The following is a 53,493-nucleotide window of genomic DNA, read 5'->3' on the forward strand; positions in this document are numbered from 1 at the left end:
GACGATTACCTGGTCAAGCCGGTGGCCATCGAAGAACTGATGGCGCGCATCCGCGCCGTATCGCGCCGCCCGACCGAAATGGTCACGCCGGTGCTGCAGCTGGGGCGACTGCGTTTTGATTTCGAATCGCTGCAGGCGCAGGTGGAGGGGCAGGCGCTGGCGCTGCCGCGCCGCCAGCTGCTGGTACTGCAGGCGCTGGCCCTGCGCCAGGGGCGCACGGTGACCCGCAGCGGGCTGGAAGAAGCGGTGTACGGCTTCGACGACGACATCCAGTCCAACGCCCTGGATGCGCATATTTCAAAGCTGCGCAAAGCGCTGCAGCAGGCCGGCGCGGGCGTGGAAATCCACGTCATCCGCGGGGTCGGCTACCTGTTGGCCGAGGCATGAAAATGAACACCGATATCCGATCCATTTCACTGGGACTGGCCTGGCGTGTCTGCCTGGCCCAGGTGTTCACCGTGTTGATCGCGGTGATGGCGCTGATCCTGACCTGGGGCGACCAGGAATCGGTGCACATGGACATGTTCACCGCCGACGACGTGGTGGCGGCGCTGCATGGCGACGGCACCGCCATCCGGCTGGATCGCAAGCGCTGGGATGCACTGAATGCGAAGGCCGGCGGCAACCTGTGGTTCGTCGCGGTGGACGAACGTGGCAACACCTTGTCCGAAGGGGCCGTGCCGGAGGTCCATCGGGAACTGCTGTCGCGGTTGGAGCGCGTCGGCTACAGCGAACTGGGATCACTGACCCCGCCGTACCTGGATGCGGCGCGCATCGTGATCAGCAACCAGGACGGCAGGCGGGTGACGGCGATGGTCGGCGGCCAGCCCAAGCACGGGCTGTGGGAAGGCGCGTTGATGGTGCTGCGGCTGATCGGCCCATGGTTCTTCCTGCCGTTGATCGTGGTGACCCTGCTGGTCATGCCGCTGGTGATCCACCGCGCGATGCGCGGGGTGAGGCAACTGGCGCGCGAGGCGCGACTGCTGGACATCGGCAAGGCCGGCGCGCGGCTGGACACGCAGCTGGTCAGCAGCGAGATCGCCCCGCTGGTCAGTGCCTTCAACGATGCCATCGGCAAGGTGCAGCAGGGCTATGCGGCGCGCGACAAGTTCCTGGCCGACGCCGCGCACGAGTTGCGCGTCCCGATCGCGGTGGTGCAGGCGCGCCTGTCACAGTTGCCGCAGGGCGCCTTGAAGGCGCAGTTGTTGAACGACATCGCACGGCTGGGCAACGTCGCCGAACACCTGCTCGACCTGCAGCGCCTGGACCGCAGCGTGGAGAAGCTGCAGCCGCTGGACCTGGCCGCATTGGCGCGCACGGCGGCGGCGGAACTGGCCCCGCTGGTGATCGGGGCCGGATATTCCTTCGAGGTGGATGCGCCGGATGAGCCGGTGTGGATCGTCGGCGATGGCATCGCCCTGGGCCGCGTCATGGCCAACCTGGTGCACAACGCCATCGTGCATGGCGGCGGTCGCGGCACCATCAGCGTCAGACTGGAAGCGAACGGTACGCTGGAGGTCGCCGACCAGGGCGCCGGCGTGCCTGAAAACGACCGCGAGGCGATCTTCGAACCCTTCCATCGACTGCGTGCAGCCGGCAGCGGCAGCGGGCTGGGCCTGCACCTGGTGAAGGAGATCATCCAGCACCACGAAGGCGCGGTGAGCGTGGGCGAAGCGCCGGGCGGTGGTGCCAGTTTCCGGATCGCGTTCAACCGTTCGGTGCGCCGTCCCGGCTGAAGCCCGAGCCTGCAGGGCGTAGAACGCTGATGGCTGCCGTTGCGGCATTCGCCCACGCTGGACGGCATGGGGGGACAGGCCTGCGATCATCTCGTCGTGTCGCCGGGCCTGTGGGGCAAGGCCAGTGCCGCCGCGCTGGTGGTCGGGACCACGGCATGCTGCCAGTTGCCGGTGCTGCCGCCGCCCGCGGCGGCCTGGTCGGGCCTGTTGCTGGGCATCGTCCTGTGGCTGGCCCGCCGGCGGGGGCGCTGGCTGGGCATGCTGCTGGTGGGCTTCAGCTGGGCCGGGCTGCACGGACAATGGGCGTTGCAGGCGCAGCTTCCGCCGCAGGATCCACCGGTCGACCAGGTGCTGCGCGGCAGGGTGATTGACCTGCCCGAGCATCGCCCGTCCTACAGCCGCTTCCTGCTGCGCATCGATGACGACCCGGCACTGCCCGGCGCGCTCCGCGGCCAGCGCGTGCAGGTCTACTGGAGCGCGCCCTTCACACGTGGCGCGCCCACCCACGCCGTCCCGGGAGCGATGACCCAGGGCCAGCGGCACACCGTTGCGGCCGGTTCACGCTGGCAGCTTCCGCTGCGGCTGCGCGCGCCGCGCAGCCGGATCAATCCGGGAGGATTCGACGGCGAGCGCCACGCGCTGATGCTCGGCATCGCCGCCAGCGGCCAGGTCCGCGATGGTGCCGCTGCGGTCCTGCTGGAAGGTCCCAGCGGACTGGCGGCATGGCGCGAACGCATGTCGCAGCGGATCCAGCAGGCGGTACCCGGCGACACCTCGCGGTTCCTGCGCGCGCTGGCGCTGGGCGACACGCGCGAGCTCAGCGACGCGGACTGGGAGCAGCTGCGCGCGCTGGGCCTGACCCACCTCATCGCGATTTCCGGCTTCCATGTGGGCTTGGTGGCAGGCGGTTTCGCGCTGCTGGCCGGCTTGCTGTGGCGCTGCGTCGCGGTACTGCCGCGGTGCCTGCCACGACCAACCGCGGCGGCAGTGGCGGCGGCTGCCGGCGCGGTGGGCTATGCACTGGTCGCCGGACTGGCGCTGCCGACCGTGCGTACCGCGCTGATGATCGTGGTGGTGGCGCTGGCGCGCGCCAGCCGTCGGCGCATGCCGTGGGCGCAGTCGCTTGCGCTGGCGGCCTTCGCGACCCTGCTGGTCGCCCCGCTGTCGGTGCTCGCCGCCGGCTTCTGGCTCAGCTTTGGCGGGGTGCTGTGGCTGATGTGGTGCCTGCCCGGCGGACAGCGTGCCGAAGCCGGGCTCGCCGGGCTGCTCAAGCCGTTCTTCGCCGCGCAGGGCATCGCCAGCCTGGCGCTGTTGCCGCTCGGCATCAGCCTGTTCGGGCAGGCCTCGCGGATCGGCCCGCTGGTGAACCTGCTGGCGGTGCCGTGGTGGAGCCTGGTGGTGGTGCCGTTGGCGTTGTCCGGCACCGCGCTGGAGGCCCTGCATCAAGGGTTGGGAGCGTGGTGCTGGCGACTTGCCGGCGTGGCCTTCGACGTCAGTTGGCGGTGGCTGCAGCCGCTGGCGGCGTGGAGCGGGGCGGTGTGGTGGTTGCCGGAGGCGCCGCGCTGGACCCTGCCGCTGGCCCTGCTGGGGGTGTTCTGGTGGCTGCTGCCGCGCGGCCGCGGCGGGCTGCTGGCGGCCCCGTTGCTGTGCCTGCCGCTGCTGTGGCCGGATCGGCAGCTGCCGACGCCGGGCGAGGTCGAGCTGCTGGTGCTGGACGTGGGGCAGGGAACCGCCGTGGTTGTGCGCACCGCGTCCCGGCTGCTGCTGTATGACCTTGGGCCGCCCGGTGCCGGCACCGATTCCGGCGAGCGCGTGGTGCTGCCCGCGCTGCGTGCACTGGGGGCCGGCGTACCCGACCGCGTGCTGCTCAGCCATGGCGACGCCGACCATGCGGGCGGCCTGCCGGGGCTGCGCCGCGCCTTCCCGCAGGTCCCGGTGTGGGCGCCGGCAGGGTCTGGAGTCGACGGCGCGCAGCCCTGCCATCGCGGCCAGCAGTGGCGCTGGGATGGGGTGGAGTTCGAGATACTGCATCCGGGGCGGGACAGTGCGCAGCGCGGCAACGCCTCCAGCTGCGTGTTGCGGATCGCCACCGCGCGCGGGGCGATCCTGCTCACCGGTGACATCGGCGTCGCCGAAGAAGCCGCACTGCTGCGCTCCAGCCGGCGCGCGCTGAAGGCCGACGCGGTGCTGGTTGGGCACCATGGCAGCGCCGGTTCGTCCAGCGCGCCGTGGGTACAGGCGGTGGGCGCGCGGCTGGCGCTGGTATCGGCCGGGCACCGCAACCGCTTCGGCCATCCGCGCGCCGACGTGGTGCAGCGCTGGGCCGCGTCCGGTGCCGAAGTGCTGGGCACCGCCTCCTCTGGTGCACTGCATGTCTGGCTGGGAGCAAAGGGGCTGCAGGTGCGCGAGCAGCGGGTACATGCAGGTCGCTGGTGGAATGCTGCGGGCCGGGAGCGGGCGGCTGCTATCCTATCGGTGGACAAACAGGCGGCCGCTGGGCCGGAGGGTTGGAAACGTGTGGGAACTGGTCAAGGCCGGCGGTTGGCCGATGGTGCCGCTGCTGCTGCTGGGTGTACTGGCTTTGGCGATCGTCCTGGAGCGTTTCTGGTCCCTGCGCCGCAACGAGGTGCTGCCACCGGGCCTGGGCCAGGATGTGCGCAACTGGGCCGCGCGCGGCAAGCTGGATCCGGCCCACCTGGCGACCCTGCGCGCCAATTCCCCGCTGGGCGCGTTGCTGGCGGCGGCGCTGGACGCGCGCAATCGTCCGCGCGACCAGATCCGTGAGCGCATCGAAGACACCGGGCGCTTCATCGTCCATCGCATGGAACGCTTCCTCAACGCACTGGGCACCATTGCTTCGGCCGGTCCGCTGCTCGGCCTGCTGGGCACCGTGGTCGGCATGATCCAGATGTTCCTGGGCATCCTGGACCACGGCGTGGGCGATGTGAACCAGCTGGCCGGCGGTATCGGCAAGGCGCTGGTCTGCACCGCCACCGGCATGATCGTGGCGATCCCCGCGCTGATGTTCCATCGTTACTTCAAAGGCCGCATCAACGGTTACGTGATCGAAATGGAGCAGGAGGCCAGCGCGCTGCTGGATGCGCTGGATGGACGTCCGGGCGTGATGGCCACGCCGCCGCGTCCGGCTGCCCCGGCTGCCGCCAACCCCGGCAGCGCCGCCCCGGCCAAGGCCTGACGGATGCGTATCCGCAACGACCGCGCCGGCGATGAGCCGCATATCGACCTGGTGCCGCTGATCGACGTGATCCTGGTGCTGATCATCTTCTTCGTGGTCACCACCACCTTCGATGCGCGCTCCACCCTGCAGGTGCAGCTGCCGCACGCCAGCCAGCAGGCCAACAGCGAACCACCGCGGGCGCTGAGCATCCTGGTCAACGCCGACGGCCGTTACTTCGTCAACGACCAGGAAGTGCTGCGCACCGACGTGGAGTCGGTCAAGCAGACCATCGCCGCGGTGGCCGGTGAAGACCGCACCCAGTCGGTGCTGCTGCGTGCCGATGCGCGCACTCCCTACCAGGCCGTGGTCACCGCCCAGGATGCACTGGGCCAGCTCGGCTTCCGCCGGATTTCCATCGCGACCGCTCCCGAGGTGCGTCAATGAGTTCCAAACACGCGCCCGTCTGGCCGATCTATAAACGCCTGCTTGGCTACACCCGCGCCTACTGGGTGTTCATGGTGGCCGCCGTCGTGGCGATGGCCGTCGAAGCCCTGGCCGGCTACGCCTTCACCCGGTTGATGGAACCGCTGGTCAACCGCGGTTTCGTCAACCCGGAACCGCGCATGGCGGTGATCCTGCCGCTGACCATCCTGGGCCTGTTCCTGATGCGCAGCCTGGCCACCCTGGTCAGCGACTACACGCTGGCGCGCACCGGCCGCAGCGTGGTCCGCGATCTGCGCGAACAGGTGCTGGAAAAGTACCTGCACCTGCCGTCCTCGCACTTCGACACCGAAGCCACGCCGGTGATGGTCAGCCGCCTGAACTTCGACACCGAACAGGTCACCCAGGCCAGCGCCGATGCGCTGAAGACGCTGGTGGCCGACACCCTGACCATCATCGCGATGCTGGTGGTGATGCTGCAGATGAGCGTAAAGGTCACCATGGCGATGCTGGTGGTGGTGCCGATGATCGGCCTGATCGTGTCCTACGTGGGCAAGCGCTACCGGCGCATCAGCCGCGGCATCCAGGACGGCATGGGCACCATGGCCGCCACCGCCGAACAATCGCTGTCCGCGCAGCAGGAAGTGAAGGTGCACGGCACCCAGCGGCATGAGATCGACCGTTATTCGCGGCTGGCCAACCGCATGCTGGGCCTGAACATGAAGGTCGAGACCACCCGCGCCTTCGCCTCCAGCACGGTGCAGTTCCTGGCCGCGCTGGCACTGGCGGTGATCGTCTGGGTCGCCACCCGCGAAGCGCTGGTCGGCAAGCTCAACGCCGGCCAGTTCATGGGCCTGATGACCTCGATGATGGCGATCATCCCGTCGCTGCGCCGGCTGACCAGCGTGCAGACCTCGATCTCGCGCGGCGTGGCCGCCGCCGAGCGGCTGTTCTCCATCCTGGACATGCCGGTGGAGCGTGACCAGGGCAGCAAGCGCATCGAACGCGCACGCGGTGAATTGGCATTCGAGCACGTGATGCTGCGTTACCGCGAAGACGCCGGCACCGCGCTGGACGACATCAGCTTCGTCGCACGCCCCGGCACCGTGACTGCGGTGGTGGGACGCTCGGGCAGTGGCAAGACCAGCCTGATCCGGCTGGTGCCGCGCTTCTACGAGCCCAGCGGCGGACGCATCACCCTGGATGGCGTGGCACTGGACGATTACCCGCTGGCCGACCTGCGCCGCCAGGTGGCGATGGTGGGGCAGAAGGTGATGCTGTTCGACGACACCATCGGCTCGAACATCGCCTACGGCATGCAGGCCAGCCAGGAGCAGATCCGCGCGGCGGCCGAAGCGGCCAATGCCTGGGAGTTCATCGCGCGCCTGCCACAGCAGCTGGACACCCCGGTCGGCGAGAACGGTGCGCTGCTGTCCGGCGGCCAGCGCCAGCGCCTGGCGATTGCCCGCGCCATCCTGCGCGATGCGCCGATCCTGATCCTGGACGAAGCCACCGCCGCGCTGGACAACGAATCCGAACGGCTGGTGCAGGATGCCCTGCAGCGGCTGATGCCCGAGCGCACCACGCTGGTCATCGCGCACCGGTTGTCCACCATCGAACACGCCGACCAGGTGCTGGTGATGGACCAGGGCCGCATCGTCGAGCGCGGCACCCACGCCGAACTGCTTCAGATGGGCGGGCTGTACGAGCACCTGTACAACATGCAGTTCCGCGAAAGGCAGGCCTGATGTCCGGCAAGGGTACCCAGACACCAGCCTACTGGTACGACGGCTCTGCGGTGCCGTTCGGCATGCGCCTGCTCAGTCCGCTGTATGCAGCGGTGTCCGGCCTGCGCCGGCGCCTGTACCGGCGCGGCTGGCTGAAGCGGCACGCGCTGCCGGTACCGGTGATCGTGGTCGGCAACATCACCGCCGGTGGCACCGGCAAGACCCCGCTGACCATCGCGCTGGTGCAGCAGTTGCGCGCCGCCGGCTGGAAGCCGGGGGTGGCCAGCCGCGGCTACGGCCGCGAGCAGTCCGACAGCGGCCGCTGGGTGGACGCCGATACGCCGACCGCGCTGGGCGGCGACGAGCCGGTCCTGATCGCGTGGAAGACCGGTGCGCCGGTGCGCGTGGATGCCGACCGCGTGGCGGCCGGCAAGGTGTTGGTCGAAGCCGGCTGCGATGTGATCGTCTGCGATGACGGCCTTCAGCACTACCGCCTGGCGCGCGATATCGAAATCGAAGTCATCGACGCCCAGCGGCGCTATGGCAACGGCCGGCTGCTGCCGGCCGGCCCGCTGCGCGAGCCGGTGGCGCGCGCGGGCGAATGTGATTTCCGCGTGGTCAACCAGGGCGCCGCCAGCTCGGAAAACGCGGCGGTGGCCTGTGGGTTCGGGCAATGGCCGATGCGCCTGCGCATCGACAGTGCGCAGCCGCTGGTCGGCGGACGCCTGCGCGCGCTTTCGCACTTTGCCGGGCAGCGCGTGCATGCCGTGGCCGGCATCGCCCACCCGCAGCGCTTCTTCGACATGCTGCGCGCCGAACGCATCGGCGTGGTGCCGCATGCCTTCGCCGACCACCACGCCTACCAGCCGCAGGACCTGCGCTTTGGCAGCGAGCTGCCGATCCTGATGACCGAAAAGGACGCGGTGAAGTGCCGCGCCTTCGCCAACGACTGGCACTTCGCCATTCCCCTGCAGGCCGATCTGCCCGCTGCCTTCTGGGTGGCATTGACCGACCGCCTTGAGAAGCTGCGCGCGCGCTGAACCGCCTGCGCGCGTGGCCTGTAACCGGAGAGCCCCATGACCGAGTTCGTCGTCGCCATTCCTGCCCGCTACGCCGCTTCGCGCCTGCCCGGCAAACCGCTGCGCCTGCTGGGCGGGGAACCGCTGGTGCTGCACGTGGCGCGCCGCGCGCTGCAGGCCGGCGCGCGCGAAGTGTGGGTGGCCACCGATGATGCGCGCATCGCACAGGCGCTGGAGGGATTGCAGGACGTGCAGGTGGCGATGACCGATCCGGCCCACCCCTCCGGCACCGACCGGCTGGCCGAATGTGCCCGCCACGCGGGCTGGGCCGATGACACGGTGGTGGTCAACCTGCAGGGTGACGAGCCGTTCGCACCGGCCGCCGGCATCCGTGCGGTGGCCGACGCGCTGGCCAGCGGCCGCGCCCCGATGTCCACGCTGTGCACGCCGGTCGAAGATGCGGCCACGCTGTTCGATCCCAACGTGGTCAAGCTGGTGCGCAACGCGCGCGGTGAGGCCATGTATTTCAGCCGGGCGCCGATCGCCTGGCACCGCGATGGCTTCGCGCGCAGCCGCGACGTATTGCCGGACGGGATCCAGTGGCTGCGCCACATCGGCATCTATGGCTACCGCGCCAGGTTCCTGCAGCAGTTCGCCGCGATGCCGCCGGGCAGCCTGGAACAGGTGGAAAACCTGGAGCAGCTGCGGGTGCTGGAGGCCGGGTTCCCGATCAGCGCCGCGCTCTCGCCGGCGCCGTTCCCGCCGGGCATCGACACCCCCGAAGACCTGCACCGGGCCGAACAGTTGCTGGCCAGCGGCCAGGCCTGAGCGGGTGCATAAAAAAACCGCGTGGCACAACGATTGCATGACGCGCGGTCCGGCATAATCAGGGCATGAATGCCCAACCCGTCCAGGACCTCCCCGAGTTCGCCACGTGGCTGAACGCCGCGCCCGCCACCCTGAGCGAGCTGCGCGGGCAACCGCTGGCCCTGCTGTTCGTCAACGCCGCATCGGCGTGGTGCGCGCAGCGCCTGGCCGAAGTGGCGAACTGGCAGTCGCGCCATCCCGGGCGGCTGCAGGTGCTGGTGCTGCAGGTGCCGCGCTTTGACTTCGAGCGCGAAGAAGCGGCCAGCCTGAAGCTGTTGCGGCGGCAGGGACTGCATTCGATCGCGCTGCTGGACAGCGACTGGGACGGCTGGCGGCGCTTCGGGGTCACTGCCTGGCCGACCATCGTGCTGATGGATGTGTATGGCCGCGAAAGCAGCCGGCTGGTCGGCCTGGGCCAGCCGGGCGAGCTGGACCGCGCGCTCAACGAACTTTGCGGCAGCGGGCAGCCGTCGGCATTCGAGCCGCTGCGCGAGCTGCACCCGGAGCCGCGCCTGCCGCTGTGTTTCCCCACCGGGCTGGCGGTCACCACCGAACGGCTGTACATCGCCGACAGCGGCCACCACCGCGTGCTGGAGTGCACGCACGGCGGGCGCGTGCTGCGCCAGTTCGGGCAGGGCACGCCGGATTTCATGGACGGCGGCGCGCAGGAAGCGGCCTTCAACCGGCCGCAGGCGCTGGTGGTGGAACGCGAATCGCTGTACGTGGCCGACACCGGCAACCACGCCCTGCGTCGCATCAACATCATCACCGGCCAGGTCGACACGCTGTGTGGCAATGGCCGGCCGGGCGAACCGCTGGAAGGCCAGGTCAACGACCCGCGCAGCGTGGCGCTGAACCATCCCACCGGGCTGGCCCTGGCGGACAATGAACTCCACGTGGCGATGGCCGGTGACAACCGTATCTGGAGCTATCACCTGGGCCAGCGACGCCTCACCCGGCGCGCCGGCAGCGGTGCCATCGACCAGCGCGACGGCAGTGGCAACGTGGCTGCGTTCGCCCAGCCGACCGGGCTGGCGGTAGTGCAGCAGGCGCTGTACGTGGCCGATGCGCTGGCCTCTTCGATCCGTTGCGTGCAGCTGCGCGGCGACCTGGTGCAGACGCTGATCGGGCAGGGCGTGTGGAACCACGGCAGCGAGGACGGTCCACGTGACCGCGCCAGCCTGCAGTTCCCGCAGGCCATCGCGCTGAGCCCGGATGCACCGCTGCTGTGGATCGCCGATGCCGGCAACGGACGCCTGCGCACCCTGCGCCTGGGCGGCGGCGAACTGGTCACCCAGGCACTGCCACGCCGGCTGCATGGGCCGGCCGGACTGGCGGTGGGATCCGGTGCGGTCTGGATCGCAGAGACCGACGCCCACGCCGTGCTGCGTTTTGATCCGGCCAGTGGCGTGCTGAGCGACGTGCCGATCACCGAATGAACGCTGTACCCGCTTTTGATGGCAAGGCGTTCGCCGCCGCGCTGAGCACCGCGCCCGGTGTCTACCGGATGTACGCCGCCGATGACGTGCTGCTGTACGTCGGCAAGGCGCGGGCGCTGCGCAACCGCGTCGGCAGCTATTTCAACGGCAGCCCGAAGAACGCGCGGATCATGTCCATGCTGTCGCAGATCGTGCGCATGGACGTCACCGTGACGCGCTCGGAGAGCGAAGCGCTGCTGCTGGAAAACCAGCTGATCAAATCGCTGTCGCCGCGTTACAACGTGTCCCTGCGCGACGACAAGACCTATCCGCACGTGCTGTTGACCCGCGAACAGTGGCCGCGCATCGCGCTGCACCGCGGGCCGCGCGCCGTGCCGGGCCGCTACTTCGGGCCGTACCCCGGGGTCACTGCGGTGCGCGAAACGCTTAACCTGATGCACAAGCTGTTCAAGCTGCGCAGCTGCGAGGACAGCGTGTTCAAGAACCGCTCGCGGCCGTGCCTGCAGTACCAGATCGGCCGTTGCAGTGCGCCCTGCGTGGAGCTGGTGGCGGCCGAGGACTACGCCGAATCAGTGCGCCGCGCGTCGATGTTCCTGGAAGGCAAGAGTGACGAGCTGACCCGCGAGCTGGGCGAGCAGATGCAGGCGGCCAGCGAGTCACTCGAATTCGAGCAGGCCGCGCGCCTGCGCGACCTGGTCAAATCGTTGCGCAGCATGCAGACCCGCCAGTACGTGGACGGCCGCGCCGCCGACCTGGACGTGCTGGCGGTGGCCACCCGTGGCGCGCAGGCCTGCGTGATGCTGCTGGCCTTCCGTGATGGCCGCAACATGGGCACGCGCCCGTTCTTCCCGCGCACCAATGGCGAAGACAGCCCGGAAGAAGTGCTGGGCGCGTTCGTATCGCAGTACTACGTGGAATTCGAGCCGCCGCGCGAGATCCTGCTGGATCGCGAAATCCCGGATGCGGCGCTGCTGGAAGCGGCTTTCTCCGCGTCTTCGGAGCGCCGCGTACAGTTGAAGTGGAACGTGCGTGGCGAGCGCGCGGGCTATCTGGAACTGGCCAGCCGCAATGCCCAGCTGACCTTGGCCACCGAGCTCAACAGCCGCGATTCGCAGCATGCGCGCAGCGAAGCGGTGCGCGAAATGCTGGGCCTGGCCGAGCCGGTCAAACGGGTGGAATGTTTCGACATCAGCCACACCATGGGCGAGGCGACGGTGGCCTCGTGCGTGGTGTTCGACGCGGCCGGGCCGGTGAAGGCGCAGTACCGCCGTTTCAACATCAGCGGCATCGAACCCGGCGATGACTACGCCGCCATGCGCCAGGCGATCGATCGCCGCTTCCGCCGCGCGGTGGAAGAGCAGGGCGTGCTGCCGGATGTGCTGCTGATCGACGGTGGCGCCGGGCAGCTGGCGCAGGCACAGGCCGCGCTGGCCGACCTGGGCGTGGAAGGCGTGCTGCTGGTCGGCGTGGCCAAGGGCGCCGAACGCCGCGCCGGGCATGAAGCGCTGGTGCTGCCGGACGGCCGCGAACTGCGTCCCGGCGCCGCTTCGCCGGCGCTGCAGTTCATCCAGCAGGTGCGCGACGAGGCGCATCGGTTCGCCATCACCGGCCATCGCGGGCGCCGACAGAAGGCCCGCATGACCAGCAAGCTGGAAGACATCGCCGGCATCGGGCCGCGCCGGCGGGCCAGCCTGCTCAAGCATTTCGGCGGACTGGTCGGCCTGAAGGCGGCCGGTGAGGCAGAAATCGCCAAGGTGGAAGGCATCAATGCTGCCCTGGCCGCACGTATCTACGCTAACCTTCATGGACTGCCCGAGCCGAATGCGGCAGGCGAGTAGAGATTACTGATGACGCTGACCCTCCCCACCTGGCTGACCCTGCTGCGGATCCTGATGATCCCGGTGCTGGTGCTGGTGTTCTATCTTCCCTATACATGGACCAACTTCGCCTCCGCGGCGCTGTTCGGCCTGGCGGCGATCACCGATTGGCTGGATGGCTGGATCGCGCGGCGCTACCAGCTGGAATCAGCGTTCGGCGCGTTCCTGGATCCGGTGGCCGACAAACTGATGGTGGCCGTGGCGCTGTTCCTGATCGTGCAGGGCCATCCCACGCCGTGGATGGCATTCTGGGCGGCGGTGATCGTTGGCCGCGAAATCGCCGTTTCGGCACTGCGCGAATGGATGGCCGAACTGGGCCAGCGGGCGAAAGTACGGGTGGCGGTGATCGGCAAGGTGAAGACCACCGCGCAGATGGTCGCGCTGCTGTGCCTGTTGTATTCGGTGGCGCCGAATACGCCGGTGGAGGACATCTGGATGGGCCCGCCGGTGTTCCACATGGGCGACTGGACGCTGGCGATCGCCGCGATCCTGACCCTGTGGTCGGGCCTGCAGTACCTGCATGCGGCCTGGCCGAGCCTGCGCGCCGATGAACGCGCGGCACGCGAACGCGCGCGCCTGAAGAAGGGCGGCTGAAAGCTGTTGACACCGATGTGAAGACAGGTAAAATGCCGCCTCCCAAGCGGGAATAGCTCAGTTGGTAGAGCGCAACCTTGCCAAGGTTGAGGTCGCGAGTTCGAGTCTCGTTTCCCGCTCCAGATTCTGAAAAGAGGCCGAAAGGCCTCTTTTTTTGTGCCGGTAAGGTGGCAGGGGCGCGACGCCGTCTCTTGACACCTGCGACAGGCCGTGTAGAATTCCGCCTCCCAAGCGGGAATAGCTCAGTTGGTAGAGCGCAACCTTGCCAAGGTTGAGGTCGCGAGTTCGAGTCTCGTTTCCCGCTCCAGGTTTTGAAGAAGAGGCCCACGCGGTCTCTTTTTTTTGCCTGTATTCGAAGGTGCGCTAGGTGCGTGATTGCTGCGATCGGAGAGCTGAACAGGCTTGACGAGATGAAGGAATTTCGACACAATATCGCTTCTTCGGCGCAGGTCGAAGAGATTGCGGGAATAGCTCAGTTGGTAGAGCGCAACCTTGCCAAGGTTGAGGTCGCGAGTTCGAGTCTCGTTTCCCGCTCCAGTTTTACCGGGCCCCGGAAGGGGCTTTGTTTTTCTCCCGCACCGGCCGTGCGGGGCGATGCCGGCAGACGCTGGCGGCGCAGCGGAAAAGCGGTGTTTCAAAGCGTGAAAACGCTGGTGTGGTTCCGGGTCTTCCGGTAGCATGTCGGCCTCACGCGGGAATAGCTCAGTTGGTAGAGCGCAACCTTGCCAAGGTTGAGGTCGCGAGTTCGAGTCTCGTTTCCCGCTCCAAATCCTGACAGGCCCCGACAGGGGTTTCGTCTTACCAGGACATCGCATTCCTGGTAGCTGTACACCGGCCTGGTGGCAGAGTGGTTATGCAGCGGCCTGCAAAGCCGCGTACGCCGGTTCAATTCCGACCCAGGCCTCCAGACAAAGCCCTGATTTATCAGGGCTTTTTTTATGTCTGGCGTTTGGCAGGCAGGTCCGCAATCCCCTGATTTGGGGTCGAAATCATCGGGTTGCCACGCGTTTTCGAGTGGCAAACTCGCGTTAGCATGTGCCGAGTGCGTGTACGCGAGTTGAGGTGAGCGATGGCAACGAAGAGGCAGCGGGGCAATACGTGGCACTACACGGTGCGCAGGACGAAGCTCCTGCCGCAGCCGATCTACCTCAGCTTCGAATCCGAAGCAGAGGGCGATGAGTACGTTCGTCGCCTGGAGGCGCTGCTCGATCGCGGCATCGTGCCGGAGGAGTTAGCCAACACCAAGGCAGCGGCGAAGGATCTTCGCGCCCAGGTCAGCGAGTACCGCAGCGTCCAGCATGTGTCCGTCGACGACAACAAACTGCTGCCGGTGGTGCTCGCCAGGCTGCCGATCGGCATCACCTTGCCCGAGCTGACATTTACCTGGGCGACGGCATGGGTTTCCTCCATGAAGCGCGATCAGAATCTCGCGCCATCCACGATCCGGCACCACGTCGGAGCGCTCTCGCGTGCGCTCGATTGGCTCGCTGCCCACGGAGCGGTGCCGTTGAATCCGCTGCGGCTGCTGCCGCGCGGCTACTCGACCTATACGCCTGACGACGTGATTGCGGTTTCCAAGATCGAGGGCGCGATCAAGGCGGATGTGGAGCGTGACCGGCGGCTGGAGCCGGGGGAGGAGGATCGGATCCGCGCCATTCTGGCTGGCGCTAAACCGGAAGGCCGGCAGCGCCCGCTCGAGCTGCGCCACTCGGAGGCCCTGACCCTGCTGTTTGATATGGCACTGGAGTCGGCCATGCGCATGCGGGAGATGTACACGCTGGAGCGCAGCCAGATTGACCTGGAGCGGCGAACGATTTTCCTGAGCAAGACCAAGAACGGCAGCAAGCGTCAGGTGCCCATGTCGTCGGTGCTGGTGGCGAAGCTCACCGCCTACGGTGGCGGATCCGAACTGCGCCAGTTCCCCTGGTGGGATGGCAACCCGGATAAGAAGGCCTTGGCGAAGATCACGTCACAGCTGTCGCGCCAGTTTGACCGCATCTTTCAGGCCGCTGGGTGCAACGACCTCAACTTCCACGACATGCGTCACGAAGCCACAAGCCGGTTGTACGAAAGGACGACGCTGAGCGACCTGAAGATTGCCAGCATCACCGGCCATCGGGACCCGAGGCAGCTCAAGCGCTACGCCAACTTGCGCGCATCCACGCTGGCTGACCACCTTTGGTGATCAGCCCTTGACCTCGTACGCGGCGAGGTCAGGCGGTGAGATCCGCCGGGCCTTCGCCGGCCTGGCGCGCTGGGGCGCCGGCTGCTCGCTATTGGCGGCCGGCCGTTTGCCGATCGCTGCCTTCCGTTCCGCAGCCTGGCGCCGGCCCTCTGCGCGCAGGAACTCGATCAGGTCCTCGCGCAGCATGACCGTGTGCTTCTGGTTGAGCCGAACGGCGGGCACCGTGCCTTCTTCCACCAAGGCCTTCATGGCTTCTAGGCCCAGCCTAAGCACCCTGGCGGCGTCCTCCAGGCCCAGTGTGTCGTCCTGTTCTTGAGCAAGTTCGCGACGCTGGCTCACGCTGCACTCCTTTCGCAGAGGCCGAGGTCAGACGTGCAGCCGCCGCCAGACTGCGCCTGGAAGAACAGGTCGAACTGCCTGCCGCCTCGGGCAGTGCGGCTCCATTCGACCAGCGTGTCTATCCGCGAGTAGCTGCCCGGGCGGTCGATATCGGTGGAGTCGGTGACTGCCGGGAAGAAGGTCGCGCTCCGACGTTTATTGGCCGATGCGACGATCTCCTCCCACTGGCGGATCCGCTCGATGTGGTCAGGAAACAGGTCCGCGATGTTGCGCAGCTCGCTCTTCCGGCAGTTGATGCAGGGCATGCAGCCGACTCGGCCCATTCCCAGGGCGTAGAGCGGGTTCGGGGCGATGCCATGCTTCCGGTGCTGGGCCCAGACCTGCTCCACTGACCAGTCGAAGATCGGGCGCCATACCATCGACCCCGATTCGTGCCGGTTGAAGCGCGGCTGCTTGGAGCGGTTTGCTGACTCTTCTGCGCGGATGCCCAGCCACTGCAGCACCGGGCCAGCCTTCAGCATTGGCCCCACAACCTGCAGCGTGATGGGGAGGGTCTTCAGTTCTTCGGTGCAGAACTGCGCCATTCGGGACGGGAACCGACCCTTGCTGATGCACAGGTCCAAGAAGGGATTGCCAGTCGGTTCGTGGAGCGCTGCGGCCTGCTGCACGATGGAGTCTGCAATACCCTGCTGCGGCCACTTTTCCAAGATGTAGGTGCGGTGCTGGGCCAGCTGGCGGCTAAAGTCGGCACGCACGGTTTCGACAACCGGCCCGCCCGTGAGATGCGGCAGTTCGGCGATGAAGTCATAGACTCGCTGATCTTCATTGCCGGTATCGGCGAACACGGCCCGGAACGGGCGCCCGCTCTCGATCGCGCGCAGGTAAACCGCGGTGCTGTCCTTCCCGCCAGAGACGTTGACCAGGTGCTGGATGCTGACGGCGTTCATGGCAGAATCGGCTCCAACAGGGACAGGGAGGTAAGGCGATGGCGATATGCCCGCTCGCAGTGGATTGGGGAAACGTGGCCGACTGGACTGCAGTGGTCGTCGGGCTTGGTGCGGCTATTGCAACCACTGTGGTTGCTGTCTTTGCTCATCGAACTTCGAAGCGAGCCACAGAAATCGCGGATGAGGCTACGAAGATCGCTGCACAGCAGCATCAGGAAACCGTTGCGCTTCGGCATGGGACAGCCGGAATCTTGCGCAGCCTGCTGTCGGTGGAGATTTCGCTTCTGCCTCCGAAGCTCGGCGCTGTGTTGCACACGATGAGGAAGGCCAATGTAGGTGGCCCAGGTTTGATTGCTGATCGTCGAGACCTGACGTGGGTACTCACTGAATTTCAGGCATCCCTGATGCCGACGGCAGAGAGCGCCCAGGACAAGCTGCACAACTTCGAGGGAGAGATCGGCAAGGACATAGCTGACCTTATCGGTCAAGGAAGGGCGATCGCTGACCTCTGCCGCCGTTTCCACGGTCGCATCCCTTGGGGGGGAGACTATCCGGAGATTATTCTGGACCAAGCCGCCAAAGACATGTTCGTTGCTATACGGCGCGCGGTTAAAGAAATGCTGAAGGCAAGCTTGAACGTGACTCCCTTCTTTGTGGAGCCTACGAATTCTTACCGGCAAATATTTGACGAGCTCCAGAAATTTTCTGAGGAGAATGATTGAAACTCGGCTCACGTCGCCACCCCCATAGCTGCCAGATCGATCTCGTCCACCTTGTCCCGCAGGAACTTGCGCGCGCGGCGCAGGATCGCGGCAGCCGTGCGCGCGTCGTCGTGGACGAAGAAGCTGACGACGTGCATGTGCACCGCGCGGCGATGATCCTGGCGGTAAGGGCGGTAGCTGATGACCGAGCCATCCTCGGTCGGGAAGCGGCCCCACGCGAAGCCGAGCGTGGCCTTCGGTGCGCGGCGGGTGGCGTGGCGACCGATCATGCGCCTTCTCCCACCGGGCGCCAGTGCGTCGGCTGGTAGTAGACGTACATGCTCATGTCCGGGAACCACCATATCCGACGGCACCCGGGATCCCGCTGCGTCTGGATCAGTTTCTGCTCATTGCGGCACCCGTCGACGTCGTCAATCTTCGTCATGACGACCTGGTCCAGAGGGGCGCTGGAGATGGTTTTCCAGGTGCTCATGCTGCTGCTCCTTCGTATACCCAGCGGCGCACGGTTCCGAACGGAACACCAAGCGCAGCGCTGAGCTGGTTGACGGTGTGGCCACTGGCCCGCATGCAGCGGGCGCGGCGCGGCGCTTCGTGGCGGTCGGCCAATGCAGGACGTGCTGCTGGCGCGGTACCGGAATTCCCTGCAGGCGTGCCATGTTCTGGACCGCGCGCGGCGTCCGGCCCAGCGCAGCAGCGACGGTGATCGCGTCGCTGCCGACCATCTGGCGCAGGGCCTGAACCTCGGTTGTGCGCCAGAGGCTCATCAGGCTGCCTTCGGGTAGCTGTGGGACACGTCGAGCAAGCGCGCGGACACGGTGCTTGCTTCAGGCCTTCGCTGGCACCCCCGCCGCCGGCGAACAGGTCGACCACGACTTCGACGGGGCGCGGGCGCGACCGCTGTGGCGCTGGGAAGTTGAAGGAGCGGGAGCCGTCAGCCATTAGAACTCCTCCATGGCAAACAAACGCGGAAATTGACCACCGGCACCGATCTCGATGGCGAGCTGCTCGCGGAAGGTGCGTGTCGTTCCCGTCAGCCGATAGCTCTCGTCAGTGGCAGCAAACCTGAGCGCATCGAGGTCTTCCTCGGCCAACTCCGCGGCGTTGGCTGTGTCGTCGTCGTCCAGGTCGTACTCTTCTTGGACAGCCTTCACCACCGACGCGAGATCAGTGCCCATCCACCATTCCGAATCGGTGATGCTGAAAATCTTGATTGTTGTGGTGTCAGTCATTCTTCGGATCCTGGTTGAGTGGCCTTGCACTGGGCGGCCAGCGCTTCAAGTCGCTCGGCCTCGCGGAGGTAGTGGTCGTGCCGGTCCTGGCGAACCGGCTGGGTGAACTGGGCGTCTTTCAAGGCGGTCTCGGCTGAAGCGCGATAGAGCACCGCCATGCGTCCCGGGTCGTTCTGGAAGATGTCGAGCTGCTTCGGCATGGACACGTTTTCTGATGAATTACCGGCGCGTGGAACCCGGACGGCGCGGGGCTCGGATGGACCGAGCGGGCACAAGTCAGTGGTGGCGATAGCGCTTCTGCTGCGCTGCCCGCCGGCGGTCGTCCGTTCGCCTACGCATCTCGCCCTTGAACGCCGGCCAGTTCTTGCGGGTTTCCGCGTAGGTTCGCCAGGCGAAGAACAGCAGGGCAGCGAGGAAGAGCAGGGTGAAGCTGTGAGCGCTTGTCCAGATTGCGCGGAGCAGCAGCGCCAGCAGAAATGCCGTGGTGCCGGCGCAGTAGAGGGGGACAGTGAGATGGCTCATGCCTTGGCGCTCCGTGACATGCGGCTGTCATTGCCCTGACGACGGTTCAGTACCGACTTGAAGGGCGTGTTGCCGAGGACCTCTACCTTGCCGCCGGCTCGGCGGAACGCGTCGAGCTGGTCGGCGATTGCGGCACGCGCGTCGTCCTTGTGTCGGATCGTCGTGCTGCTGTCGGACGGGCGGGCAGACGGTGCCGGGGGCGCGCGCCGCGGACGGTTGAACGCCGCCGCTGTAGCAGCCATTCGTGCCATCTCGGCCCGCGTCTTTGGCGTCAGGTGCCAGACGATGCTGTTCGGGCCCATCGTCATGGTCACCTGGTCGCTCTTGCGCATGGCAACGAGCGAGGTTCCGATCGCGCTGAGCTTGTCGGACAGGTCGGCCGCAGCCTTGATCTCTACGGTGGTGGCGCCGGTCGGGATCGCGAACAGCACGTCGCGGATCTTCGCTGCGCGGCCGTAGCGTTGGATCTTTGCGGTCATCGCGCGGCCTCGTTGTTCAGGGCACGCATAGCGGCGCCGAAATGCATCGACTCACTGCCGGCACGCACCTGAGCGTCGGGGTTGCTTGTAAGCACCAGGGCGCCTTCGCGCGGATATGGGCGCGTGCTGGAGGCAGCACCCAATCTCCCCCTCGTCGAAACGACCGTTTAAGAGACAGGGCGGAGGCCAGATGCCGGCAAGCATCTGACCTCCGCCGCAACACAGGTGAACTCAGCACCTGGCATTAGCCGAAGCCCTGCCGCTCTCGCGAGAGCGGGGCGATTGTCGGCCACCCCTATCGCAAATACTGAGAACCGATGACCAAGCCGATTATTTCGTGGCCCGGCGGCAAGCGCCGCCTGCTGAAACACCTCTATCCACACTTCCCTGCGCACGACAGCTATATCGAGGCGTTCGCCGGCGGCGCCGCCGCTTTGCTGATGCGGCCGCACCCGGCCAAGATGGAAGTCCTCAACGACATCAACGGTGACCTGGTCAACCTGTACCGCTGCGTGCGCCACCACCTGGACGAGTTCATCCGCATGTTTCGCTGGTCGCTGGTGTCGCGGCAGATGTTCGAATGGGCGCAGCTGGAGCGGTCTGAAACCTTGACCGATATCCAGCGGGCGGCACGCTTCTACTACCTGCAGAAGCTTGCGTTCGGTGGCAAGGTCCACGGGCAGTCGTTCGGCTTGGTGGCAAGCGGCGGTCCGCGCCTGAACTTGCTCCGGATCGAGGAAGAACTCAGCGCGGTCCACATACGCCTGGCGAGCGTGGTCATCGAGCATCTGCCGTGGCAGGAGTGCATCCGTCGCTATGATCGCCCGGGCGCGCTGTTCTACTTGGATCCGCCGTACTGGCAGACCGAAGGGTATGGCGTCCCCTTCGGGATGGAGCAGTACGAAGAGATGGCGGAGCTGATGCGCGGGATGAAGGGCAGGGCGGTGCTATCTATCAATGACCACACGGACATCCGGCAGGTGTTCGCTGGCCTGCCCTTGGTGCCGGTGCAGTTGGAGTACACGATGGCCAGGCAGCAGACTGGGAAAAAATTCGGAGAGCTAATCATCAAGTCTTGGGTGGACGACCAAGTGCCACTTTGGGAATAGCTCTATCCGCTTCTTGCCGGCTTAGCTGATCTGTGGTCTGCATGCACCATCACGCATGGACCTCGCCTTAGATCGGGACGATAATGTGGAAAAACGGGGGGTGCGTAGTTCGATGAAAATTCTTAAGAAGGACGCTTATGTGGTTGCGGCTGCCCCGGCCTTCGTTTTTCTAAGTGTCTATTTTTACGAATGGGGAAGGTTTAGTTTTTATAAGGTGCCGCCACTTTTCCTCAGTCTTCCGACGACGCGAGTCTTGGTGGCTGGCGTCGCAATAGCCGTCTTTTTCATTACGATGTTTAGCTTCTTGCGTGGAATTATTCTTAGAATGCGGGGCGCTGGGAAGCTTTCATCTGTTCTCTCTGCTTTTTTGGCGACCTATCTTTTGTTCGGTTTCCCTCTGGCGCTGATATCCGTAAGCTATAAAGCATTGCTGTCAACCTTTGTACTCCCTGTTGTACTCGTGGTGCTAGGAGAGCTCGGCGCGCTCTTCGACAGGATTCACGTCAAGTCTGCTAATAAGGGTGCTGCTGCGCCGACTGAAGATTCTGCTGTTGCCGAAGATCCGCTCGCAGAGCCCGGCGGTGTGGCATTTCTTTCCCTCTACGGCTTGTTCTTAATATTCTGCTTCGGCAATGGGCAAGAGCGGATGATCAGGGGGAATGTCTGCCTTGGTGAGAGAATAGTTGTCGCAACTTACGGTGATCAGCTTATTCTAAAAGGGTTCAACAAAGTTAGTGGTGAGATTGATGAATCTGTCCACTTCCACCCTCTGGCGGCGACTGAGGTCAAAGCGTGCCGCCCGTCTATTGTCGGAGGCGGCGGTTATCACGGGTTGCCTTAGTAAAAGGCATCGGCGGCCAACGCTGCTGAATCCGAAAAATAAGCAGATCTTTCAAGCTGGTCTTGGGCCAAGTCGGGCAGGCGTACTGGTCAAGCTCGATTATCCCGGTCTGGATCAATTATCAGCGCGTCGGCTTTACCATAAGCGTTTGCCCTGATGGCGATGCCATGCACTCGCCTATGGCGTATAGTCTAGCGGGGGGGTAATATTTCTGAACAGAGGACCATGTGATGCCGATTCGTGCCATCGCGTACACGAGCGATGCGCTCCCCGGCTTCGACCTTGTCGCCGCAGGTGAGCTCGCCCACACAGCGGCCGCCTTCAACATGCACGCCGGGGTAACTGGCCTGCTTCTGTTTGATGGGGCGCGGTTCCTCCAGTACCTCGAGGGACCTGAAGACGGCATCGCCGTGGTGTTCAGCCGCATCCTCAATTCCCAGCGGCACACCAACCTGGTCGAGCTGGGCCGGGCGTCGGCTGGATGCCGCTTCTTCCCCTACTGGTCAATGCGGATGTTGCCGGCCGCGCCCGAAGAACTTCGGGAAGCTATCAGCAAAGACTGGAGCAGCTTCGTGGTGCGGCAGACGGCTGAATCGGGCGCCCGCAGTTTCGGCGTGGAGTACCTCGCCAAGGTGGCAGCACCGCACCAACCGGTGATTGGCTGAAGCGTTAAACCTTGTATCGGGCGATGAGACTGGGCCGGCCTATGATCCCGCCTCATGGACGCCGACACCCAGACCCTGACCCCCATGCCTGACGGCTTCTACTGGAAGCCCCGGTGCCACCTCGACACGCTGCCGACGGGGCTGTTCCTACATGGCGAGATTGTGGCCAGCATGCAAAAAAGGGTCGACGGGACGTGGCTGGCCAGGCTGAGCCCCGAAGAAGGGGTACATGCGCCCCTGCTGCTCCGGCGCTGCAGCTCGTTCGATGCGGGTCGGCGCGGGTGCGAGATGTGGGCCATGCGCCATGAGCAGCAGCTGCGCCGGAAGGTGGCGAAAAAGCTGCAGTGGATCCAAGACCACGTGGTTCTGAGAGGGCGAGGAAAACAGTTGGACCCTGGCAACGTGCTGGGGCCGGCGGCGTCTCGTTAATGGGTCTTGCAGCTGGGCAGGAACCGTACAGCCGAGAGCGGCTGCGATGCGTTGCATGAGATGCAAGCGATGGTGATGCTCCCTCCCGCCGTGCTCCGTTCGACCTGCCGCTGCCCGCAGCCGGTGCAGTAGAGAGAGAAGGCCAGAATTCCATTTGCGGCAACTTCGGACGTATCGACGGCTTCTACGCAGAAAAATGGGGACGGGCTCATCTGGTGTCAGGCATGCCAAGGGTGAGATTTTCTACCAAGCTCACCGTGAAGCCGGCGCAGTCGGCTGTGCAGGCTCGTCACCACTGTTTCTCCGCGCAGCGCCATCGATGTGGTCCGATAGACCGGCCAGTGCTTGCTGGAACGCCGCATCAAAGAGCGGGGCGCCGTTCGCGGCGGCCCCATGGATGTCGGCAAGCTCTGGCAACACATGCGACCACAACTCTGCCAGGGCCGCCGGAGCGGGGTTGGCGGCGACGACAGCGTGCAGGCCGTACTCCAACGCCTTGATGTACCCACGCGCTGCCTGGAGTTCTAGCTCGCATGATTCGAGGCGGGCAATGAGGTAATCCAAATCGTGGCTCACAGGCGTGCCTTGCGGTGGAGGTGACCGGCGAGGATACCTCCAGTTAGCAAGTGAGGCTCCAGAAAACTCAAGCCCACGTCCTTGCTACGCAACGATCCAGACTGAGTAAATCCGGAATTGCTATCAGCGTAAGCTAATGATTTTACTACACAATATTTGGGACTTTTAATCTACTGCTCGCTCCGGCGAGGGCGGTCACCTAGTTTTCTTTCTGGATTGATTGCACTCTGGGAATTTCGCATATTTCTTGGCTGGTGATGCAGTAAGTAATATCCCGTATGTCCCCAATGTCTAACTTGCATGGACCCTTTGCTTCGGTCTTGAATACAATCCGATATTCCCTTTGATAAGAGAAATGGTCGAATTTCCTGAAAGGTGCCATTCTTCCTTCATAGGTTTCCTCTTCTACGTATTTGACTGGGTCGGGGAACACCTCCCAGTTTTGTTTTGCTGCAGCAATGCGCACTCTGCTAAGAAACTCACGAAGGTCACGAATGATGATCGCGCAACTGCCGAATTGCTCATTACGTCGGTCAAACTCAACATCCGGGTCGCCACTAAGCATGTAAATGCACAGAATGTTTAAATTGTCGAATCGCTCATCATGGGTTCTAACAGGTCCTCGTACGGGCAAAGGCACCCAGGACCCTCGGTATAAAACTGATACTTCGTTGACCTGATGCGCACTTACGACCCCTTCATCACCATCCCCCCTTAGTTGATCGCCCTCAAGTTTCTTGAAATAGGTCAGGGCGTTCAGGTAGAGCTCTCCTCTGAGAAAGTCATCCCTGTACTGTTCATGGAGAATCTTAATGGGGAGAAATTTGTCTTTCATATTTCGGCTCAATATTCCCCAGTCTGCATTGGGGGTTATAGTTGCGGGCGCGAGCTCTGTGAGTAAGAAACTTCAAGATGGATGCCACTTTGATCCTAGAAGGGGATATCAGTTTCGGTGATGGAGAAAGGGCCGGCATATCTGGCGCGCCGAAATAGCAATGCGTTGATTTTTTCGCGCAGTTTGCCGTCACTATTAAGGATCTCAACATCGCCCTTAATGTCTACGTGTATTTCCAAGACTTTATCGTTCATTTCGAGAGATATTGACTCTAGAGGTTCGCGAATCCTGTTGCGCATCATTGAATCTTGAATGTAGTATTTGAGGAGTACTGACAGATTGGACTCAAAATATTTCCTGACTTCCTCCGAGGTGGTAATTGCAGAATAGCTTTTCGCAATCTCGCCCGTGAAGAAAGATCGGTTGTAGTGATGCAGGTCTGCTAGGTCGGTTATCCAAGAGTCAACGCTTGAGATGTTTAAGAAATGTACTGAGGCGGATGTATCGACCTTTCTGACCATGTACTTCGAGAAGCATGTGATCCTCTGAATGCTCCTAACAGTCTGTTCTTCATTCAGGAACTGGACGTCTACCATTGGTGCGTCAAAAACCGTGTGCAGCGAGAAGTGGTAAACGCGTTTCCGCACAGATCCAGTGGATGCGCGTTTCTTTGCGATCTCATGGTCGAGGGCTTTCAATAGGCCCGTTACGGAATCGTAATATGGCTTATCGTTGTAGGGGCTGCCGTTCTCTCCGACCAACTGAAATGCGAAGACGTCTCGTTGCGCTAGGAGGATTTTGCGAGTGCGACTACTCAATCCGTGGAAATAGCGTTCTTTCCAGTCGCAGGAGGATAAATGGGCCTGCAATGGCTGCATTTTCGTGGACCAGTGAGCCGGCTCCCAATCCGCGTTGGGGTCTCTGGTAGGTCTGCGGCGCGATAGGAACGCTGCGGTATGAGCAGCATCTTTCTTGCAGCTGATCAACGCGCATGTGATGACATTGACTTCTTCTGATTTCGCTATCTTATAAGCGATGATGTCAATCTCGCGGGCTTGTTCGCTGACGTCATCAATATAGTAGCTGCCATTAATGGTCCGCCATCCGGCGGCCTGCAGTGCTGTGACCACTCTGTGTTCCAAGACGAAGCCTGTTTTGGATATCGCCTCAAGCACTTTATCTGGAGTTGCTGCTGGCATCTGTCGCCTCAGTTCCGTTGAGATTCGGCGAGGATGCGCTCTTTCTTCGCCTGCGCCAACATCGGGGACCTGCAGAACCTGCTGCTCAGTGGCACGCGAGGTGGCAAGGCTGGATAAGCGATTGAAAGGAATTAATTTGTTGCGGCCTGCAAAGCCGCGTACGCCGGTTCAATTCCGACCCAGGCCTCCAACGCTTCATGCAGAAAGCCCGCCAATGGCGGGCTTTCTGTTTTCTGCTTTTCGTCATCTACTCGATCGCGATCACAGCACGCCCCGTATCACCCCACACCCAACACCAGCAGCGCGCGGCTGGTGCGCATCGTGCGGTCCGCCATGCCCTCCGGCGTGGCCTTGCTGGTGCTCGATCCCAGGTTGATCCGTCGGCTCACGCCCAGCAGGTCATCGCGGTCGGCCAGTGCATTGAGGCCGGCGTCCTGCCACCACGCGGCAGCGGCCAATGCGCCCACTTCCGGTGATTCCAGCAGCTCGGGCTGCTCTTCCAGCGGCAGGTCGAGCAGTTCGCCGATGCGGCGGTAGTTGTCGCGGCCGGTCAGGGCGATCGGTCCGCGGCCGCGATAGCGATAGCCATCGCCACTGGCTTCGTCACGGTTGCCATTGCGGTTGGCATACACGCGGTTGGCCAGCCGCTCCGGCTTGCGCACATACTGCGGCTGTTCGGCTTCGGACAGGCGCCGGCCGAACACTTCGCCGATGCGTTTGCGGCTGTACGACAGGTTTTCCTGCAGGTGCTGCAGGCTCAGGCTTTCATGGCCGATCTGTGCCAGGAAATGCGCGATGCGCCGTGGCGTGTTGATCTCGAATCGCTGCATCGCCTCGTTCAACGGCGCGGTCCACCGCTGCGCCAGCGCCAGCGGGCACATCAGGATCTGCGAGAGCAGGGCGGCGTTGATCATCAGTCACTCCACGGGGCGGGGCGCTTGGGCGCGCGAATGCGATGCAGCGAACATCGCGCGCCCTTCCGTCGCATTCCAGTGGAAACGTCAGTGGTGCCCGTGGCGCAGGACCTGTGCCAGCGCCGCGGCGGGATCGGCGACGCCCATGGCGCCAGCCTGCGCAGGCTAAAGGCTTGAAGAATCCACGTAACGCCGACCTTCCTGGGTCAGATCGATATCGCCATCTTCGCCATGCGCCGCAAGGCCGACTTGCACCGCCCAGGCTGCGTCTTCTTCCGCGACCGGGCGGGTGGCCTGGATCGCTTCCAGAATGCGTTGCTGCTTTTCGCTCAACTCCATGGGGGTTCCTTCGAGGTATCCAGCCTTGCAGCCTACGCATGCGTGGTGAGGGCAACGTCTTGAAGGCACTTGTCTCAAGCGGCCTCGTGGCGCGATCTGATCTGAATGGTTCAGGACGGTGCACAGGATGTGTCCGCTGTGTCATTGACGCGTAGACAAAAAAATGTCTAATTCATAGGCATCGCGTTGCCTCGCTGGATGCCCCCGCATCCCCGCTGCCACCGATTTCGTGGAGGTCGTACATGGATTACGGCAGACAGAACCTGGCCGACCAGGTTCGCGACGAGTTGCAGGACAGCTACCAGCGGCATGGATGCGGCCCGGAGTTCTGGAATACCTACCAGCGGGTGCTGGCGCGTCTGGTGCCGGAGGGGCGTGAGCGCACCCAGGTCACCAACGACATGGCCCTGCTGATCGAACAGCTTGGCATTGTCCGGCACGCCCAGCTGGTGCCGCCGTCCGAGCCGCCATCGCTCTGATTCACCCCGCCAGCGCGGCACCCAGCAGCACCAGTCCCAGCACCAGGCTCAGCAGTCCCGACAGCGCCAGGGTGCGCGGTCGTATCCACTGCGCCCGGTCACCGGCCAGGCGCCGCGGGCTGATGTGCTGGATGAGCCCATGGCTCAGCCCCGCCGCCTGCTGCGACTGATCACAGGCCACGGCGCAGGCGCCGCAGTCCAGGCAATCGGCCTGCGGGCCGTCGCGCACGTCCAGCGCCATCGGGCATGCCTGTACGCAGTGTCGGCAGTCGGTGCAGTCGCCCAGTCGATCATCGGCGAAACGCGGCATCGGTCCGGCCAGCTGCGGATGGGCCCAGCGGAATACGTAATCCTGAGCGGTGCCGGCATCGAGCAGACCGCGTCCACGCTGGGCGATGCTGCCGCCACCCGGCCGCCGTGGCCCGCGCGGCTCGCCACGCGGCGCGTGGTACAGCATGCGCGGGGTGTGCCCATCGCACAGCAGCGGCTGCAGACGCGCGAAGGGGCACAGCAGGCGGCACACGTGACGGCGCAGGAAGCCCGCGTTTCCCCAGGTCGCCACGGCGTAGAAAGCGACCCAGAACGATTCGAAGCCGCCCAACCGCAGGGCAGCGGCGCGCGCCAGCAGCGGTTGGAGGGGCGTGAACAGGCCGACGAAGCTCAATGCAGTCCACAGTGCGATGCCGATCCACAGCGCATGGCGCGCGACCGGCTCTGCACGGGAGTGCCCGAGCAGACGCCGCGTGCCGCGCTCCACCCACGAAAACAGCGTGCTCCACACGGTCTGCGGACAGGCATGGCCACACCACAGGCGGCCGGCCAAGTGAGTGAACAGCGCCAGCATCGTGGCGAGCACGGCCATCACTCCCAGCAGCAGGCCGGCCTGGCTGGGCCACAGGGTCAGGCCGAACACATCGAAGCGGCGCTCCACCAGGTCCAGCAGCACGGCCTGGCGACCGTCCCAGCGCAGCCACGGCAGGACGTGGAAGCCGACCAGCAGCCCGACCGGCAGCCACGTCCGGATTCGTGACAGCAGTGCAGGCCGGTTCATCCCAGCGGCACCTCGTCGTCGTCCCCAGGCTCCGCGTGCGCCGGCCGCAGCAGGTACCAGGTAGCGGCGCTGGACAGGCTGGTGATGCCCCAGGTCAGGAAGAACCCCAGCGTGTAGCCCAACCCACGACTGATGCCAAAGCCGGGAACGGCGATGTCACCCAGCCGCAGCGGATCGACGAAGGCGAACAACACCGCACACGCCAGTGCGGCGGCGATGAAGCCGGGCCACAGGATCACGCCAAGGGCATGCAGGCGCTGCCGGGAGCGTGGATCAGCGTCGGTGGTGCACTGTCGGGGCATGCGGCACAGTCCGGCAGGAGGGGCGGTGGACACCGGCAGGGGCACGCAACGGCCCACCGGCAGGGTGTCACTGTAGAAAGCGTGCGGGCCGGCGTCCTTGATCCTGATCAAGCGGGCGTTGTGCAGGCCAATGCGATCATGCGCCATCACATTCGCCCGGATTCCATGGATACCCTGCCGCCCCCGTTGCCCGAAGCCTCCCCCGACCTGTGCACCGAAGCGGAAGTGACCCGTCTGGTCCACGACTTCTACGCGCGCGTGCGCGACGAACCCCGGCTGGGTCCGGTGTTCACCGCCCATGTGCAGGACTGGCCGACCCACCTGGCCCAGCTGGTCGATTTCTGGTCGGCCCTGCTGCGTGGCACGCGGCGCTTCCAGGGCTCGCCGATGTCCAAGCACATGGCCATCGATGACATGGACCGCGACCTGTTCGATCGCTGGCTGGTGCTGTTCCGGATGACGTCGGCGGAAAGTGCCAACCCGGACATGCAGCGGCTGGCCGACGACATCGCCGCGCGCATCGCCGATACCTTCTGGAAGCGCTACCGGATGCTGCGCCTGCCATCGATCGGCCTGCCCATCGTCGGTTGATGCGCCTGGATTGATCTCGGTCAAGGCGGATGCGCACGCCCGCGCGCACGCTGCAGGCATGGACACGTACTCACCTGTTGAAGGCGGCCTGGCCTGGTGTTTCGATGCGGCGACCCTGCGCCGCCACGACAAGGCCGGCCCGCGCTATACCTCCTACCCGACCGCGCCGCATTTCCATGAGGGGTTCGGCGAGGCCGAGCTGACCGCGACGCTGGCCCGCAGCAACGCGCAGGCACGTGCGCTGTCGCTGTACGTGCACGTGCCGTTCTGCAGCAGCCCGTGCTTCTACTGCGGCTGCAACCGGATCATCAGCCGCGACCGCAGCCGTGGCCATGCTTACGTGGCGCGGGTGCTGGCCGAGGCGGACCTCGTCGCCTCCCACATCGATCCGCAGCGCGAGGTGATCCAGCTGCACCTGGGCGGTGGCACGCCGAATTTCCTCACCGGCGAGGCGATGGCCGAGCTGGTCGAAGGACTGCGCCAGCGCTTCCGCTTCAGCGCCTCGCCTGCGCGCGATTTTTCCATCGAACTCGATCCGCGTTTCATCGACCGTGACGACGTGGCGCGGCTGGCCGGACTGGGGTTCAACCGGGCCAGCCTGGGCGTGCAGGATTTCGATCCGCAGGTGCAGGCGGCGATCAACCGCCTGCAGGGCGTGGAGCAGACGCTGGACATCCTGCAGGCCTGCCGCGATCACGGCATGCGCTCGGTCAACGTGGACCTGATCTACGGCCTGCCCGGACAGACCTTGGCTGGCTTCGGGCGCACCCTGCAGCAGGTGCTGGCGCTGCGCCCGGATCGTCTGGCGGTGTATGGCTACGCGCACCTGCCGCAGCTGTTCCGCGCGCAGCGGCAGATCGAGGAATCCCGCCTGCCCGCGCCGGAGCAGAAGCTGGCACTGCTCGGGCTGGCGGTGGAGCAGCTGCTGCAGGCCGGTTACCAGTACATCGGCATGGATCATTTCGCGCTGCCGGAAGAGGACCTGTCGCGCGCCCAGCGCGCCGGACAGCTGCACCGCAATTTCATGGGCTATACCACCCATGCCGATACCGACCTGCTGGGGCTGGGGGTGAGCGCGATCAGTACCGTGGCCAGCAGCTACAGCCAGAATCCGCGCGAGCTGCCGGCGTGGGAGGCGGCGGTGGATGCGGGACATCTGCCGGTGTGGCGCGGCGTGCAGCTGGACCCGGACGACCTGCTGCGCGCGGAGATCATCCAGCAGCTGATGTGCCATGGCGAAGTCGATGTGGGCGCGTTGTGCAGCGCACGCGCGATCGCCTTCGAGGTGTACTTCGCCGATGCGCTGGCGCAGCTGCACAGCCTGCAGGCCGATGGCCTGGCCGAGGTGGACGCCGGGGTGGTGCGTGCCACGGCCAAGGGCCGCCCGCTGCTTCGCCTGCTGGCGATGTGCTTTGACCGCTACCTGTCGCAGCCGGGACAACCGGCGCGGTATTCGCGTGCGCTGTGAGGCATCGCGTGGTGCTGGCAAGCAGTTCTGGTGCCCGGAGCCGGGATCGAACCGGCAAGACCTTGCGGTCGGCGGATTTTAAGTCCGCTGCGTCTACCAGTTTCGCCATCCGGGCCGCGCGGCATAGGGTGCACCACGGGGCGCGAATTTGGAATGGCGGCGCGCGTGCGTGGAATCGTGACCCGCTGCGCGGTCTGCGCCGCGACGCTGTCAACCACGCGTTGTTCATGCCATATTCGGCTTTGTCAGGGGCCAGGGAGTGACCATGCCGTTGCACGCGATTGCCTACGTCAGCCAGGCCCGTTCGGCGCTTTCACCGCAGGAGCTGGATGCGCTGCTGGCCGATGCGACGGCGTTCAACCGGATGGCCGGCGTCACCGGGGTGCTGATGTTCGATGGCGAACGCTTCCTGCAGTACCTGGAAGGCCCGCGCGATGGACTCGATTCGGTGTACGGCCGGGTGCTCAACGCCAGCATCCACCACGGCGTGCGGCAACTGGCCGCCGGGGCGGTGGTCATGCGCTGGTTCCCGCACTGGACCATGGCCAACCGGCGCATCGATCCGCTGACCATGACCCACATCATCAACGCACCCTGGACCGGCATCAGCGCCGGCCGGCCCGCGGCCGGGCAGGGGCTGGCGCTGCTGCTGCGCAGCTGGACCGGCGACGATGGCGAACTGGAGCCGGCGGCGGTCAGCCTCGGCTCCTGAAAGCGCAAGCGTGGTCAGCGCCGGGCATGGCGGTTACCCTTGTGCCTCTTTGAATCGGAGGCGGGTGCGCAATGGAGAGTTCAAACGCGCATCGCGCAGCAGGGTCGCAGCGTCAGGGCAGCCCGGTGTCGGCGGCCACGTCCCCGCGCCCTGCAATCATCGGCCTGGGGTATGTCGGCCTGCCGTTGGCGGTCGCCTTCGGGCGGTTGTTCCCCACCCTGGGCTTCGACATCGATGCCGCGCGCGTTGCCGAACTGCAGCAGGGCCATGACCACACCCTGGAACTGGAAGACGGCGAGCTGGCCGGTGCCCCGCTGCTGCGCTGCAGTGCCGATGCCGCCGAACTGGCGGCGTGCAATATCTACATCATCACCGTGCCCACGCCGATCGACGCGCACGAACAGCCCGACCTGGGGCCGCTGCGTTCGGCCAGTGAACGGGTGGCCAGCGTACTGAAGGCCGGCGACCTGGTGGTGTACGAATCCACCGTGTATCCCGGCACCACCGAGGAAGTCTGCATTCCGCTGCTGGAGGCCGGCTCCGGACTGCGTTTCAACCAGGATTTCTACTGCGGCTACAGCCCGGAGCGGGTCAGCCCCGGTGACCGCAACCGCCGCTTGGCCGATATCCGCAAGATCACCTCAGGCTCCACCCCGGAGGTGGCCGCGGTAGTGGACGCGCTGTATCGCCGGATCATCACCGCCGGCACGTTCCCGGCGCCGTCGATGCGCGTGGCCGAGGCCGCCAAGGTGGTGGAAAACATCCAGCGCGACGTCAACATCGCGCTGGTCAACGAACTGGCGCTGATCTTCGACAAGCTCGGCATCGATACCCAGGACGTGCTCGACGCGGCCGGCAGCAAGTGGAATTTCCTCCCGTTCCGGCCGGGACTGGTGGGTGGCCACTGCATCGGCGTGGATCCTTATTACCTGCTGCACAAATCGGAAAGCGTGGGCTACCACCCCGACCTCATCCATACCGCGCGCCAGGTCAACAACCGGGTCGGGGCGCACGTGGCCGAGCGCGTTCTGTCGCTGCTGACCGATCGTGGACGCAGCGCGGAACAGGTCCGCATTTTGGTGCTCGGCGTGACCTTCAAGGAAGATTGCCCGGACCTGCGCAACAGCCGTGCGCTGGAACTGGCCGAGCAGCTGCAGGCCAGTGGCGCGCGGGTGGACGTGCATGATCCGTGGGTGGGTCCGGCGGCATTGGCCGACACGGCGGTGCACTGGGTGGCGCGTCCGGAACCCGGCGCCTACGATGCGGTGGTGCTGGCGGTGGCGCACGCCGCGTTCCTGGACATGGATGCGGCGCAGATCGCGGCCCTGCAGGCACCGGGCGGCATCGTCTATGACGTGAAGTCGGCCTGGCCACGTGCTTCGGTGGACGGCCGCCTGTAAGCGGCTGCCGCAGCGTTGACGGCGGCGCGGGTAGACTGGTTGCAGCCATCCCGAAAGGAACGCCATGCACCGCTACCTGGCCTACGTGCTCGCCATCATCCTGTTTCCGGTCTGCCTGTGGCTGGCCACGTACTGGGTCGCCTGGTACTGGGGGGTCGGGCTGACGGCCGCACTGGTGGTGGTGGGCACCTGGGACCTGCTGCAGGCGCGCAGCACGCTGCGCCGCAACTATCCGGTGCTGGCGCATTTCCGTTATGGACTGGAATCGATCGGCCCGGAAATCCGGCAGTACTTCGTGCAGAGCGACCTGGAAGACGTGCCGTTCTCGCGCCAGCAGCGCGCGCTGATCTACCAGCGTGCCAAGAATGAAATGGACGTGGTGCCGTTCGGTACGCTGCGCAGCACCTACGCGGTGGACTACGAGTGGATCAACCATTCGCTGGCGCCTACCAGCATCGGCCACAGCGATTTCCGCGTGCTGATCGGCCCGAACTGCGCCAAGCCCTATTCGGCCAGCGTGTTCAACATCTCGGCGATGAGCTTCGGTTCGCTGTCGGCCAATGCGATCCGCGCGCTCAACGAGGGCGCGCGGCGCGGTGGCTTCCACCATGACACCGGCGAAGGCTCGATTTCGCGGTACCACCGCGAGATGGGAGGCGACCTGGTGTGGGAAATCGGCTCGGGCTACTTCGGCTGCCGCCATGATGATGGCAGCTTCAGCGAAGAGCGCTTCGTGGCCAACGCGACCACCGATCAGGTCAAGATGATCGAGATCAAGCTGTCCCAGGGCGCCAAGCCCGGCCATGGCGGCGTGCTGCCGGCGGCCAAGGTGAGCGCGGAGATCTCCGAGACCCGCGGCGTGCCGATGGGCGTGGACTGCGTGTCGCCTTCGCGGCACTCGGCGTTCTCCACGCCGATCGAACTGCTGCAGTTCGTCGCCCGCCTGCGCGAGCTGTCCGGCGGCAAGCCGGTCGGGTTCAAGCTGGCGATCGGCCATCCCTGGGAATGGTTCGGCATCGCCAAGGCGATGAGCGAGACCGGCCTGCTGCCCGATTTCATCGTTGTCGACGGCGCCGAAGGCGGGACCGGCGCGGCCCCGGCCGAGTTCGTCGACCATGTCGGCGTGCCGATGCACGAAGCGCTGCTGCTGGTGCACAACACGCTGGTCGGCCTGGACCTGCGCGACCGCATCCGGCTGGGCGCAGCCGGCAAGATCACCAGTGCCTTCGACATCGCGCGGATCATCGCGCTGGGGGCGGACTGGTGCAATGCCGGGCGCGGTTTCATGTTCGCGCTGGGCTGCATCCAGTCGCTCAGCTGCCACAGCGACAAATGCCCGACCGGCATCGCCACCCAGGACCCGGCGCGCTGGCGCAGCCTGGACCCGACCGACAAGGCCGAACGGGTGCACAACTACCACCGGCACACCCTGCATGCGCTGAAGGAACTGCTGTGCGCGGCCGGACTGAATGATCCGGCCGAGCTGGGGCCGGAACACATCCTGCGCCGGGTATCGCCGGTGGAGATCCGTTCTTTGGCCTCGTTGTACCGCTACCTCGCCCCGGGCGAGCTGCTGCGCCAGGTGCCGGACCACGCGGTCTTCCACGATTTCTGGGCCGATGCGCGTAGTGATTCGTTCCAGCCGCCGGCACGCATCCAGGCGCTGCGCGCGAGCAAATCGCGATGAGCCTGGACGTGCTGCCGCACTTCCGTGGCGGACGTCCTGAGGATGCGCCAGCGCTGTGGGAGCTGCGCACGCGCTGCGTGCGCGAACTGTGCCGCAGCCACTACCCGCCGGAGGTGATCACGCGCTGGGCCGCATCGCCACCGCCGCCGCGTTACCCGGGGCTGATCGCGGAAGGGGGCTGCGTGGTGGCCGACGACGCGCACGGACGGTTGCTTGGCTACGGGATCCTGATGCTGCAGGACAACGAAGTGGATGCGCTGTTCGTGGCCCCGGAGCAGGCCGGAAAAGGGCTGGGCCAGGCGGTGCTGGAGCGTCTGCTGGCCCTGGCCGATCCGCAGCGAGACGTGCTGCTGTCGGCCTCGCTCAACGCGGTCGCGTTCTACCAGCGTGCCGGTTTCCTGGATGAAGGGGAACAGGCGTACCCGCACCCCAGTGGCATCACGCTCGCGGCCAGGCGCATGCGCCGGCCGGCGGCGTCAGCGCTGCGCTAGCCAGTTGATCACACCTTCGGCCGCCCGCTTGGCGCTGGCATAGCAGGCGGTCAGCAGGTAGCCACCGGTGGGCGCTTCCCAGTCCAGCATCTCACCGGCGCAGAATACGCCCGGCAGGGCCGTCAGCATCAGTCCGGAATCCAGCGCCGGCAGCGTGACTCCGCCCGCGGTGCTGATCGCCTCGGCCATCGGTCGCGGGCGCTGCAGGTGCACGGGCAGGCGCTTGAGCGTGGCGGCCACCGCGGCGATGTCCTGCCCGGCGTCCTTGCCCAGCACCTCGAACAGCAGCGATGCCTTCACCGCATCGACGCCGGTCTGCCGACGCAGGTGCTCGCCGAAGCTGCGGCCGTTGCGCGGGCGCGCCAGGTCGGCGGCCAGGCGGTCCTGCTCGCGTCCCGGCACCAGGTCCAGCCACAGGGTGGCGCTGCCGTCGCGGTTGATCGTCTCGCGCAGGTCGGCCGACAGCGCATAGACGAGGCTGCCTTCGATGCCGTACTCGCTCACCACGCATTCGCCTTGCAGGTGCCGCGGCGTGCCCTGCAGGTCGGTCCAATGCGCTACCACGGACTTCAGCGGCGTGCCGGCGTTGCGCTGGATGAACCACGCGGTCCATGGCACATCGAAGCCACAGTTGGCTGCCTGCAGCGGCGCCAGGGCGACCCCACGCGACTGCAGCAGCGGCATCCACGCTCCATCGGAGCCCAGCTGCGGCCAGCTGCCACCGCCGAGCGCGAGCAGCGTGGCATCGGCGTGCACGCTGCGCTGGCCGTCTTCGGTGGCGAAGCACAGCGCGCCGTCGGTGTCCCAGCCCTGCCAGCGATGCTGCACGTGGAAACGCACGCCTTGTTCCTTCAGCCGGCGCACCCAGCCACGCAGCAGCGGGGCGGCCTTGCGGTCCACCGGAAACACGCGCCCGGAACTCCCCACGTAGGTCTCCACGCCAAGGTCGGCCGCCCAGCGACGCAGCGCGTCGGCATCGAACGCGTCCAGCCATCCGGCGACCGCAGCGGTCTGTTCGCGATAGCGGCTGTCGAATAGTGGACGGGGATCGGAATGGGTCAGGTTCAAGCCGCCCTTGCCGGCGATCAGGAACTTTCGCCCGGGCGAGCCCTTGGCCTCGTACAGATCCACCGACAGCCCGGCCGCACACAGCTGTTCGGCGGCGAACAGGCCTGCCGGTCCGCCGCCGATCACCGCGACGCGGGCTGCGATGGCAGGATCAGCGGGGCTGGACATCAAGCAGTTCGACATCGAACACCAGCGAAGAGCCGGCCGGGATGGGCCCTACGCTGCGCTGTCCGTAGCCCATGTCCGGGGTGATCATCAGCGTGCGCTTGCCGCCTACCTTCATGCCGGCTACGCCTTCATCCCAACCGCGGATGACCTGGCCACCGCCGAGATCGAACGAGAACGGTTCGCCGCGGGTTACCGAGCTGTCGAAGGTCTTGCCATGCTTGTCTGCGGCGCGTTCGTCGTAGATCCAGCCGGTGTAGTGCACCGTGACCTTGCTGCCCGGCGTGGCGACCGCGCCGGTACCGGGCTGGGTATCGATGGTTTCAAAGGCGGCGATGGTGCCACCCGGCGGCGGGCCGGCCGGCGCGCACGCCGCGAGGGCCAGGGACAGCAGCAGGGGAGCGAGCAGGCGGCGCATGGGCGGCATCCAAATCGAAGGGATGCAAGGGTAGCGCATCGCGCGGGAACGCAGGCCAGGCGCCGGTAGTGACGGCCGCTGGCCCTCAACGTGATCGCCCGCAATTGACGGCCAGCGGCCGTCACTACCGGGGTCTGTCGGATTGACGGCCAGCGGCCGTCACTACCGCTCGCCGGAGGCGCCCGGTGCACCGCCGCGCCGACCCGGCACCACGACGTGGCCAAGGGTGACCAGGTAGAAACGCTCAAAGCGCGGCACGACCGCGTTGACCAGCGTGATGCCGTTGTCGAAGGTGTGGATCACGTTGTAGCCGGCAACCAGCCCGTCTGCCTGCAGGGCTTGGCTGATCTGCTGGATCTGCGACGCCACCGGCCCTGCCGGTCGGTCTTCCAACCGGACGGCAACGATCGGTTGGCTCGCCAGCCGGTCTTCGATGTCCATGCGCGCGCTGGGCTGCAGCCGCGGCCATTGCTGCAGCAGCTGCGCGGGATGCACCGACGCTGCCCGACCGGCGCGTACCGGTGTGGCGTCGCTGGCAAGCGCCAGATGTGATTGCAGCAGCTCGTGCAGGGCCCTGCGCGCGGCGTGGGCTGGATTGAGTGAAGCACCAGCGCCATACGGGCGTGCGTGGTCGTAGCAGAGGTGGGCGACCGCAAGGCAGCTGGTGATGCCTGGCGTGCTGGAAATGTCGAGCAGGCAGATATCAGCATCAACGCACTGGCTGACCTGGCGGTACAGATCGGCGACATCGGCGGGCAGGCCGGCAGGACTGACCACGCGCAGCGCTTCGTTGCCGGCATGGAAGAAGTGGGAGAGCAGGAACAGGGAAATGGCGTCGCGTTCGGCGCATTCGTTCAGTGCGTGCAGCAGCGCCTCTTCCAGGCTGCCGCCAATCGCGGTGCCGCTGTTGCTGGCATAGCGGCGCAGGGGAGCGTAATCAAACGTGTCCACAGGCAGCGGTGCGTCGGCGTAGGTGGGCGCGGAGAGTGCAACCGGGTAGTGAAAGTCCGTCGCGCCCGCCAGGCCGGTGTAGCGCCGGGTGGCGATGGTTTCTTCGATCTGGTCGAACAGCAGCGCACCAGGCAGGTAGCGGGTGAGGTCCGGATCCAGCAGCGCGATCAGGTCCTCCACGGCACGAACCTGCGCATCGTGGGCGGCGTGGCGATCCATCAGCAGGTGCTCCATCGCCTCGTAAAGCGAACCGACCACCGCCGCCTCGCGCGCGCCTTTGCCCCATCCGCCGGTGAGCAGCGTGCCATCGGCGTCATGCAGCTCGGTCAAGGCCGCGCAGGGGTCCTGCCCGATGACGCTGGTGGCGTAGCGGATGCCCAGGGCATCGTAGGCTGCCTGGATGCGCCGTGTGGCGTCGGGCAGGCTGAAGTGTCGTTCTTCGGGAACGTCGGGGGTGGTCATGGTCTGCACGCCTGCGCTGGGAGGGGTTACCACCGCTGCGACGGTTGCAGCCCGCCCGCAGGGGGGCTGCAGCCTGTCGATCAACCGGGCGTCAGCCCAGCAGCGCGACTTCCTGTGCGTTGAGCTGCAGGTCGGCGACCTGGATTGCGCCGGAGATCAGAAACGGAATGTTGAAAATGCCCATGATGTTTTCCTTTGCTGGGATCGCCGCTGATTGCGGCCAGGCAAGGTTCTCAAAGGCACCCCCGTAACGTTATCGGACAGTGCCAGCAGACGGTGTAGGGATGGCCTGTGGCCTTATGATGGGCACCATGTCGAAACTCCTGCTCAACCTGCGCCACGTCGGCGATGACGAATACCACGATGTCTGCACGTTGCTGGACCAGCACCGGATCGCGTGGTACCGCACCGAACCGAGCCCGTGGGGCATCTCCAACGGCGGCCTGTGGCTGCGCGAGGATGCCGATCATCCACGCGCCCGCGAGCTGATGAGCGCCTACCAGGCCGAGCGCAGCGTCCGTATGCGCGCCGAGCGCGAGCAGGCCCTGCAGGACGGCAGCGCCGAAACCTTCGGCAGCCTGCTGCGGCGTCGGCCGGGGTTCGTGGTGCTGGTGCTGCTGGGCATGCTGGTGGCGGCCGCGCTGGTGCTGCTTCCGTTCATGCTGCTGCGCGGCTGAGCAGGCGGCCAGCGGGTAAAATGGGCGGATGATCGCCAACACCGCCGCCTACCACTTCGTCACCATCGACCACCCCCTGCAGCTGGCCGACCAGCTTCTCGCGCGGGCCGAGGCCGCCCACCTGCGCGGCAGCATCCTGGTGGCCGGGGAGGGGCTGAACCTGTTCCTCGCCGGTGCACAGGCCGATATCGACGGGTTCTACGCGGCGCTGCACGCCGACGCGCGGTTTACAGGCATGCGGGTGAAGACCAGTTACAGCGAGCACCAGCCGTTTGCCCGCCTGAAGGCGAAGGTGAAGGATGAAATCATCAGCTTCCGCCGGGATGATGGCCAGCCGCTGGAGTATCCGCGCGCCCCCGCGGTCGATCCGGCCACCGTGCAGCGCTGGCTGCGCCAGGGCCACGACGATGCCGGAAAGCCGGTGGTGATGCTGGATACGCGCAACCTGCAGGAAGTCGAATTCGGTACCTTCCAGGATGCGCTGGTGCTGCCGATCGAAAAGTTCACCGACCTTCCGGCAGCGCTGGCACCGCACCGCGAGGCGCTGAAAGACAGCACCGTGGTGAGCTTCTGCACCGGCGGCATCCGCTGTGAAAAGGCCGCGCTGTGGATGCGCAACGACGGCATGGACAACGTGCTGCAGCTGGACGGCGGCATCCTGGGCTATTTCGAGGACGTGGGCGGCGAAGGCTACGAAGGCCGCTGTTTCGTGTTCGACGAGCGGGTGGCACTGGATGCGCAGCTGCAGCCGCTGGTGGACCAGCCGCTGCCGGAGCCCAAGCCCAGCGCGTTCTGACCCTGCCGGGTTGCCGGGCCACAGGAATCAGCGTCCCGCCATCGACACTGGCAAGCGCGTCCGCACGGCCCCATACCTTGGGCATCTCCTCATGGAATGCCCGCCTGATGATTCCCCTGTCGATCCTCGACCTGGCCCCGGTCTGCGAGGGCAGTGACACCACCGCCGCCTTCGCCAACATGCTCGAACTGGCCCAGCAGGCCGATGCGCTGGGCTACCGCCGTTTCTGGCTGGCCGAACACCACAACATGCCGGGTATCGCCAGCGCCGCCACCGCGGTGCTGATCGGTCATGTCGCCGGTGGCACCCAGCGCATCCGCGTCGGGGCGGGCGGCATCATGCTGCCCAACCATGCCCCGCTGCAGGCCGCCGAACAGTTCGGCACGCTGGCCTCGTTGTACCCGGACCGCATCGACCTGGGGCTGGGCCGCGCGCCGGGTACCGACCAGCCCACCGCCCGCGCGCTGCGGCGCTATTTCGACAGCGCCGACCAGTTCCCGCAGGATGTCCGCGAGCTGCTGCATTACTTCGAGCCCGCGCAGCCGGGGCAGGCCGTGCAGGCGGTGCCGGGGGCTGGCCTGCGGGTGCCGGTGTGGATCCTGGGCTCCAGCCTGTTCGGCGCGCGCCTGGCCGCCTCGCTGGGCCTGCCGTACGCCTTCGCTTCGCATTTCGCCCCGGATTCGATGGATGAGGCGCTGGCGGTCTACCGCCGTGATTTCCGCGAATCAGCCACGCTCAAGCGCCCGCACGCGATGCTGGCCCTGAACGTGGTGGCCAGCGAAAGTGAAGCCGAATCGCGACGGTTGTTCACCAGCCAGCAGCAGAGCTTCGTCAACCTGCGCCGGGGCAACCCGGGCCGGATTCCGCCGCCGGTGGATGACATCGACACCTTCTGGCAGCCGCATGAAAAGGTGGGGGTGGAGCGCGCGCTGGCGTGCACCGTGCTGGGCGACGCGCAGCAGGTGGGCGAGGGCATCGCTGCCTTCGTGGATCGCCACCAGCCTGACGAACTGCTGCTGACCGCGAACATCTACGACCATCGCGCGCGCCTGCGCTCGTTCGAACTGGCCATGCAGGCCTGGCACGCCCGCCACGCTGCCTGAATGCCGCGCGCACGCCACCACGCGCACTGAACATCCACCTCACGCGGCGTTGCACGGCGCTCGCGTGAGATGGAGCTCTACCAAGGAGCAACCCCATGAATGCAGATCGCCAGCAGCACATCACCCAGCTCGCCGCCCTGATCAAGGATGTCGAGGTGGCGATGTTCACCACCACCGGCGTCGATGGCCGCCTGTACAGCCGCCCGCTGGGCACCCAGGAAGTGGAGTTCGATGGCGACCTGTGGTTCGCCACCTCGGCCGACAGCCCGAAAGTGGCCGAGATCGCGCTGAATCCGCGGGTCAACGTGGCCTATGCATCGCCGTCGAAGAACAGCTACGTGTCCGTGGCAGGTACCGCGCGGATCGTCGCCGACCGGGCGAAGATCGATGAGCTGTGGTCGCCGGCGATGAAGCTGTTCTTCCCGGAGGGCAAGGACGATCCGAATCTGCGCCTGATCCACGTCGAAGCTGAATCAGCCGAATACTGGGATGGCCCGGGCACGCTGCTCGGCAAGGCACTGAGCTTCGTGCTGTCGGCGGTGCAGGATGAGCCGGCGCGTCTGGGCGACAACGGCTTCGTCGACCTGCGTTGACCCAACGTAGCGTCGAGTGCGCTCGGCGCAACGCTGGTAGATTCCCCCGAGGTGTCGAGCCTGCTCGACACCTCGGCTGATCAGAACCAGCGCTGGAACAACTCGGCCACGTAGCCGACCAGCTGTCCGGAACTGAAACCGAAGAACACCACCGCCACCACCGCGGCAATCCAGTTCACCAGCATCAGCGTGCCGTCGCGTTCCAGCAGTGCCAGCGAAAACAGCAGCAGCTGGAAGCCGAACAGGTAGTTGGTGAACGGAATCGGCAGCGACAGCAGGATCCCCAGCAGCACCAGCAGCAGGCCACTGAAGGCATGCGCGGCAACCGGCTGCAGCAGCTGCGGGCGGCGCGGCTTGAGCAGGCGGTCGAGCCGGCGCAACGCGCCATCGATACGGTCCAGGAACCTGTGCATCGTGCCGCGCCGGGGGCCACGCCGCGCAATGAAGCCGGGCACCCATGGCTTGCGCAGGCCGCACATCATCTGCGCGCCGATCAGGATCACCAGCGGGCCACTGAGTGCACCGCCCACGCCCGGGATCGGGATGAAGGAGGGCAGGATGGCAATGAACAGGAACACGCCGAACGCGCTCTGCTGCAGGTTCTGCAGGATCTGCCCGAGCTTCATGTGCTGGGCGGGATCGCCGAACTGGAACATCGCCAGCAGGGTGCGGATGCCTTCGTTGCGGTAGACCGGGCCGCTGTCTTCGGCGACGCCGTCGCCAGGCTGCTGGTCCGGATCAGGCGGTGAGTTCATCGGCCTGCTCGTCGGAAAGGGTGCGCAGCAGCAGTTTGTCCACGCGCGCGCCGTCCAGGTCGATCACTTCGATGCGCCAACCGGCCCAGTCGAAGTATTCGCCCACATGCGGGATGCGGCCGAAGAAGTGGATGCACATGCCGGCCAGCGTGTAGTAATCGCCGTCCTCGGCATCGGGCAGGTCGTTGGTGCCGAGCAGCTCGCGCAGGTCTTCGATCGGCAGCGAGCCGTCCACCAGCAGCGAGCCGTCTTCGCGGATCACCACCAGCGCGTCTTCGTCCGCGTTTTCAGTGGCCTGCAGGCGGCCAACCACCGCGCCCATCAGGTCGCTGATGGTGACCAGGCCCTGGATTTCGCCGTACTCGTCCACCACCAGCGCGACCGACTGCTGTTCCTCGCGGAAGATCTCCAGCAGCTTCATCGCATGGGTGCTTTCGGATACATACAGCACCTCGCGCAGGTTCTGGAACAGCGCATGGTCACCGCGCGCCATGCGCGTGGCCAGGGTCTTCACCTCGAGAATGCCGACCACGTCCGAGTCGTTGTCGCGGTACACCGGATATCGCGAGAACTCGTTCTCGCTCATGATCTCCAGGTTCTTCTCCAGCGCGCCCTGGGTATCCAGCCATGCAATCCGGTTGCGCGGGGTCATCAGGCTGTCGGCGGTGCGGTCGCCCAGGCGCATCACGCGGTTCATCATGTCGCGCTCGTGCGCGTCGATCACACCGGCCTCGTGGCTTTCGGCCACCAGCATGCGGATCTCTTCTTCAGTCACGCTGGCCGCTTCATCCTTGCCCAGCCCGATGACCCGGAGCACCAGGCGGGTGCTGTGGGACAGCAGCCAGACCGCCGGGAACGCGATCCGCGACAGCCAGCCCATCGGCCAGGCAACCAGGCCGGCGATATCTTCCGAGCGGGTGATGGCAAGACGCTTGGGCACCAGCTCGCCGAAGATCAGCGTCAGGAAGGTGATCAAGGCCACGGCCAGTGCCTTGCCCACCTGGTTGGCGTAGGCGAAGCCGGGGAACAGCTCGTGCAGCCAGGCGGCGATGGCCAGGCCGATCGCCTCGCCACCGAACACACCGGTCAGGATGCCGATCAGGGTGATGCCGATCTGCACCGTGGACAGGAAGCTTTCCGGTTTTTCGGACAGTTCCAGCGCACGCTCGGCGCGCTTGCTGGTGGCGGCCATCTGCTTGAGCCGGCTCTTGCGCGAGGTCATGACCGACATTTCGGACATGGCGAAGAAGCCGTTGAGCAGGATCAGGGCCAGGACAATAATCAGTTCAAACACGGGCGTCGTCCCCGGTTGGTGGCAGGGAGGGCGGGTGCTTGCGATGGCGGCAGGCGCTGGGGACCGGGGTCGGGCGCGGCGGCGGAGGGTAAGGGTCGTCGTCCATAGGTGTGCGCCCGGAGGCGCGCTGGCATCTTAGCAAACAGGGGGCGGCGGGCGGCAAGTGCCCGTTCAGGTTGGAGGTGGATTCCGTCAGAAACGTCCGGGAGTACCCGGAACGGTCATCTAGCCGTCATAATTCCATCTGGTGCCGTCCTTCCCGTGACGGCGAACAGGTTTCTCAATGTTCTCTCTGCAGACCATTTTCGGCTCCGGCAAACAGTTCTACACCCTGCTTGATGAGGCCGCCGTCGCGGCCAGCGACAGCGCACGCGCCCTGCACGCGATGATGCGCGAGTCCGACCGCCAGCCCGCGCTGGATGCCTTCAAGCTTGCCCGGCTGCGTGAACGCGCCGCGTCGGACAAGATCAGCCAGGCGCTGGTGGACAGCTTCATGACCCCGATCGAACGCGAGGACATCGAAGCGCTCGGCTCGGCGCTGTACAAGATCCCCAAGCAGGTCGAAAAGTTCGCTGACCGCTATTCGCTGGCCGTGACCCACCTGGAGCACATCGACTTCGCCCCGCGCGCGGCGATGCTGGAACAGGCCGCCGGCGTGGTGGTGGAGATGGTGGCCGACCTGCGCCACATGAACCTGGACCGGATGACCGCGCTCAACGAGAAGCTGCGTGCGCTGGAAAACGAGGCGGACCGGCTGATGCTGGAGTTGTACCGCGACATCTACTCCGGTCGCCTGGACCACCTGCAGATGTTCCTGCTGAAGGAGTTCTTCGAGATCCTGGAGAAGGCCATCGACCGCTGCCGCGAGGCGGGCGTGGTGGCGTACCAGATCGTGTTGAAGAACAGCTGACGGGCCGCACGGATGCTGACCCTTGTCCTGGTGGTGATTTTCGCCGCGCTCGTCTTCGAGTTCATCAACGGCTTCCACGATACCGCCAACTCCATCGCCACCGTGGTCGCCACCAAGGTGCTGTCGCCGGGTTGGGCGGTCATGCTGGCGGCCTTCATGAACCTCATCGGCGCATTGACCGGCACCGCCGTCGCGCTGACCATCGCCTCCGGCCTGCTCAACACCAACGTGGTCGACGTGACCCCGCAGGTGATCCTGTGCGCGCTGCTGGGCGGCATCATCTGGAACCTGATCACGTGGTGGAAAGGGCTGCCGTCCTCGTCCTCGCACGCGCTGATCGGTGGCCTGTGCGGCGCCGGCCTGGCCGCGGCGCACAACAACTGGGATGCGTTGATCTGGTCCGAGCGCCTGGGCAACTGGGCGCAGAACAAGGGCCTGCTGTGGAAGGTGTTCGTGCCGATGATCACCTCGCCGGTGGCCGGTTTCCTGCTCGGCATCGCAGTGATGCTGCTGCTGTGGGCGCTGATCGCCGGCCTGGCGAAGGTGGGCGGTGTGATCGGTCGGCTGGCACGCCCGCGCTTCGTCAACATGTTCTTCGGCAAGGCGCAGATCGTGTCGGCGGCCTACATGGGCTTCGCGCACGGGCATAACGATGCGCAGAAGACCATGGGCATCATCGCCATGACGCTGATCGGCGCCGAGGCCACCGGTGCGCTGGACAACCTGCCTGCGTTCCTGGCCTTCATGCATCCGGATGCGAGCGCCGGGGACGGCATCGCCATGTGGATCGTGCTGACCTGCGCGGTGGTGATGGCAGCCGGTACGGCGTCCGGTGGCTGGAAGATCATCAAGACGCTGGGCCACAAGATGGTCAAGCTGCACCCGATCCATGGCTTTGCCGCGGAAACCAGCTCGGCCACGGTGCTGACCGTGGCGGCGCACTTCGGCATGCCGGTGTCGACCACGCACAGCATCTCCACCGCGATCATGGGCGTTGGCTTTGCCAAGAACCCGCGTTCGCTGCGCCTGGGGGTGATCGAGCGCATCGTGTGGGCCTGGATCCTGACCATCCCGGCCGCCGGTGGCTGCGCCTACCTGATCCTCAAGCTGTTCGAGATGGTCGGCTGGGCCTGACCGCCCGACGCCCCGCATCGGTTGCGCCACAAAAAAACGCCGGCCCCTGGGGCCGGCGTTTTTTTTGTCAGGCTTCCAGCGACGCCAGGTCGCCCTTGGTCTCCAGCCGCGCCGAGTGAACAGCACCGCCGCAGCGGGGTTGGGGCCGTCGCCACGGCCCCGGGAAACGACGAGTCAGGCTTCCAGCGACGCCAAGTCGCCCTTGGTCTCCAGCCACCCCTTCCGATCACTGGCACGCTTCTTCGCCAGCAGCATGTCCATCAGCGAATGGGTCTGCTCGCCATCATCGATGGTCAGCTGGACCAGCCGACGCGTATCGGGATGGATGGTCGATTCGCGCAACTGCGGCGGGTTCATCTCGCCCAGGCCCTTGAAGCGGGTCACGCTGATCGCGCCCTTGATCTTCTCGCGCTCGATCTTGTCCAGCATGGTGCGCTTTTCTTCTTCATCCAGCGCGTAGAACACCTGCTTGCCCACGTCGATGCGGAACAGCGGCGGCATCGCCACGAACACATGGCCGGCATCCACCAGCGCCGGGAAGTGCTTCAGGAACAGCGCGGTGAGCAGGGTAGCGATGTGCAGGCCGTCCGAATCGGCGTCGGCCAGGATCACCACCTTGCCGTAGCGCAGGCCGCTGATGTCTTCCTTGCCCGGATCGCAACCGATGGCGATGGCCAGGTTGTGCACTTCTTCGGATGCCAGCACGCTGTTGGAGGAGACCTCCCAGGTGTTCAGGATCTTGCCGCGCAGCGGCATGATGGCCTGGAAGTCCTTGTCGCGGGCCTGCTTGGCGCTGCCGCCGGCCGAGTCACCTTCCACCAGGAACAGCTCGGTGCGGGACAGGTCCTGGCTGATGCAGTCGGCCAGCTTGCCGGGCAGGGCGGGGCCCTGGGTGACCTTCTTGCGCACCACCAGTTTTTCAGTCTTCAAGCGCGCGCTGGCGCGTTCGATCGCCAGTTGCGCGATGCGCTCGCCGATTTCCACGTTCTGGTTCAGCAGCAGGCTGAAGGCATCGTGCGCGGCGCCTTCGACGAAACCGGCGGCCTGGCGCGAAGACAGGCGTTCCTTGGTCTGCCCGCTGAACTGCGGGTCGGTCATCTTGATCGACAGCACGAAGGCGACCCGGTCCCAGACGTCTTCCGGGGCCAGCTTGACGCCGCGCGGCAGCAGGTTGCGGAAGTCGCAGAACTCGCGCAGCGCCTCGGTCAGGCCGGTACGCAGGCCGTTGACGTGGGTGCCGTGCTGGGCGGTGGGGATCAGGTTGACGTAGCTTTCCTGCACCAGCTCGCCTTCGGGCATCCACGCGACGGCCCAGTCGGCGATCTCGTTTTCCTTCTTGACGTGGCCGACGAACAGGTTGCCCGGCAGCATTTCCCGCTCGCCGAGTTCCAGCTTCAGGTAGTCGCGCAGACCGTCTTCGTAATGCCAAGTGTCCACTTCGCCGGTGGCTTCGTCGGTCAGCTTGACAGTCAGCCCCGGGCACAGCACGGCCTTGGCGCGCAGCAGGTGCTTGAGCGCGCGCACCGCGAACCTGGGCGTGTCGAAGTACTTCGGATCCGGCCAGAAGCGCAGGCGGGTGCCGGTGTTCTTCTTGCCCACGCTGCCGACCACTTCCAGCGGCGAAGCGAGATCGCCATTGCGGAAGGTGATGCGGTGCTCGGCGCCTTCGCGCTTGATGTGCAGTTCCACCAGGGTGGACAGCGCATTGACCACGCTCACGCCCACGCCATGCAGGCCGCCGGAGAAGGTGTAGTTGTTGTTGTTGAACTTGCCGCCTGCATGCAGGCGGGTCAGGATCAGTTCCACGCCGGGGATCTTTTCTTCCGGGTGGATGTCCACCGGCATGCCGCGGCCGTCATCGCTGACTTCCACGCTGCCATCCTTGTACAGGGTGATCTCGATGGAACGGGCGTGGCCGGCCAGCGCTTCGTCCACCGAGTTGTCGATCACTTCCTGCGCCAGGTGGTTCGGGCGGGTGGTGTCGGTGTACATGCCGGGGCGGCGCTTGACCGGGTCAAGGCCGGACAGGACTTCGATATCGGCGGCGTTATAGCGGGTGTTCATCTATGTTTCAAAGCGTTGGAGCGACGCGCAAGTGTGCGGTCTGGGCAGGGATTTTGCACGCCTGCGGTTCATCTGGCGGGGCGGCAGGGGGGCTAAAATGGCCTCAGCTGGGAAAGCGACCCCAGCGCCCCCATTTTCGAGTCGTTACCGCGAGGAGGACTCCATGAAGAAGCTGCTTACCATTGCCATCGTTGCCGCTGCCGTGGTCACCGTGCCGCTGGCGCTGGCCCAGAACGCCGGTCAGCCGGCGCCGCAGCAGGGCGACCAGGCCAATCCGGCGCAGGCCGAAGCCGATGCCAAGGCCAAGCGCCGCGCACAGGCCAACGCCGAGCTGAAGGCCCGCGGCCAGCAGGTCCCGCAGCGCGAGGAAGAAGAGGAAGAAGCCCGCAAGAAGCGCTGATCTGCCGCGCTTGCGTGCCCGGGCCCCGGTTCTGCCGGGGCCTTCTTTTTGCCCGGTTGTCGGCTGCCCCTTGGGCTTGGGGCCTTCAATCTGTAAACTATCGCTTTCCGGGAGTAGTGCGTGTCCACCATCAGCGATTGGACTGGCAAGGCCATGCGTGGCAGCCAGCAAGGCTGGGCGCAGGTGACGGTCTCCACGACCGGCACGGCCAAGCTGACCTCGCTCGCTGGCCACCGCCTCAGCTCCCCCCTCGCTGCCTCGGCGAGTCGCAAATCCCCCTTTCTGCCTACCCCCCGCCCGTTGGGCCGGAGGGGCGTGGCCGTTTCCCAATTCAATACAGGATGCTTGCAGCCATGACTCCCTTGATTTTCGTAACCGGCGGCGTGGTGTCCTCGCTCGGCAAAGGCATTGCCGCCGCGTCTTTGGCCGCCATCCTCGAAGCCCGTGGCCTGAAGGTCACGATGATGAAGCTCGATCCGTACATCAACGTCGACCCGGGCACCATGAGCCCGTTCCAGCACGGCGAGGTGTACGTCACCGATGACGGTGCCGAGACCGACCTGGACCTGGGTCACTACGAGCGTTTCGTGCGCACCCGGCTGAGCCGCAAGAACTCGGTCACCACCGGGCGCATCTACGAGAACGTGATCCGCAAGGAGCGCCGCGGCGACTACCTCGGCGCCACCGTGCAGGTCATCCCGCACATCACCGATGAGATCCGCCGCTGCATCGACGAAGCCACCGAAGGGTTCGACGTGGCGCTGGTGGAAATCGGCGGCACCGTCGGCGACATCGAGTCGCTGCCGTTCCTGGAGGCCATCCGCCAGGTGCGCACCGAACGCGGCCCGGAAAAGGCGTTGTTCATGCACCTCACGCTGGTGCCCTACATCAGCGCCGCCGGCGAACTGAAGACCAAGCCGACCCAGCATTCGGTCAAGGAACTGCGTTCGATCGGCATCCAGCCGGACGTGCTGCTGTGCCGTTCCGAGCAGGCGGTACCGGATTCGGAGCGCCGCAAGATCGCCCAGTTCACCAACGTTTCCGAGCGCGCGGTGATCAGCGTGCCGGACGTGGACGTGCTGTACAGCATCCCGATGGGCCTGCATGCGCAGGGCCTGGATGACATCGTGGTGAACCAGTTCAAGCTGGCCGACAAGGCCGGCCCGGTCGACCTGTCGATGTGGGAAGACGCGGTGGATGCCACGCTCAACCCGCTCGATGCGGTCACCATCGCGGTGGTCGGCAAGTACGTGGACCACCAGGATGCGTACAAGTCGGTGGGCGAGGCGCTCAAGCACGGCGGCCTGCGCCAGCGCACCAAGGTCACCCTGAAGTGGCTGGAAGCGCAGGAGCTGGAAGGCAGCGACATGGCCGCCCTGGCCGATGTCGATGGCATCCTGGTGCCCGGCGGCTTCGGCGACCGCGGCTTTGAAGGCAAGGTGTTGACCTCGCAGTACGCCCGCGAGCACAAGGTGCCTTACTTCGGCATCTGCTACGGCATGCAGGCTGCGGTGGTGGACTATGCCCGCCACGTGCTCGGCCTGGAAGGGGCCAACAGCACCGAGAACGACCGCCAGTCGCCGGACCCGGTGATCGGCCTGATCACCGAATGGCGCACCGCCAGCGGCGACGTGGAAAAGCGTGACGACAAGAGCGACCTCGGCGGCACCATGCGCCTGGGCCTGCAGGAGCAGCGCCTGAAGCCGGGCACGCTGGCCCGCGAGCTGTACGGCAAGGACGTGGTCGAAGAGCGCCACCGTCATCGTTACGAGTTCAACAACCGCTACCGCACCCAGCTGGAAGATGCCGGCCTGGTGATCGCCGGCAAGTCGATGGATGACACGCTGGTGGAAGTGGTCGAACTGCCGCGCAGCGCACACCCGTGGTTCCTGGCCTGCCAGGCGCACCCGGAATTCCTGTCCACCCCGCGCGCCGGCCACCCGCTGTTCATCGGCTTCATCCGTGCCGCGCGCGAGCGCAAGGCCGCGGGCCAGCCGTTGGCCGAAGCCCACGCCTGACTTGCAGTGGGGGCATGCAGCCCCCATGTTCCGCGCTTGAACCCCTGATGCCTGCCGGCACGCGCCGGCGCCGCGCCACAACAAGGAAACGCCATGAAACTGTGTGGATTCGAGGTCGGGCTGGACCAGCCCCTGTTCCTGATCGCCGGCCCCTGCGTGATCGAGTCGATGCAGCTGCAGCTCGACGTCGCCGGCCGCCTGAAGGAAATCACCGGCCGGCTCGGGGTGAACTTCATCTTCAAGTCCAGCTTCGACAAGGCCAACCGCACCTCCGGCACCGCCTTCCGCGGTCCCGGCCTGGAAGAAGGCCTGAAGGTGCTGGCCGAAGTGAAGAAGCAGATCGGCGTGCCGGTGCTGACCGACGTGCATGAGTACACGCCGATGGACGAAGTGGCTTCGGTGGTGGATGTGCTGCAGACGCCGGCGTTCCTGGTCCGGCAGACCGATTTCATCAAGAAGGTGTGTGCCGCCGGCAAGCCGGTGAACATCAAGAAGGGCCAGTTCCTGTCCCCGTGGGACATGAAGCCGGTGGTGGAAAAAGCCAAGTCGACCGGCAACGAGCAGATCATGGTCTGCGAGCGCGGCGCCAGCTTCGGCTACAACAACCTGGTCAGCGACATGCGCTCGCTGTCGGTGATGCGCGATACCGGCTGCCCGGTGGTGTTCGATGCCACCCATTCGGTGCAGCTGCCGGGCGGGCAGGGCACCAGCTCCGGTGGCCAGCGCGAGTTCGTGCCGGTGCTGTCGCGCGCTGCGGTCGCCGTCGGGGTGTCCGGCCTGTTTGCCGAGACCCATCCGGACCCGTCCAAGGCGCTGTCCGATGGCCCGAACGCCTGGCCGCTGGACCGCATGGAAGAACTGCTGGAGACCCTGATGGAGCTCGATGCGGTGACCAAGAAGCACGGTTTCTCGCGCTTCGCATGAGTCTTGACCCGTGGGCGGCGCTCGCTGTGCGCCGCCAGCGGCGGCAGTGGCGCCACTGGCCATGGGGCTGGATGGCGTTCGGCCTGTCCTTGGCGGCGTGGGCCAGCGTGTTCATGCTGGCCTTCCTGGTGCTTGCCAGTGTCGGCATGCCCGGCGATGGCAACCACGCCATGCGGGCGACCCGCATTCCCCTGCTGATCACCCTGTCCTTCGGCGCGCTGGTGACCGTCGGCTGCCTGGTGGCCAGCATGCTGTCGCTGCGCCTGCCGCAACGGCCGGCCGCAGGCATCGCTTCGCTTGCGTTGCTGGCCTTGCTGGTGGCCTGCCTGCTGGTGCCGCGCCTGTTCTAGACACCCCGCTGCGGGCGTGCCGGCACGGGATTCAGCCGCCGATTTGGCAATGGGCGGCCGTGCGGGGATAATCACGCGGCATTCGTTTTTGTCGCCTTCCTCTACAGACAGGTAACCGACCAGCCCATGAGTACGATCCGCAGCATCCACGCCCGTGAAATCCTCGACAGCCGTGGCAATCCCACGCTGGAAGCCGACGTCATCCTGGAGGACGGTTCGTTCGGTCGTGCCGCCGTGCCCTCCGGCGCCTCGACCGGCACCAAGGAAGCGGTGGAGCTGCGTGACGGCGACAAGACCCGTTACCTGGGCAAGGGCGTGCGCAAGGCCGTGGAGAACATCAACGGCGCCATCGCCGGTGCGCTGGCCGGCTTCGATGCCACCGACCAGGAAGGCCTTGACCGCCGCCTGATCGACCTTGATGGCACCGAGAACAAGGGCCGCCTGGGCGCCAACGCGCTGCTGGGTGTTTCGATGGCCGCCGCGCATGCCGCCGCCGCATCGAACAAGCAGGCGCTGTGGCAGTACCTGGCCGGCAAGACCGGCGTGTCCCCGTCGCTGCCGGTGCCGATGATGAACATCATCAACGGCGGTGCGCACGCGGACAACAACGTGGACTTCCAGGAGTTCATGGTGCTGCCGGTGGGCTTCAGCTCGTTCTCCGAAAGCTTGCGCGCCGGTACCGAAATCTTCCATTCGCTGAAGTCCGTGCTGAAGGGCCATGGCCTGAGCACCGCCGTGGGTGACGAAGGCGGCTTCGCGCCGGACTTCCGCAGCAACGTCGAAGCGCTGGACACCATCCTGGAAGCGATCGGCAAGGCCGGCTACACCGCCGGTGACGACGTGCTGCTGGGGCTGGACGTGGCCTCCAGCGAGTTCTACGAGAACGGCAAGTACAACCTGGTCGGCGAGAACAAGCGGCTGACCTCCGAGCAGTTCGTCGACTTCCTCGCCGACTGGTCGAACCAGTACCCGATCATCACCATCGAAGACGGCCTGGCCGAGAACGACTGGGCCGGCTGGAAGCTGCTGACCGACCGCATCGGCAAGAAGGTGCAGCTGGTCGGCGACGATCTGTTCGTCACCAACCCGAAGATCTTCAAGGAAGGCATTGATTCGGGCACCGCCAACGCGATCCTGATCAAGGTCAACCAGATCGGCACCCTGAGCGAAACGCTGGAAGCGATCGCCATGGCCGACCGTGCCGGTTACGCGGCCATCGTGTCGCACCGTTCCGGCGAGACCGAAGACACCACCATCGCAGACATCGCCGTTGCCACCACCGCGACCCAGATCAAGACCGGTTCGCTGTGCCGCAGCGATCGCGTGGCCAAGTACAACCAGCTGCTGCGCATCGAAGAAGCGTTGGGCGCCGGCGCGCGCTACGCCGGTCGTGATGCCTTCGTTTCGTTGAAGCGCTGATCCCATGCGCAACTGGCGGTGGGCGCTGTTGGCCTTGGCCCTGCTGCTGGCATGGTTGCAGTACCGTTTCTGGTTCGGCCCGGGCAACTCAGGCGAAGTGATGACCCTGGAAGCCCAGGTCGAGCACCAGAACCGCGACAACGATGGCCTGCAGCAGCGCAACGATGCGCTGGCTGCGGAAGTGCAGGACCTCAAAGAGGGGCAGGCCGCCATCGAAGAGCGTGCACGCAGCGAGCTGGGCATGATCAAGCCCGGCGAGAAGTTCTACCGCGTCGTCGAAGATGCGCCGGTCGCGCCGGTGCAGGCGCCTTCGGCCGGCCCGGTGCCGACCGATCACCCGGCGGACGTGCCATGAGCGCGGCGATCTGGGTGATCGTACCGGCCGCCGGTCGTGGCAGCCGTTTCGGTGCCCCGGTACCTAAACAGTATCTGCAGGCGGGCGGGCAGACGCTGCTGGCGCATACGCTGGATGCGCTGCTGGTGCATCCGGCCGTGGCCGGGGCGATGGTGGTCATCAGTGCCAACGACGTCGACTGGCCCGGCTGGACCGAATGGTCGGGCAAGCCCGTGCTGACCTGCCACGGCGGCGACACGCGTGCGGCGTCGGTGCTGGCCGGGCTGCTTGCATTGCCCGACAGCGTGCGCGCCGATGAGTTCGTGCTGGTGCATGATGCAGCGCGGCCCAACCTGGCCCTTGCCGATCTCAGCCGGTTGCTGGAAGTGGGCCGCGCCGACCCGGTTGGCGCGATCCTGGCCGCCCCGGTGCGCGACACGCTGAAACGTGCCGGCGACGATGGCGGCATCGACGGGACCGAGCCGCGCGCGCGGCTGTGGCGTGCACTGACCCCGCAGCTGTTCCGTCGCCATCAGTTGGCACGTGCGCTGACCGATGCGGCGGCGTCCGGCATCGAGGTCACCGACGATGCCATGGCCATGGAATGCCAGGGCCAGCGTCCGCTGCTGGTGGAGGGCAGCGAAGACAACTTCAAGGTCACCACGCCGGCGGACCTGGATCGCTTCGAATTCGTACTTTCACGTCGCGCCGGATGATCCTCGCGCGCGCTGCATAGCAAAGGCTGTTCCGATGACCACGCTTCCATTCCCGCCTGTCCGCATCGGCCAGGGTTACGACGTCCATGCCTTCGGCCCGGGCGACCACATCATGCTGGGGGGCGTGCGCGTAGCGCATACCGCCGGCGTGCTGGCGCACAGCGATGGCGATGTGATCCTGCACGCGCTGTGCGACGCGATGCTCGGCGCGCTGGCGCTGGGCGATATCGGCCAGCACTTCCCGCCCAGCGATGACCGCTGGAAGGACGCCGACAGCAGCGATTTCCTGATCCATTGCGACGTGCTGCTGCGTTCGCGCGGCTGGCGGGTCGGCAATACCGACATCACCGTGATCTGCGAACGTCCCAAGGTCGGGCCGCATGCGGCGGCCATGCGCGAACGCATCGCCGAGCTGCTGCAGTTGCCGCTGGATGCGGTCAGCATCAAGGCGACCACGTCGGAGAAGCTGGGCTTCACCGGTCGAGAGGAAGGCATCGCCGCGCAGGCCATCGTGCTGCTGGTGGCGGCATGACGCCGTTGCCGTTGGCCTTCG

General features: G+C 65.8%; 59 protein-coding genes, 6 tRNA genes and 1 pseudogene (1 of these 66 only partly in view). 44 read left to right on the forward strand and 22 right to left on the reverse strand.

Annotated features, from left to right (window positions below; genetic code table 11):
- The 17 genes and pseudogenes from ABB28_RS08790 to ABB28_RS08870 form a co-directional block, all read left to right on the forward strand.
- On the forward strand, positions 1-387 hold a 387-nt coding region (locus ABB28_RS08790; RefSeq protein WP_161809861.1), incomplete at its 5' end, for a winged helix-turn-helix domain-containing protein.
- 2 nt (positions 388-389) lie between these two features.
- Positions 390-1,736: a sensor histidine kinase gene (locus tag ABB28_RS08795; protein WP_057508271.1), complete on the forward strand. Its 1,347-nt coding sequence runs from the start codon at positions 390-392 to the stop codon at positions 1,734-1,736.
- 66 nt (positions 1,737-1,802) lie between these two features.
- Positions 1,803-4,244, forward strand: a pseudogene (locus tag ABB28_RS08800) (DNA internalization-related competence protein ComEC/Rec2); the annotation flags it as partial.
- Positions 4,245-4,251: 7 nt separating this feature from the next.
- Positions 4,252-4,932, forward strand: coding sequence for a MotA/TolQ/ExbB proton channel family protein (locus ABB28_RS18370; protein ID WP_057508272.1), 681 nt, complete (start codon positions 4,252-4,254; stop codon positions 4,930-4,932).
- Between the two features lie 3 nt (positions 4,933-4,935).
- Complete coding sequence (locus ABB28_RS08810) at positions 4,936-5,358, forward strand: ExbD/TolR family protein (protein ID WP_042614192.1); 423 nt, start codon at positions 4,936-4,938, stop codon at positions 5,356-5,358.
- Positions 5,355-7,103 carry a lipid A export permease/ATP-binding protein MsbA gene (gene msbA, locus ABB28_RS08815; protein ID WP_057508273.1) on the forward strand — a complete coding sequence of 583 codons (1,749 nt, stop codon included), beginning with the start codon at positions 5,355-5,357 and terminating at the stop codon, positions 7,101-7,103. Before ABB28_RS08810 ends, msbA begins: the two co-directional genes overlap by 4 nt.
- Entirely contained in the window at positions 7,103-8,122 is a 1,020-nt protein-coding gene (gene lpxK, locus ABB28_RS08820) for a tetraacyldisaccharide 4'-kinase (RefSeq protein ID WP_057508274.1), read from the forward strand. The genes msbA and lpxK overlap by 1 nt, the downstream gene beginning before the upstream one ends.
- A gap of 36 nt (positions 8,123-8,158) precedes the next feature.
- Entirely contained in the window at positions 8,159-8,929 is a 771-nt protein-coding gene (gene kdsB, locus ABB28_RS08825) for a 3-deoxy-manno-octulosonate cytidylyltransferase (RefSeq protein WP_057508275.1), read from the forward strand.
- A 65-nt stretch (positions 8,930-8,994) separates the two neighbouring features.
- Positions 8,995-10,407, forward strand: coding sequence for a hypothetical protein (locus ABB28_RS08830; RefSeq protein WP_057508276.1), 1,413 nt, complete (start codon positions 8,995-8,997; stop codon positions 10,405-10,407).
- Positions 10,404-12,245, forward strand: a complete 1,842-nt coding sequence (gene uvrC / locus ABB28_RS08835) for an excinuclease ABC subunit UvrC (RefSeq protein WP_057508277.1) — start codon at positions 10,404-10,406, stop codon at positions 12,243-12,245. Before ABB28_RS08830 ends, uvrC begins: the two co-directional genes overlap by 4 nt.
- Positions 12,246-12,254: 9 nt before the next feature.
- The gene (gene pgsA, locus ABB28_RS08840) at positions 12,255-12,878 is read left to right on the forward strand and encodes a CDP-diacylglycerol--glycerol-3-phosphate 3-phosphatidyltransferase (RefSeq protein WP_057508278.1); all 624 of its coding nucleotides are present in this window, start codon (positions 12,255-12,257) and stop codon (positions 12,876-12,878) included.
- Between the two features lie 46 nt (positions 12,879-12,924).
- Positions 12,925-13,000, forward strand: a tRNA-Gly gene (locus tag ABB28_RS08845).
- A 109-nt stretch (positions 13,001-13,109) separates the two neighbouring features.
- Positions 13,110-13,185 (forward strand) — tRNA-Gly (locus tag ABB28_RS08850).
- Between the two features lie 154 nt (positions 13,186-13,339).
- Positions 13,340-13,415, forward strand: a tRNA-Gly gene (locus ABB28_RS08855).
- A gap of 154 nt (positions 13,416-13,569) precedes the next feature.
- Positions 13,570-13,645: transfer RNA gene (locus ABB28_RS08860), tRNA-Gly, on the forward strand.
- A 66-nt stretch (positions 13,646-13,711) separates the two neighbouring features.
- Positions 13,712-13,785, forward strand: a tRNA-Cys gene (locus tag ABB28_RS08865).
- A 162-nt stretch (positions 13,786-13,947) separates the two neighbouring features.
- Positions 13,948-15,063: a site-specific integrase gene (locus ABB28_RS08870; RefSeq protein ID WP_057508279.1), complete on the forward strand. Its 1,116-nt coding sequence runs from the start codon at positions 13,948-13,950 to the stop codon at positions 15,061-15,063.
- Here ABB28_RS08870 and ABB28_RS08875 read toward each other — a convergent pair whose 3' ends face one another.
- Together ABB28_RS08875 and ABB28_RS08880 are read right to left on the reverse strand one after the other, a co-directional pair.
- Positions 15,064-15,402, reverse strand: a complete 339-nt coding sequence (locus ABB28_RS08875) for a hypothetical protein (RefSeq protein WP_057508280.1) — start codon at positions 15,400-15,402, stop codon at positions 15,064-15,066.
- The gene (locus ABB28_RS08880; RefSeq protein ID WP_057508281.1) at positions 15,399-16,349 is read right to left on the reverse strand and encodes a phosphoadenosine phosphosulfate reductase domain-containing protein; all 951 of its coding nucleotides are present in this window, start codon (positions 16,347-16,349) and stop codon (positions 15,399-15,401) included. The genes ABB28_RS08875 and ABB28_RS08880 overlap by 4 nt, the downstream gene beginning before the upstream one ends.
- 74 nt (positions 16,350-16,423) lie before the next feature.
- Between ABB28_RS08880 and ABB28_RS08885 the strand changes: the two genes are divergently transcribed.
- A complete protein-coding gene (locus tag ABB28_RS08885; protein ID WP_152983430.1) occupies positions 16,424-17,071 on the forward strand; it encodes a hypothetical protein in 648 nt (215 codons plus the stop codon).
- Positions 17,072-17,079: 8 nt separating this feature from the next.
- On the opposite strand, the gene ABB28_RS08890 is transcribed toward ABB28_RS08885, so the two are convergent.
- The 6 genes from ABB28_RS08890 to ABB28_RS18195 form a co-directional block, all read right to left on the reverse strand.
- Positions 17,080-17,340, reverse strand: a complete 261-nt coding sequence (locus ABB28_RS08890; protein ID WP_197974241.1) for a hypothetical protein — start codon at positions 17,338-17,340, stop codon at positions 17,080-17,082.
- On the reverse strand, positions 17,337-17,543 hold the full coding sequence (locus tag ABB28_RS08895) for a hypothetical protein (protein WP_057508283.1): 207 nt from the start codon (positions 17,541-17,543) through the stop codon (positions 17,337-17,339). The genes ABB28_RS08890 and ABB28_RS08895 overlap by 4 nt, the downstream gene beginning before the upstream one ends.
- A gap of 466 nt (positions 17,544-18,009) precedes the next feature.
- Positions 18,010-18,300, reverse strand: coding sequence for a hypothetical protein (locus ABB28_RS08900; RefSeq protein WP_057508284.1), 291 nt, complete (start codon positions 18,298-18,300; stop codon positions 18,010-18,012).
- Entirely contained in the window at positions 18,297-18,500 is a 204-nt protein-coding gene (locus tag ABB28_RS08905) for a hypothetical protein (protein ID WP_057508285.1), read from the reverse strand. Before ABB28_RS08905 ends, ABB28_RS08900 begins: the two co-directional genes overlap by 4 nt.
- 76 nt (positions 18,501-18,576) lie before the next feature.
- Positions 18,577-18,822 carry a hypothetical protein gene (locus ABB28_RS08910; RefSeq protein ID WP_057508286.1) on the reverse strand — a complete coding sequence of 82 codons (246 nt, stop codon included), beginning with the start codon at positions 18,820-18,822 and terminating at the stop codon, positions 18,577-18,579.
- On the reverse strand, positions 18,819-19,301 hold the full coding sequence (locus tag ABB28_RS18195; protein WP_057508287.1) for a hypothetical protein: 483 nt from the start codon (positions 19,299-19,301) through the stop codon (positions 18,819-18,821). The genes ABB28_RS08910 and ABB28_RS18195 overlap by 4 nt, the downstream gene beginning before the upstream one ends.
- Positions 19,302-19,618: 317 nt before the next feature.
- On the opposite strand from ABB28_RS18195, the gene ABB28_RS08920 reads away from it, so the two are divergent.
- The 4 genes from ABB28_RS08920 to ABB28_RS08935 all read left to right on the forward strand — a co-directional run bounded on the left by ABB28_RS08920 (position 19,619) and on the right by ABB28_RS08935 (position 22,345).
- Positions 19,619-20,410: a DNA adenine methylase gene (locus ABB28_RS08920; protein WP_057508288.1), complete on the forward strand. Its 792-nt coding sequence runs from the start codon at positions 19,619-19,621 to the stop codon at positions 20,408-20,410.
- 55 nt (positions 20,411-20,465) lie between these two features.
- The gene (locus ABB28_RS08925) at positions 20,466-21,251 is read left to right on the forward strand and encodes a hypothetical protein (protein ID WP_057508289.1); all 786 of its coding nucleotides are present in this window, start codon (positions 20,466-20,468) and stop codon (positions 21,249-21,251) included.
- Between the two features lie 230 nt (positions 21,252-21,481).
- On the forward strand, positions 21,482-21,916 hold the full coding sequence (locus ABB28_RS08930) for a BLUF domain-containing protein (protein WP_057508290.1): 435 nt from the start codon (positions 21,482-21,484) through the stop codon (positions 21,914-21,916).
- A 54-nt stretch (positions 21,917-21,970) separates the two neighbouring features.
- Positions 21,971-22,345 carry a hypothetical protein gene (locus tag ABB28_RS08935; protein WP_057508291.1) on the forward strand — a complete coding sequence of 125 codons (375 nt, stop codon included), beginning with the start codon at positions 21,971-21,973 and terminating at the stop codon, positions 22,343-22,345.
- Positions 22,346-22,597: 252 nt separating this feature from the next.
- Here ABB28_RS08935 and ABB28_RS08940 read toward each other — a convergent pair whose 3' ends face one another.
- The 5 genes from ABB28_RS08940 to ABB28_RS18200 all read right to left on the reverse strand — a co-directional run bounded on the left by ABB28_RS08940 (position 22,598) and on the right by ABB28_RS18200 (position 26,208).
- Positions 22,598-22,921, reverse strand: a complete 324-nt coding sequence (locus ABB28_RS08940; RefSeq protein WP_057508292.1) for a hypothetical protein — start codon at positions 22,919-22,921, stop codon at positions 22,598-22,600.
- Positions 22,922-23,120: 199 nt separating this feature from the next.
- Positions 23,121-23,756 carry a hypothetical protein gene (locus ABB28_RS17995; protein WP_152983431.1) on the reverse strand — a complete coding sequence of 212 codons (636 nt, stop codon included), beginning with the start codon at positions 23,754-23,756 and terminating at the stop codon, positions 23,121-23,123.
- A 95-nt stretch (positions 23,757-23,851) separates the two neighbouring features.
- On the reverse strand, positions 23,852-24,955 hold the full coding sequence (locus ABB28_RS18000) for a hypothetical protein (protein WP_152983432.1): 1,104 nt from the start codon (positions 24,953-24,955) through the stop codon (positions 23,852-23,854).
- Between the two features lie 278 nt (positions 24,956-25,233).
- Entirely contained in the window at positions 25,234-25,869 is a 636-nt protein-coding gene (locus ABB28_RS08950) for a glycoside hydrolase family 19 protein (protein WP_057508294.1), read from the reverse strand.
- A gap of 165 nt (positions 25,870-26,034) precedes the next feature.
- Positions 26,035-26,208 (reverse strand): hypothetical protein, encoded by a 174-nt coding sequence (locus ABB28_RS18200; RefSeq protein ID WP_170184006.1) that lies wholly within the window; start codon positions 26,206-26,208, stop codon positions 26,035-26,037.
- A gap of 242 nt (positions 26,209-26,450) precedes the next feature.
- On the opposite strand from ABB28_RS18200, the gene ABB28_RS08955 reads away from it, so the two are divergent.
- Positions 26,451-26,687, forward strand: coding sequence for a hypothetical protein (locus ABB28_RS08955; protein WP_057508295.1), 237 nt, complete (start codon positions 26,451-26,453; stop codon positions 26,685-26,687).
- Position 26,688: 1 nt separating this feature from the next.
- Here the strand turns inward: ABB28_RS08955 and ABB28_RS08960 are convergent, their stop codons facing one another.
- Positions 26,689-27,738 (reverse strand): 4Fe-4S dicluster domain-containing protein, encoded by a 1,050-nt coding sequence (locus ABB28_RS08960; protein WP_057508296.1) that lies wholly within the window; start codon positions 27,736-27,738, stop codon positions 26,689-26,691.
- The gene (locus tag ABB28_RS08965; RefSeq protein ID WP_057508323.1) at positions 27,735-28,040 is read right to left on the reverse strand and encodes a hypothetical protein; all 306 of its coding nucleotides are present in this window, start codon (positions 28,038-28,040) and stop codon (positions 27,735-27,737) included. The genes ABB28_RS08960 and ABB28_RS08965 overlap by 4 nt, the downstream gene beginning before the upstream one ends.
- A 165-nt stretch (positions 28,041-28,205) precedes the next feature.
- Here ABB28_RS08965 and ABB28_RS08970 point away from each other — a divergent pair, with 165 nt between their 5' ends.
- Positions 28,206-28,631: a group III truncated hemoglobin gene (locus ABB28_RS08970; protein WP_057508324.1), complete on the forward strand. Its 426-nt coding sequence runs from the start codon at positions 28,206-28,208 to the stop codon at positions 28,629-28,631.
- Positions 28,632-28,689: 58 nt separating this feature from the next.
- The gene (gene hemN / locus ABB28_RS08975; protein WP_057508325.1) at positions 28,690-30,099 is read left to right on the forward strand and encodes an oxygen-independent coproporphyrinogen III oxidase; all 1,410 of its coding nucleotides are present in this window, start codon (positions 28,690-28,692) and stop codon (positions 30,097-30,099) included.
- Positions 30,100-30,127: 28 nt separating this feature from the next.
- On the opposite strand, the gene ABB28_RS08980 is transcribed toward hemN, so the two are convergent.
- A tRNA-Leu gene (locus ABB28_RS08980) sits at positions 30,128-30,214 on the reverse strand.
- A 150-nt stretch (positions 30,215-30,364) separates the two neighbouring features.
- Between ABB28_RS08980 and ABB28_RS08985 the strand changes: the two genes are divergently transcribed.
- From ABB28_RS08985 to ABB28_RS09000, 4 genes are all read left to right on the forward strand, one after another.
- Positions 30,365-30,811 carry a BLUF domain-containing protein gene (locus tag ABB28_RS08985; RefSeq protein WP_057508297.1) on the forward strand — a complete coding sequence of 149 codons (447 nt, stop codon included), beginning with the start codon at positions 30,365-30,367 and terminating at the stop codon, positions 30,809-30,811.
- Positions 30,812-30,882: 71 nt separating this feature from the next.
- Entirely contained in the window at positions 30,883-32,211 is a 1,329-nt protein-coding gene (locus ABB28_RS08990) for a nucleotide sugar dehydrogenase (protein ID WP_083491983.1), read from the forward strand.
- Between the two features lie 64 nt (positions 32,212-32,275).
- On the forward strand, positions 32,276-33,898 hold the full coding sequence (locus ABB28_RS08995) for an FMN-binding glutamate synthase family protein (protein ID WP_057508299.1): 1,623 nt from the start codon (positions 32,276-32,278) through the stop codon (positions 33,896-33,898).
- A complete protein-coding gene (locus tag ABB28_RS09000) occupies positions 33,895-34,389 on the forward strand; it encodes a GNAT family N-acetyltransferase (RefSeq protein WP_057508300.1) in 495 nt (164 codons plus the stop codon). The genes ABB28_RS08995 and ABB28_RS09000 overlap by 4 nt, the downstream gene beginning before the upstream one ends.
- Here ABB28_RS09000 and ABB28_RS09005 read toward each other — a convergent pair.
- The 3 genes from ABB28_RS09005 to ABB28_RS09015 form a co-directional block, all read right to left on the reverse strand.
- Positions 34,375-35,625: a TIGR03862 family flavoprotein gene (locus tag ABB28_RS09005; protein ID WP_057508301.1), complete on the reverse strand. Its 1,251-nt coding sequence runs from the start codon at positions 35,623-35,625 to the stop codon at positions 34,375-34,377. The two genes, ABB28_RS09000 and ABB28_RS09005, sit on opposite strands and share 15 nt — an antisense overlap.
- Complete coding sequence (locus ABB28_RS09010; RefSeq protein ID WP_057508326.1) at positions 35,609-36,040, reverse strand: FKBP-type peptidyl-prolyl cis-trans isomerase; 432 nt, start codon at positions 36,038-36,040, stop codon at positions 35,609-35,611. Before ABB28_RS09010 ends, ABB28_RS09005 begins: the two co-directional genes overlap by 17 nt.
- Positions 36,041-36,202: 162 nt before the next feature.
- Positions 36,203-37,453 (reverse strand): YcaO-like family protein, encoded by a 1,251-nt coding sequence (locus ABB28_RS09015; RefSeq protein WP_057508302.1) that lies wholly within the window; start codon positions 37,451-37,453, stop codon positions 36,203-36,205.
- A 311-nt stretch (positions 37,454-37,764) separates the two neighbouring features.
- Between ABB28_RS09015 and ABB28_RS09020 the strand changes: the two genes are divergently transcribed.
- The 4 genes from ABB28_RS09020 to ABB28_RS09035 all read left to right on the forward strand — a co-directional run bounded on the left by ABB28_RS09020 (position 37,765) and on the right by ABB28_RS09035 (position 40,622).
- The gene (locus ABB28_RS09020; RefSeq protein WP_057508327.1) at positions 37,765-38,130 is read left to right on the forward strand and encodes a DUF6164 family protein; all 366 of its coding nucleotides are present in this window, start codon (positions 37,765-37,767) and stop codon (positions 38,128-38,130) included.
- 28 nt (positions 38,131-38,158) lie between these two features.
- Positions 38,159-38,926 (forward strand): sulfurtransferase, encoded by a 768-nt coding sequence (locus ABB28_RS09025; RefSeq protein ID WP_057508303.1) that lies wholly within the window; start codon positions 38,159-38,161, stop codon positions 38,924-38,926.
- A gap of 107 nt (positions 38,927-39,033) precedes the next feature.
- On the forward strand, positions 39,034-40,029 hold the full coding sequence (locus ABB28_RS09030) for an LLM class flavin-dependent oxidoreductase (protein ID WP_042613017.1): 996 nt from the start codon (positions 39,034-39,036) through the stop codon (positions 40,027-40,029).
- A 95-nt stretch (positions 40,030-40,124) separates the two neighbouring features.
- On the forward strand, positions 40,125-40,622 hold the full coding sequence (locus tag ABB28_RS09035; RefSeq protein ID WP_057508304.1) for a pyridoxamine 5'-phosphate oxidase family protein: 498 nt from the start codon (positions 40,125-40,127) through the stop codon (positions 40,620-40,622).
- A gap of 80 nt (positions 40,623-40,702) precedes the next feature.
- Here the strand turns inward: ABB28_RS09035 and ABB28_RS09040 are convergent, their stop codons facing one another.
- Positions 40,703-41,377 (reverse strand): exopolysaccharide biosynthesis protein, encoded by a 675-nt coding sequence (locus ABB28_RS09040; RefSeq protein WP_057508305.1) that lies wholly within the window; start codon positions 41,375-41,377, stop codon positions 40,703-40,705.
- Complete coding sequence (locus tag ABB28_RS09045; protein WP_057508306.1) at positions 41,361-42,671, reverse strand: hemolysin family protein; 1,311 nt, start codon at positions 42,669-42,671, stop codon at positions 41,361-41,363. The genes ABB28_RS09040 and ABB28_RS09045 overlap by 17 nt, the downstream gene beginning before the upstream one ends.
- A gap of 283 nt (positions 42,672-42,954) precedes the next feature.
- On the opposite strand from ABB28_RS09045, the gene ABB28_RS09050 reads away from it, so the two are divergent.
- Together ABB28_RS09050 and ABB28_RS09055 are read left to right on the forward strand one after the other, a co-directional pair.
- Positions 42,955-43,581 (forward strand): DUF47 domain-containing protein, encoded by a 627-nt coding sequence (locus ABB28_RS09050; RefSeq protein WP_057508307.1) that lies wholly within the window; start codon positions 42,955-42,957, stop codon positions 43,579-43,581.
- Between the two features lie 12 nt (positions 43,582-43,593).
- Positions 43,594-44,715, forward strand: coding sequence for an inorganic phosphate transporter (locus ABB28_RS09055; protein ID WP_057508308.1), 1,122 nt, complete (start codon positions 43,594-43,596; stop codon positions 44,713-44,715).
- A gap of 174 nt (positions 44,716-44,889) precedes the next feature.
- Here the strand turns inward: ABB28_RS09055 and parE are convergent, their stop codons facing one another.
- The gene (gene parE, locus ABB28_RS09060; RefSeq protein ID WP_057508309.1) at positions 44,890-46,779 is read right to left on the reverse strand and encodes a DNA topoisomerase IV subunit B; all 1,890 of its coding nucleotides are present in this window, start codon (positions 46,777-46,779) and stop codon (positions 44,890-44,892) included.
- A gap of 163 nt (positions 46,780-46,942) precedes the next feature.
- Between parE and ABB28_RS09065 the strand changes: the two genes are divergently transcribed.
- From ABB28_RS09065 to truD, 9 genes are all read left to right on the forward strand, one after another.
- Positions 46,943-47,179 carry a hypothetical protein gene (locus ABB28_RS09065; protein ID WP_057508310.1) on the forward strand — a complete coding sequence of 79 codons (237 nt, stop codon included), beginning with the start codon at positions 46,943-46,945 and terminating at the stop codon, positions 47,177-47,179.
- A gap of 353 nt (positions 47,180-47,532) precedes the next feature.
- Positions 47,533-49,197 carry a CTP synthase gene (gene pyrG, locus ABB28_RS09070; protein ID WP_057508311.1) on the forward strand — a complete coding sequence of 555 codons (1,665 nt, stop codon included), beginning with the start codon at positions 47,533-47,535 and terminating at the stop codon, positions 49,195-49,197.
- 93 nt (positions 49,198-49,290) lie between these two features.
- Positions 49,291-50,121 carry a 3-deoxy-8-phosphooctulonate synthase gene (gene kdsA, locus ABB28_RS09075; RefSeq protein ID WP_057508312.1) on the forward strand — a complete coding sequence of 277 codons (831 nt, stop codon included), beginning with the start codon at positions 49,291-49,293 and terminating at the stop codon, positions 50,119-50,121.
- Entirely contained in the window at positions 50,118-50,471 is a 354-nt protein-coding gene (locus ABB28_RS09080) for a hypothetical protein (protein ID WP_083491984.1), read from the forward strand. The genes kdsA and ABB28_RS09080 overlap by 4 nt, the downstream gene beginning before the upstream one ends.
- Positions 50,472-50,597: 126 nt before the next feature.
- Positions 50,598-51,890 (forward strand): phosphopyruvate hydratase, encoded by a 1,293-nt coding sequence (gene eno / locus ABB28_RS09085; RefSeq protein WP_057508313.1) that lies wholly within the window; start codon positions 50,598-50,600, stop codon positions 51,888-51,890.
- A gap of 4 nt (positions 51,891-51,894) precedes the next feature.
- A complete protein-coding gene (gene ftsB, locus ABB28_RS09090; RefSeq protein WP_057508314.1) occupies positions 51,895-52,245 on the forward strand; it encodes a cell division protein FtsB in 351 nt (116 codons plus the stop codon).
- Positions 52,242-52,940: a 2-C-methyl-D-erythritol 4-phosphate cytidylyltransferase gene (ispD, locus tag ABB28_RS09095; RefSeq protein ID WP_057508315.1), complete on the forward strand. Its 699-nt coding sequence runs from the start codon at positions 52,242-52,244 to the stop codon at positions 52,938-52,940. The genes ftsB and ispD overlap by 4 nt, the downstream gene beginning before the upstream one ends.
- A 34-nt stretch (positions 52,941-52,974) precedes the next feature.
- The gene (gene ispF / locus ABB28_RS09100; RefSeq protein WP_057508316.1) at positions 52,975-53,472 is read left to right on the forward strand and encodes a 2-C-methyl-D-erythritol 2,4-cyclodiphosphate synthase; all 498 of its coding nucleotides are present in this window, start codon (positions 52,975-52,977) and stop codon (positions 53,470-53,472) included.
- Positions 53,469-53,493, forward strand: partial view of a tRNA pseudouridine(13) synthase TruD gene (gene truD, locus ABB28_RS09105; protein WP_057508317.1) — the 5' portion only. 1,007 nt of this gene lie beyond the right edge of the window; only the first 25 of its 1,032 coding nucleotides appear in the window; its start codon is at positions 53,469-53,471; its stop codon lies beyond the right edge, outside the window. Before ispF ends, truD begins: the two co-directional genes overlap by 4 nt.

This window comes from Stenotrophomonas chelatiphaga (genome assembly GCF_001431535.1).
GTDB classification, from domain to species: Bacteria; Pseudomonadota; Gammaproteobacteria; order Xanthomonadales; family Xanthomonadaceae; genus Stenotrophomonas; species Stenotrophomonas chelatiphaga.

What these genes read in the sequence shown, in the direction of transcription:
- ABB28_RS08795 (WP_057508271.1), top strand. Translation starts at nt 390, where the DNA reads ATGAACACCGATATCCGATCCATTTCACTGGGACTGGCCTGGCGTGTC.
- ABB28_RS08810 (WP_042614192.1), top strand. Translation starts at nt 4,936, where the DNA reads ATGCGTATCCGCAACGACCGCGCCGGCGATGAGCCGCATATCGACCTG.
- msbA (WP_057508273.1), top strand. Translation starts at nt 5,355, where the DNA reads ATGAGTTCCAAACACGCGCCCGTCTGGCCGATCTATAAACGCCTGCTT.
- lpxK (WP_057508274.1), top strand. Translation starts at nt 7,103, where the DNA reads ATGTCCGGCAAGGGTACCCAGACACCAGCCTACTGGTACGACGGCTCT.
- kdsB (WP_057508275.1), top strand. Translation starts at nt 8,159, where the DNA reads ATGACCGAGTTCGTCGTCGCCATTCCTGCCCGCTACGCCGCTTCGCGC.
- ABB28_RS08830 (WP_057508276.1), top strand. Translation starts at nt 8,995, where the DNA reads ATGAATGCCCAACCCGTCCAGGACCTCCCCGAGTTCGCCACGTGGCTG.
- uvrC (WP_057508277.1), top strand. Translation starts at nt 10,404, where the DNA reads ATGAACGCTGTACCCGCTTTTGATGGCAAGGCGTTCGCCGCCGCGCTG.
- pgsA (WP_057508278.1), top strand. Translation starts at nt 12,255, where the DNA reads ATGACGCTGACCCTCCCCACCTGGCTGACCCTGCTGCGGATCCTGATG.
- ABB28_RS08870 (WP_057508279.1), top strand. Translation starts at nt 13,948, where the DNA reads ATGGCAACGAAGAGGCAGCGGGGCAATACGTGGCACTACACGGTGCGC.
- ABB28_RS08880 (WP_057508281.1), bottom strand. Translation starts at nt 16,349, where the DNA reads ATGAACGCCGTCAGCATCCAGCACCTGGTCAACGTCTCTGGCGGGAAG.
- ABB28_RS08890 (WP_197974241.1), bottom strand. Translation starts at nt 17,340, where the DNA reads ATGATCGGTCGCCACGCCACCCGCCGCGCACCGAAGGCCACGCTCGGC.
- ABB28_RS08895 (WP_057508283.1), bottom strand. Translation starts at nt 17,543, where the DNA reads ATGAGCACCTGGAAAACCATCTCCAGCGCCCCTCTGGACCAGGTCGTC.
- ABB28_RS08900 (WP_057508284.1), bottom strand. Translation starts at nt 18,300, where the DNA reads ATGACTGACACCACAACAATCAAGATTTTCAGCATCACCGATTCGGAA.
- ABB28_RS08905 (WP_057508285.1), bottom strand. Translation starts at nt 18,500, where the DNA reads ATGCCGAAGCAGCTCGACATCTTCCAGAACGACCCGGGACGCATGGCG.
- ABB28_RS08910 (WP_057508286.1), bottom strand. Translation starts at nt 18,822, where the DNA reads ATGAGCCATCTCACTGTCCCCCTCTACTGCGCCGGCACCACGGCATTT.
- ABB28_RS18195 (WP_057508287.1), bottom strand. Translation starts at nt 19,301, where the DNA reads ATGACCGCAAAGATCCAACGCTACGGCCGCGCAGCGAAGATCCGCGAC.
- ABB28_RS08920 (WP_057508288.1), top strand. Translation starts at nt 19,619, where the DNA reads ATGACCAAGCCGATTATTTCGTGGCCCGGCGGCAAGCGCCGCCTGCTG.
- ABB28_RS08925 (WP_057508289.1), top strand. Translation starts at nt 20,466, where the DNA reads ATGGACCTCGCCTTAGATCGGGACGATAATGTGGAAAAACGGGGGGTG.
- ABB28_RS08930 (WP_057508290.1), top strand. Translation starts at nt 21,482, where the DNA reads ATGCCGATTCGTGCCATCGCGTACACGAGCGATGCGCTCCCCGGCTTC.
- ABB28_RS08935 (WP_057508291.1), top strand. Translation starts at nt 21,971, where the DNA reads ATGGACGCCGACACCCAGACCCTGACCCCCATGCCTGACGGCTTCTAC.
- ABB28_RS17995 (WP_152983431.1), bottom strand. Translation starts at nt 23,756, where the DNA reads ATGAAAGACAAATTTCTCCCCATTAAGATTCTCCATGAACAGTACAGG.
- ABB28_RS18000 (WP_152983432.1), bottom strand. Translation starts at nt 24,955, where the DNA reads ATGCCAGCAGCAACTCCAGATAAAGTGCTTGAGGCGATATCCAAAACA.
- ABB28_RS08950 (WP_057508294.1), bottom strand. Translation starts at nt 25,869, where the DNA reads ATGATCAACGCCGCCCTGCTCTCGCAGATCCTGATGTGCCCGCTGGCG.
- ABB28_RS18200 (WP_170184006.1), bottom strand. Translation starts at nt 26,208, where the DNA reads ATGGAGTTGAGCGAAAAGCAGCAACGCATTCTGGAAGCGATCCAGGCC.
- ABB28_RS08955 (WP_057508295.1), top strand. Translation starts at nt 26,451, where the DNA reads ATGGATTACGGCAGACAGAACCTGGCCGACCAGGTTCGCGACGAGTTG.
- ABB28_RS08960 (WP_057508296.1), bottom strand. Translation starts at nt 27,738, where the DNA reads ATGAACCGGCCTGCACTGCTGTCACGAATCCGGACGTGGCTGCCGGTC.
- ABB28_RS08965 (WP_057508323.1), bottom strand. Translation starts at nt 28,040, where the DNA reads ATGCCCCGACAGTGCACCACCGACGCTGATCCACGCTCCCGGCAGCGC.
- ABB28_RS08970 (WP_057508324.1), top strand. Translation starts at nt 28,206, where the DNA reads ATGGATACCCTGCCGCCCCCGTTGCCCGAAGCCTCCCCCGACCTGTGC.
- hemN (WP_057508325.1), top strand. Translation starts at nt 28,690, where the DNA reads ATGGACACGTACTCACCTGTTGAAGGCGGCCTGGCCTGGTGTTTCGAT.
- ABB28_RS08985 (WP_057508297.1), top strand. Translation starts at nt 30,365, where the DNA reads ATGCCGTTGCACGCGATTGCCTACGTCAGCCAGGCCCGTTCGGCGCTT.
- ABB28_RS08990 (WP_083491983.1), top strand. Translation starts at nt 30,883, where the DNA reads ATGGAGAGTTCAAACGCGCATCGCGCAGCAGGGTCGCAGCGTCAGGGC.
- ABB28_RS08995 (WP_057508299.1), top strand. Translation starts at nt 32,276, where the DNA reads ATGCACCGCTACCTGGCCTACGTGCTCGCCATCATCCTGTTTCCGGTC.
- ABB28_RS09000 (WP_057508300.1), top strand. Translation starts at nt 33,895, where the DNA reads ATGAGCCTGGACGTGCTGCCGCACTTCCGTGGCGGACGTCCTGAGGAT.
- ABB28_RS09005 (WP_057508301.1), bottom strand. Translation starts at nt 35,625, where the DNA reads ATGTCCAGCCCCGCTGATCCTGCCATCGCAGCCCGCGTCGCGGTGATC.
- ABB28_RS09010 (WP_057508326.1), bottom strand. Translation starts at nt 36,040, where the DNA reads ATGCGCCGCCTGCTCGCTCCCCTGCTGCTGTCCCTGGCCCTCGCGGCG.
- ABB28_RS09015 (WP_057508302.1), bottom strand. Translation starts at nt 37,453, where the DNA reads ATGACCACCCCCGACGTTCCCGAAGAACGACACTTCAGCCTGCCCGAC.
- ABB28_RS09020 (WP_057508327.1), top strand. Translation starts at nt 37,765, where the DNA reads ATGTCGAAACTCCTGCTCAACCTGCGCCACGTCGGCGATGACGAATAC.
- ABB28_RS09025 (WP_057508303.1), top strand. Translation starts at nt 38,159, where the DNA reads ATGATCGCCAACACCGCCGCCTACCACTTCGTCACCATCGACCACCCC.
- ABB28_RS09030 (WP_042613017.1), top strand. Translation starts at nt 39,034, where the DNA reads ATGATTCCCCTGTCGATCCTCGACCTGGCCCCGGTCTGCGAGGGCAGT.
- ABB28_RS09035 (WP_057508304.1), top strand. Translation starts at nt 40,125, where the DNA reads ATGAATGCAGATCGCCAGCAGCACATCACCCAGCTCGCCGCCCTGATC.
- ABB28_RS09040 (WP_057508305.1), bottom strand. Translation starts at nt 41,377, where the DNA reads ATGAACTCACCGCCTGATCCGGACCAGCAGCCTGGCGACGGCGTCGCC.
- ABB28_RS09050 (WP_057508307.1), top strand. Translation starts at nt 42,955, where the DNA reads ATGTTCTCTCTGCAGACCATTTTCGGCTCCGGCAAACAGTTCTACACC.
- ABB28_RS09055 (WP_057508308.1), top strand. Translation starts at nt 43,594, where the DNA reads ATGCTGACCCTTGTCCTGGTGGTGATTTTCGCCGCGCTCGTCTTCGAG.
- parE (WP_057508309.1), bottom strand. Translation starts at nt 46,779, where the DNA reads ATGAACACCCGCTATAACGCCGCCGATATCGAAGTCCTGTCCGGCCTT.
- ABB28_RS09065 (WP_057508310.1), top strand. Translation starts at nt 46,943, where the DNA reads ATGAAGAAGCTGCTTACCATTGCCATCGTTGCCGCTGCCGTGGTCACC.
- pyrG (WP_057508311.1), top strand. Translation starts at nt 47,533, where the DNA reads ATGACTCCCTTGATTTTCGTAACCGGCGGCGTGGTGTCCTCGCTCGGC.
- kdsA (WP_057508312.1), top strand. Translation starts at nt 49,291, where the DNA reads ATGAAACTGTGTGGATTCGAGGTCGGGCTGGACCAGCCCCTGTTCCTG.
- ABB28_RS09080 (WP_083491984.1), top strand. Translation starts at nt 50,118, where the DNA reads ATGAGTCTTGACCCGTGGGCGGCGCTCGCTGTGCGCCGCCAGCGGCGG.
- eno (WP_057508313.1), top strand. Translation starts at nt 50,598, where the DNA reads ATGAGTACGATCCGCAGCATCCACGCCCGTGAAATCCTCGACAGCCGT.
- ftsB (WP_057508314.1), top strand. Translation starts at nt 51,895, where the DNA reads ATGCGCAACTGGCGGTGGGCGCTGTTGGCCTTGGCCCTGCTGCTGGCA.
- ispD (WP_057508315.1), top strand. Translation starts at nt 52,242, where the DNA reads ATGAGCGCGGCGATCTGGGTGATCGTACCGGCCGCCGGTCGTGGCAGC.
- ispF (WP_057508316.1), top strand. Translation starts at nt 52,975, where the DNA reads ATGACCACGCTTCCATTCCCGCCTGTCCGCATCGGCCAGGGTTACGAC.